This is a genomic window from Bradyrhizobium sp. Kon10, from assembly GCF_055807395.1.
On sequence record NZ_JBVVOZ010000012.1, the window covers coordinates 53186 to 109029 of the forward strand.

Here is a 55844-nt window from a genome sequence, read left to right on the forward strand (position 1 = left end):
TGAAGCTCGGCAAGAACGACCGTTCGATGGATGTCGAGTCGATTTCCTCGGGCTCGCTGGGGCTCGATATTGCGCTTGGGATCGGCGGACTGCCGAAGGGGCGTGTCGTCGAGATTTATGGGCCGGAATCCTCGGGCAAGACCACGCTGGCGCTGCATACGGTGGCGGAAGGGCAGAAGAAGGGTGGCATCTGCGCCTTCATCGATGCCGAGCACGCGCTCGACCCGGTCTACGCGCGCAAGCTGGGCGTCAATATCGACGAGCTTCTGATTTCGCAGCCCGACACCGGCGAGCAGGCGCTGGAAATCTGCGACACGCTGGTTCGCTCCGGCGCGGTCGATGTGCTGGTGATCGATTCGGTCGCGGCCCTGGTGCCGAAGGCCGAGCTCGAGGGCGAGATGGGCGATGCGCTGCCGGGCCTCCAGGCGCGGCTGATGAGCCAGGCGCTGCGCAAGTTGACCGCCTCGATCAACAAGTCCAACACCATGGTGATCTTCATCAACCAGATCCGGATGAAGATCGGCGTGATGTACGGCTCGCCGGAAACCACCACCGGCGGCAATGCGCTGAAATTCTACGCCTCGATCCGTCTCGACATCCGCCGCATCGGCGCGATCAAGGAGCGTGACGAGGTGGTCGGCAACACCACGCGCGTGAAGGTGGTGAAGAACAAGCTGGCGCCGCCGTTCAAGCAGGTCGAATTCGACATCATGTACGGCGAGGGCGTGTCCAAGATGGGCGAGATCCTTGATCTCGGCGTCAAGGCCGGCATCGTCGAGAAGTCCGGTGCGTGGTTCTCCTACGATAGTCAGCGCCTCGGTCAGGGCCGCGAGAACTCGAAAGCGTTCCTCAAGGCCAATCCCGACATCACCGCCAAGATCGAGACCGCGATCCGCCAGAACTCCGGTCTGATCGCCGAGCAGATTCTCGCCGGCAGCCCCGAGCGCGACGCCGATGGCGAGGAGCCGGCGGACGAGTAAAGCCTAAACACGAAGAGTATTTCGCGAGGAGCGGGCGCTGAGGACGTTGAGTTGCCGACGTCGTCAGTGCCCGTTTCGTTTTGGCGGCTGGACCCAAATACATTCTCAGGCTGCATTGTGATGGTGGCCAAGTCTAGGCTTGGCTGATGCTTGCTAGCGCCGGTTCGTAGTCAAGGGAGCAGCCTATGTCGCCGGCGAGGACGATTTCTGCCGCCACAACCTGATCGACCGCTGGTGGGGCGGCACGCACCTGACCAATGGACGGCTCTGGCGCTGGGACCGCGAAGGCCGTTCGCTGGTTGCGCCGTAGATACGCATCAGAACTGTAGGGTTGGCAAAGGCGCGCTCTTCGCGCGCCGTGCCCACCATCTTTCCGCGAGTGTTGCAGCAATGGTGAGCACGCTTCCGCGTTCGCTCTTCGAGCTACGGCGGACAAGCCGCTTTGCCCACCCTACGAAACCTTCGTCTGGTCCTACTCCGCTGCCTCCGCACAATCGCTCACCGGCGGGCACGAGCACACCAGATTGCGGTCGCCGTAGACGTTGTCGACGCGGCCGACCGGGCTCCAGTATTTGTCGGTGCGCGAACTCCCCGCGGGGAAGCAGCCCTCGGCGCGGGTGTAGGCGCGGGCCCAACTGTCGTCGGCGATGTCGTGCACGGTGTGGGGGGCGTGGCGCAGCGGCGATGCTTCGATCTTGAAGCGGCCGGCCTCGACCTCGGCGATCTCTTTCCGGATCGCGATCATGGCGTCGCAGAAACGATCCAGCTCCGCTTTGGACTCCGATTCGGTCGGCTCGATCATCAGCGTGCCCGGCACCGGAAAGCTCATGGTGGGCGCGTGGAAGCCGTAGTCGATCAGGCGCTTTGCGATGTCGTCGACGGTGACGCCGGACGTCGTCTTGAGCGCGCGGGGATCGACGATGCATTCATGCGCGACGCGGCCCTTTTCGTTCTTGTAGAGCACCGGGAAGTGCGCATCGAGACGCGCGGCGATGTAGTTGGCGTTGAGGATCGCGATCTCGGTCGCGCGCTTCAAGCCGTCGCCGCCCATCATCAAGATGTAGATGTAGGAAATGGTGAGGATCGAAGCCGAGCCGAACGGCGCGGCCGACACCGGGCCGACTGCCGCATCCGCGTTCCCTGCGGGATGGCGATTCTCGGGGTGTCCGGGCAGGAACGGCGCGAGATGCGCCTTCACGCCGATCGGGCCCATGCCCGGGCCGCCGCCGCCATGCGGGATGCAGAAGGTCTTGTGCAGGTTGAGATGGCTGACATCGGCGCCGTAGTCGCCGGGCCTGCTAAGGCCGACCTGCGCGTTGAGGTTGGCGCCGTCGAGATAGACCTGACCGCCATGGCCATGGACGATCTCGCAGATCTCGCGAATGTGCTCCTCGAACACGCCATGCGTCGAGGGATAGGTGATCATGACCGCGGCGAGATCGGTCGAATGCTTCTCCGCCTTGGCACGGAGATCATTGACGTCGACGTCGCCGTTCTTTTCGCAGGCGACCACCACCACGTCCATGCCGACCATCGCGGCCGAAGCCGGGTTGGTGCCGTGGGCGGAGGAGGGGATCAGGCAGATCTTGCGATGCGCCTCGCCGCGCGCCGCATGATAGCCGCGAATGGCCAGAAGCCCGGCATATTCGCCTTGCGCGCCTGAATTCGGCTGGAGCGAGATCGCGTCATAACCGGTGATGTCGCACAGCCATTTTTCCAGCAGCGCGAATAGGGCGTGATAGCCGCGTGCCTGCTCGCGCGGCGCGAATGGATGCAGCGCGCCGAATTCCGGCCAGGTCAGCGGCATCATCTCGGTGGTCGCGTTCAGCTTCATGGTGCAGGATCCCAGCGGAATCATCGCGCGATCGAGTGCGAGATCGCGGTCGCTGAGCTTGCGCATGTAGCGCAGCATCTCGGTCTCCGAGCGATGCGCGTGGAACACCGGATGGGTGAGGAAGGAGGTACCGCGCTTCAGCGTCTCCGGCAGCGCCTCGCGCGTGGTGGCATCGATCTCGGCGTAAGCGAGCGTGCAGCCGAAAGCGCGCCAGACCGCTTCGACCGTCGCCGGCGTCGTAGTCTCGTCCAGCGCAATGCGCAATGTGCCATCGCCGAGACCGAGATTGATCTTCTCGGCGGTCGCGCGCGCGCCGATCTCGTCGCGCTTGCCGCCGGCATCGACCGTCACGGTGTCAAAGAAGCTATCGGACTGTAGCGCAAAGCCGAGCTTGCGCAGGCCGGCCGCGAGCACGGCCGTGCGGCGATGGGTATTGCGCGCGATCTGCGAGAGGCCTTCGGGCCCGTGATAGACCGCGTACATCGAGGCGATCACGGCGAGCAGCACCTGCGCGGTGCAGATGTTGGAGGTCGCCTTCTCGCGACGGATGTGCTGCTCGCGGGTCTGGAGCGCGAGGCGATAGGCCGGCATCCCGCGCGAATCCACCGAGAGGCCGACGATGCGGCCCGGCAACGAGCGCTTCAGCGCATCGCGCACCGCCATATAGGCCGCGTGCGGCCCGCCATAGCCCATCGGCACGCCAAAGCGCTGCGCCGAGCCGATCGCGATGTCGGCCCCGAGCTCGCCCGGCGAGGCGAGCAGTGTCAGCGCCAGCAGGTCGGCGGCAATGATCGCGAGCGCGCCCTTGGCGTGCAATGTCGCGATCGCGGGCCTGAGATCGCGCACGGCGCCCGACGAGCCCGGATATTGCAGCAGCGCACCCAGCACGTCGGTCTTGTCGAGATCGGTGAGGGGATCGCCGACGATCAGGGACCACCCCAGGGGCTCCGCGCGGGTGCGCATCACCGCGAGCGTCTGCGGATGCACGTCCTTGTCGACGAAGAAGGCTTTCGCTTCGACCCGCGAGTGCCGCTCGGCGAGGGCCATGGCTTCGGCCGCAGCGGTCGCCTCGTCGAGCAGCGAGGCGTTGGCGACGTCGAGCCCGGTGAGATCGCAGATCATGGTCTGGAAGTTGAGCAGCGCCTCCAGCCGGCCCTGGCTGATCTCGGGCTGATAGGGCGTGTAGGCGGTGTACCAGGCCGGATTTTCCAGGACGTTGCGCTGGATCACTGCGGGCAAAATCGTGCCGGAATAGCCTTGGCCGATCAGCGAGGTGAAGACCTGATTCTCGCGCGCCAGCTCGGCCATGTGCGCGATTGCCTCGGTCTCGCTCAAGGGCTTGCCGAGATCGAGCGGCGCGGCCTGCCGGATCGAGGCCGGCAGCGTTTCCGCCATCAGCGCGTCGACGCTTTTGGCGCCGACCGTCTCCAGCATCGCGGCGACGTCGCGCGCCGACGGGCCGATATGGCGGCGAACGAAACTGGCGACGGTGTCGCCGTTGGATTTGCGGTGCGCGGTCATCATGGGTCCTCGCTTTAGATCATCTGTCGCCGTCATGCCGCGCCTTGTGCGTACTTGCGCACTGGAGCGGGGCATCCAGTACACGCAGGCGCTTCGGCTAGGGCCGATGGGCCGCGGCGTACTGGATCGCCCGCCTGCGCGGGCGATGACACCGAATATGAGGTCAGAGTTCGCTTCATCTCACGCCGTGTGCGCCTTGTAGGCGGTTTCATCCATGAGGCCGCCGAGCTCGCTCTTGTCGGCAATCTTGATCTTGAAGAACCACGCCTTGCCTTGCGCGTCCGTGTTCACCAGCGCCGGCTCGCTCGCAAGCTCGGGGTTGGTCTCGAGCACCTCGCCGGTGACAGGCGCGTAGACGTCGGAGGCAGCCTTGACCGATTCCACGACGGCGGCAGCTTCCGCCTTCTTCAGCGTGCGGCCGACCTTGGGCAGTTCGACGAACACGACATCGCCGAGTTGCGACTGCGCGTAGTCGGTGATCCCGACGGTGGCGACATCGCCCTCGATGGCCAGCCATTCATGGTCGGAGGTGTACAGCATCGCGGTCATTGTCTCAGTCCTCAGCGTTTGTAGGTGTTTTTCACGAAGGGCATGGCGGCGACGGTGAGCGGCAGGCGCTGGCCGCGCACTTCGGCGAACAGTTTGGTGTCGAGCGCGCTCAGTGCGGTCGGCACATAGCCCATCGCGACCGGCGCATTCAGGCTCGGGCCGAAACCGCCCGAGGTGACCTTTCCGATCGGCTCGCTTGATGTCGCATCTGCAAACAGCAGCGCGCCCTCGCGCACGGGCGCGCGGCCTTCGGTGCGCAGGCCGACGCGGCGGCGGCTCGCTCCCTGGTCGAAATGCGCGAGAATCTTTTCCGCACCGGGAAAGCCGCCGGCGCGGGCGCCGCCGCTGCGGCGGCTCTTCTGCACCGACCATTCCAGCGCGGCCTCGACCGGCGTGGTCGTGATGTCGATGTCGTGGCCGTAAAGGCAGAGCCCGGCCTCGAGCCGCAAGCTGTCTCGCGCGCCGAGCCCGATCGGCAGCACGTCGGGATTGTCGAGCAGCGCCTTGGCGAGGCGCTCGGCGTCGGCTGCGGGAACCGAAATTTCAAAACCGTCCTCGCCGGTGTAGCCGGAGCGCGAGACGAAACAGTCGAGATCGGCAAGCTTGTGGGGCCCGGCATCCATGAACTTCATGCCGGGCGCATCTGCACACAATTTCGCCAGCGCCGATTCCGCCTTCGGCCCCTGCAGCGCGACGAGTGCACGGTCGGCCAGCGAATCGATGATGCAGTCGTCCGAGAGATGCGCGCGCAGATGCGCCTCGTCCGCGGCCTTGCAGGCGGCATTGACGACCAAGAACAGGTGATCGCCGAAATTGGCGACCATCAGATCGTCCAGAATGCCGCCATCCGCGTTGGTGAATTGGGCGTAGCGCTGCCGCGCGGGCACAACCGCGACGATGTCCTGCGGCACCAGCCGCTCCAGCGCGCGGGCGGCGTCCTCGACGTTGCCCGACTTCGGCCTGAGCGCGATTTGGCCCATATGGGACACGTCGAACAGGCCGGCCGAGCTGCGGGTGTGCAGATGCTCTTTCAGGACACCGGCGGGATATTGCACGGGCATGTCATAGCCCGCGAACGGCACCATCTTGCCGCCGAGCGACACGTGCAGGCCGTGAAGGGGCGTACGTTTGAGGGAGTCTTGGTCGTCGCGCGCAAGCATCACAGGGGCCCTCGGCGGTTCCCCGGGGAGGATTCCCCGATGGACACCAGTCGAAGCCCCATCTGTCGCTGTGCCTGAGAGTATTATCCCGTCGGCGGACGTCGTCCGGGTCTTAAGCCCGCCGGCGCCTCTTTCCAGATGCTGTCAAAGCCACGCGGTCCTTTTGCCTGAGAGTTTCCGGGGCGGTTGCTCCTTCGGCGCCGGCTACCAGTGCCGGTCTCTCCCGACGTGGCCGTACGATACAGATGGGTACAGACCACAGCCCGGCCAAGCCTGTCAACGCGCAGCTGGCGGCTTTCAACCGGGATTGCGCGGCTGCGGCAACCCTCTGATCTCTCTGCACAGTTTCTGGACAGCGAAGCTGGCCTTGTCTAAAAGCGCTTCTGTCCGCAGATATCAGCCCAAACTTGCGGTTTGGATGGCGTGTTGGCGGGCCCAAGCACACCCGATTGGATGAACATGAGCGGCGTCAACGAGATCAGGTCGACCTTTCTGAACTTCTTTGCCGAGAACGGCCACGAGATCGTGTCGTCCTCGCCGTTGGTGCCGCGCAACGACCCGACGTTGATGTTCACCAATGCCGGCATGGTGCAGTTCAAGAACGTCTTCACCGGTGTCGAGAAGCGCCCCTATCAGCGCGCCACCACTTCGCAGAAATGCGTGCGTGCCGGCGGCAAGCACAACGACCTCGACAATGTCGGCTACACCGCGCGCCATCTCACCTTCTTCGAGATGCTCGGCAACTTCTCGTTCGGCGATTATTTCAAGGAGCGCGCGATCGAGCTGGCCTGGACGCTAATCACCAGGGAGTTCGGGCTCAAGAAAGACAAGCTGCTCGTCACCGTCTATCACACCGACGACGAGGCGGCCGGCCTCTGGAAGAAGATCGCGGGCTTTTCCGACGACCGCATCATCCGCATCCCGACCTCGGACAATTTCTGGGCGATGGGCGACACCGGCCCGTGCGGGCCATGCTCGGAGATATTCATCGATCGCGGCGAGCACATCTGGGGCGGACCTCCGGGTTCACCGGAGGAGGACGGCGACCGCTTCCTCGAATTCTGGAATTTGGTGTTCATGCAATACGAGCAGGTGACGAAGGAGGAGCGCGTGCCGCTGCCGCGCCCCTCGATCGACACCGGCATGGGCCTGGAGCGCATGGCCTGCATCATGCAGGGCGTCGATAGCGTGTTCGAGACCGATCTGTTCCGGCACCTCATCGATGCGACCGCCTCCGCCTTGGGAAGCGGACCGGACGAGAAGACCGTCGCCTCCTTCCGCGTCATCGCCGACCACTTACGTTCCTCAGCCTTCCTCGTCGCCGACGGCGTGCTGCCTTCGAACGAGGGGCGCGGCTATGTGCTGCGCCGGATCATGCGCCGCGCGATGCGGCATGCGCAGCTGCTCGGCGCCAAGGAGCCGCTGATGCATCGCCTGGTCTGGGCGCTGGTGCGCGAGATGGGCCAGGCCTATCCCGATCTGATGCGCGCGGAGAATCTGATCGAGGAAACGCTGCGGCTGGAAGAGACCCGCTTCCGCAAGACGCTGACGCGCGGCCTTGCCATCCTCGACGAGAAGAGCGCTTCCTTGAAGAAAGGCGACATGTTCGACGGCGATGTCGCCTTCACGCTCTACGATACCTACGGCTTCCCGCTGGACCTGACGCAGGACGCGCTGAAGTCGCGCGGGATCGGCGTCGACCAGGCTTCCTTCACCGACGCGATGGAGCGTCAGAAGGCGAAGGCGCGCGCGTCCTGGGCCGGCTCCGGCGAGGCGGCCAGCGAGGCGATCTGGTTCCCGCTGCGTGAGAAGCTCGGGGCCACCGAATTCTTGGGCTACGAGACCGAGAGCGCCGAAGGCGTCGTTGCCGCGCTGGTCAAGGACGGCAAGGAAACCGACAGCCTCAAGGCCGGCGAGACCGGGGCGCTGCTGCTGAACCAGACGCCGTTCTACGCGGAATCCGGCGGCCAGGTCGGCGATACCGGCGTGCTGACAGGCGAGGGCGGGATCAAATTCCGCGTCACCGACACGCAGAAGAAGCTCGGCGATCTCTTCGTCCACATCGGCACGTTAGAGAGCGGCGAGCTGAAGCTCGGCACCGCACTGCAGCTCGAAGTGGATCACGGCAGGCGCTCGTCGATCCGCGCGCACCACTCGGCGACGCATCTCATTCATGAGGCGCTGCGCCAGGTGCTCGGCGATCACATCGCCCAGCGCGGTTCGATGGTCGCGCCGGATCGTTTACGTTTCGACTTCGTGCATCCGAAGCCGATCACGGCGGAGGAGCTCGCCCGCGTCGAGGACATTGCCAACGACGTGGTGCTGGAGAACGACGAGGTCACCACCCGCGTCATGGGCGTGGACGAAGCCCGCGAAGCCGGCGCGCGTGCGTTGTTCGGCGAGAAATATGGCGACGAGGTTCGCGTCGTCTCGATGGGCCGGACCGCGCGCGAGCGCGGCGCCAATGCGTTCGGCTGGTCGGTCGAGCTCTGCGGCGGCACTCACGTCAGGCGCACCGGCGATATCGGCCTGATTACGCTGACGGGCGAGAGCGCGGTTGCATCCGGCGTCCGCCGCATCGAGGCGCTGACCGGCAATTATGCGCGCAAGCACGCCAACGACACCATGGCGCTGGCAAAGACCGCAGCGAACGAGTTGCGCACCTCGATCGACGACGTACCGGGGCGCATTGCCGCGCTGATGGACGAGCGCAAGAAGCTCGAGCGCGAACTCTCCGACGCCCGCAAGAAGCTGGCGATGGGCGGCGGTGCGTCTTCGAGCAACGGCGCGGCCGCTGGCGTGCGTGAGGTTGGCGACGTCAAGCTGATGGCGCGCGCGGTCGAGGGCATCGAGATGAAGGATCTCAAGAGCCTGGCCGACGACGGCAAGAAGCAGATCGGCTCCGGCGTGGTCGCGATCGTCGGCGTCACCGAGGACGGCAAGGCCGGCGTGGTGGTCGGCGTCACCGCGGACCTCACCGCGCGCTTCAACGCGGTCAATCTGGTGCGCGTTGCCTCCGAAGCACTCGGCGGCAAGGGTGGTGGCGGCCGGCCCGACATGGCGCAGGCCGGCGGTCCCGACGGAGCCAAGGCGGCGGCGGCGTTGTCGGCCATCGAAAAAGCCATGATCGGCGCCTGAGGCCGTGGGCCTCGTTCCGCGAGGACGTGGCTTGCGCGATCCCAATTTGAGGGATCGCCTCTATGAATTGCTGGAGCACGATCCGCTGGCCTACTCGGTCGGGTCGCGCTTCATCCAGCTCGTCATCGCCGTCATCGTGCTCGACGTGGTCGCGATGATCCTCGCTTCGGTGCCGGAGTTGGACGCGCAATTCGGCGCGCTGTTCGCGGGCATCACCATCTTGTCCATCGTCGTGTTTGCGCTCGAATACGCCGCACGGATGTGGACGGTGGCGGGCCACACCCAGCGCAAGACCTCAGCGCTCGCCGACCGGCTGTCTTACGCTTTCTCCGCGCTCGGCATCATCGATCTCCTCGCGTTCCTGCCGGCCGCGATCGTGCTCGCCACGGGCCGGCATGCGACGCTGGCCGCGCTCGGCGTGCTGCCGTTCTTCAAGCTGGTCCGCTACTCGCCGGCGATGCGGTCGCTGCTCGCCGCTGTCCATGCCGAGCGGCGGGCGCTGATCGGCTGCATCGTCATCCTGATCGGCGCGGTCCTGACGTTTGCCTCGCTGCTCTATGCCATCGAGCGCGACGTGCAGCCGGACAAGCTCGGCACCATTCCGCAAGCGATGTGGTGGGCGATCGTGACGCTCGGCACCGTCGGCTATGGCGACGTCGTGCCGGTGACGGCGCTCGGAAAGTTCATCTCCGTGTTCACCATCATCAGCGGCTTTGCCATGATCGCGCTGCCGGTCGCGATCATCTCCACCGCCTTTGCCGAGGAGGTGAAACGGCGCGACTTCGTGGTCACCTGGGGCATGCTGGCGCGGGTGCCGCTGTTCTCGCATCTCAGCGCATCCGAGATCGCCGACATCATGCGGCTGCTGCGGGCGCGCACGATCGAGCAGGGCGAAATATTGGTGCGGCGGGGCGATGCGGCTTCGTCGATGTATTTCATCACCGCCGGCGAGGTCGAGATCGCGCTGCCGAACCAGCAGGTGCGGCTCGCGGATGGCACCTTCTTCGGCGAGATCGCGCTGCTGCATAAGACAAAACGCAGCGGCACGGTGACGGCGACGCGCAAGACCCGGCTGCTCGTGCTCGACGCGCAGGATTTTCACGCCCTGATCGCGCGCATGCCGACGCTGGCCGCGCATGTCCACAAGACCGCGAAAGCGCGGCTCGAGGAGAGCGGCGATGTTGCGGCGGCAGAACTCGCGCAAGGCGAGCGCGAGGGCACGGATCGCTGATCGGTCAGCCCTTTTTCAGGAAGACATACTCGGCCGAGTAGGGCGCGCTTTTGAACTCGCCGGCCTTGTCGCAAGTGCCGTCGAGCTTGCCGCCATGGGTGTTGATGCGCTGGACGGTGGTGACCGGCGTCAACACGCCGCTGCCGCGGCGGGAGGCGACCTCCAGCTTCAGCCAGGCGATGTCGGCGGCGGATGCGCCCGGTGCATTGCCGACAACCTTGCCCACGACCGCGCTGCTGTCGCTGAGCTCCCAGTTCGGCCCGGCGTAGTGCCGTCCGATCGTCTTGCCTTCATTGAGCAGCGTGGCGATCGGCTCGCGAAAAGTCCAGGCGAGCTTGCCGTCGGCGCCGGCCTTGCATTCATAGACCTGCGCGCCCTCGGCATGGACGCTGAGCACGACGCTCTCGCCGGGGGCGGCGATGGCGTCGGGGAGCGCGTCGGCGGCGAACGCGGAGGTGCTGGTCAGTGCGAAGGCTGCGAACGCAAGGCGCTTGAGTGTCGGCATGATATTTCCTTCGCCCTAGGTCTCGTCATTGCGAGGAGCCCGCGACAAAATTGCAGAGCAATTTTTGCGCTGGCGACGAAGCAATCCAAACTATTTCCGCGGAGGGATTCTGGATTGCTTCGCTGCGCTCGCAATGACGGGGTGAGAGCTGGCTTACGCCAGCGCCTTCTCCAGATTCTGCGCGACCTTGTCGAGGAAGCCGGTGGTCGAGAGCCAGCGCTGGTCGGCGCCGACCAGGAGCGCGAGGTCCTTGGTCATGTAGCCTTCCTCGACGGTATCGACGCAGACCTTCTCCAGCGTGTTCGCGAACTTGGCGAGCTCGGCGTTGTTGTCGAGCTTGGCGCGGTGGGCGAGGCCACGCGTCCAGGCGAAGATCGACGCGATCGAGTTGGTCGAGGTCTCCTTGCCCTTCTGGTGCTCGCGATAGTGGCGGGTCACGGTGCCGTGGGCGGCTTCGGCTTCCACCGTCTTGCCGTCGGGGGTGAGGAGGACCGAGGTCATCAGGCCGAGCGAGCCGTAGCCCTGCGCGACGGTGTCGGACTGCACGTCGCCGTCGTAGTTCTTGCAGGCCCAGACGTAGCCGCCGGACCATTTCAGCGCCGAGGCCACCATGTCGTCGATCAGGCGGTGCTCGTAGGTCAGGCCCTTGGCCTCGAATTCCTTTTTGAATTCGCGGTCGTAGATGTCCTGGAAGATGTCCTTGAAGCGGCCGTCATAGACCTTGAGAATCGTGTTCTTGGTCGAGAGATAGACGGGGTAGTTGCGCAGCAGTCCGTAGTTGAGCGAGGCGCGGGCGAAGTCGACGATGGAATCGTCGAGATTGTACATCTCCATCGCGACGCCGGCGCCGGGCGCCTTGAACACTTCCTTCTCGATCACCGTGCCGTCCTCGCCGACGAACTTCATCGACAGCGTGCCCTTGCCCGGGAACTTGATGTCGGTGGCGCGGTACTGGTCGCCATAGGCGTGGCGGCCGATGATGATCGGCTTGGTCCAGCCGGGAACCAGGCGCGGCACGTTCTTGCAGATGATCGGCTCGCGGAAGATGCAGCCGCCAAGGATGTTGCGGATGGTGCCGTTCGGCGACTTCCACATTTGCTTGAGGCCGAACTCCTTCACCCGGGCTTCGTCCGGGGTGATGGTGGCGCACTTGACGCCGACGCCGACCTTCTTGATGGCTTCGGCGGCATCAATGGTGACCTGATCGTTGGTCTGGTCGCGGTACTCCATCCCCAGGTCGAAATACATCAGCTCGACATCGAGGAACGGGTTAATCAGCTTGTCCTTGATGTACTGCCAGATGATCCGGGTCATCTCGTCGCCATCGAGCTCGACGACGGGATTGGATACCTTGATTTTTGCCATGATCGGGGAAGCCCTCTTGGGAACGGCGCCTTTTGGCGGCCGCGGTGGAAATCTCCCGCGCTATAGCACCGCCCGTTGGCGGGCGGAAGCGGACCGGTTATGCACTTTCAGCCCATCTTTGCGCCGAGAACCGCCATTCCGAACAGGTCGGAATGACGGCTGTAGCACCCTAATCGGGCATGTGTCCCTCGAGCGAACCAGCGCCGTCCGAGAACACTCCTAAAAGGCAGCCTGAGTGGCCGTGCCTGCCACGATGTACCAGGTCACGAACAGGCCGGAGATCAGGGCGCCCGGCAGGCTCGATCCGGTCCGTCGCCAGGTGAAGGTCGCAATCACGGCGACGATCGCCAGCAGCGGCACAAACTGGATGGCGACGATGGTCGAGAGGGGCACGAAGCCGGGGTCGGGGAGCGGGTTGAAAAGCTTTCCGGTCAGCCAGAGCGTGCCATATTGCAGGACCAGCAGTACGATGAAGCCGAACGTCAGCGCCAGTATATTGGTCAGATAGAGCGCGAGCCGCGGCGTCTCTATCGTCGAGAAGTTCCGGTGCAGCACGTGCAGCGCCACGACGAAAAACGCCGTGAACGGAATCAGGTAGATCAGGAAGATCACAAACTGCTTCGCGTTCATCAGCTTCAACGCGATGATCCAGAAGCGGAAGTCGATCTTGAAGGCGAGGTCGGCGAGCCACAGCGCGGCATAGCCGACCGCGACCGAAGCGACCGCGATCACCACGGATTGGCCAACCAGTCCGGTCCGGGCGGTACGCCTTGGGGCGAAGCGCATCAGCGCCAGTGTGATCAGGCCGTTGATGACGGCCCAGATCAGGATCTGGTTCGTGATGCCCTGCGGCAGGAACGCCGTCGGTGGCGCGAAGCTACCGGCCAGCGCAAAAGCCGGATAGTAGGTCAGCGCCGGGATGAACGCGGACAGGATCAAAGCCGCGGTCCAGCGCCGGCCGGTGGCGGCGTGATGCGCCGGTATGGCGCCGTCAGCGACCGCGGGCAGGCGGAGACGAGAGAACATCTGCGCCTCGAGCAGGCCGTCGAAAGTGCCGATCAACAGCGCGACGAAACCGGCAAACGCGATCAGTGTGCCGAGCTCCTTTCGGAACCAGATCTGGTCGTCGGCCGCCCGCGGCGTGCCGCCCTGCAGGGTCTTCGCGAACCAGTCGAGGCTGTAGCCGATCGCCTCATGCGAGATGTGCTCGGCCGGGTGAGTGATCGCCGGCGTGTACAGAACCCTGGCAGTGCCGGCCGCCGGGTTGCCATAGACCTTGCCCGGCTCGACCGGCCCCTGCGTGCCGAACATCGCCCACAGCTTGGGGCTCTTGGTGACATCGCGGGCGCGATCGACGCCCCACATCAGGGTGGAGAATTCCTCATACTGAGCAAACACCAAGGCGGTGTTGCGCGGCCAACTGGGGGTGCCGTCGGCAGCGAACGGCTTACCGGTCGAGGATCCCTCCAGCACCATCGACTTATAGTCATTTGGCATCGCGGCGGCTGCGGCCAGCACCGTCCAGCCACCCATCGAGTGACCCTCGAGGCCGATATTGGCCTTGTCGACAATGTCGAGGCTGCGAAGGTAGGCGAGGCCGTCGGGGCCGCCAAAGCCGTTGGCAAAGGCGGGCGGGTCACTATAGCCATGGCCGGTCTGGTCCAGCGCCAGCACGACATAGCCGCGGCGGGCGAATTCGATGGCGAAGCCGTCCTGGGTCTCGCGGGAGTTGATGTAGCCGTGGACGGCGAGGATTCCTGGTGCCGGGGTCTGCGCGGTGGCATTGGCAGGAACGTAGAGCAGGGCACTCATCGTGTTGCCCTTGGCACCCTTGAACCTGACATCCTGAATCCGGATGCCGCCGGCGGTCTGCGTCAAATGGGCGATGAGGCCGCCCACCACGATCAAGACCGCTCCCAGAATTGCCAAAGTCCATCGACCGCGCATCGTCCCCCCCCTTGAATTGCGACTTTTAGCTCCGCCCTTTCGGCTTCGCTTTAGTTGTGGTTGATAGCCATATCCGAAGGCAAAGCGCGCACAAGCCGGGGAGGGAAACCGTCCCCAGTTGAGATGCGATTGCGGATTCGCAAACGGCGCTAACCCTGTTATCTCCGCTGAGAAATTGCGCCGCACGGAACGCGGGCCGGCGGCGTGGATGAAGGCTTCGATCAGCGTCTTCAGACAGACGTTCAGGCTCTTTCGGAAGCGCAATGAGACGAACACTGAAGCAGAAAGTGAACTGAGATGTCCGGCACCGACAAGAGCAAGATGGGCCTTGCCCTCGACGGCCCCATCGTGATCCTGGTCGAGCCGCAGCTCGGCGAGAACATCGGCATGGCCGCGCGCGCCATGGGCAATTTCGCGCTTGGCGCTTTGCGCATCGTCAACCCCCGCGACGGCTGGCCCAACATCGCCGCCCAGCGCGCCGCGGCCGGCGCCGACCACATTCTGGAGAAGGTCGAACTGTTCGACACGGTCGGTGCGGCCGTTGCCGATCTCGACCTGCTGTTCGCCACCACCGCGCGCCCTCACGACCAGGCCAAGCCGGTGGTCGGGCCGGAAGCCGCGGCAGCCGAGATTTCGGCGCACGTGGCGACCGGCGGCCGGGCCGGCATTCTGTTCGGCCGGGAGCGCTGGGGCCTCACCAACGAGGAAGTCGGCCTCGCCAACCGCATCATCACCTTCCCGGTCAATCCGGGCTTCGCCTCGCTCAACCTCGCCCAGGCCGTACTGCTGGTCGGCTATGAATGGTTCAAGCAGGCGACCTCGGGCGCGCTGCCCCACGCCATGCCGGAGCGATCCGAGCGCGCCTCGCAGCACCAGATCCAGGCCTTCTTCGACAATCTGATCCGGGAGCTCGACAAGGTCGAATTCCTGCGCCCCGCCGAGAAGCGCGACACCATGCTGGTCAACCTGCGCAACATCTTCACCCGCATGGATCCGACCAAGCAGGACATGCATACCCTGCGCGGCGTGGTGATGGCGATCGCCGAGGGCCGCAAGGGCCCGGCCAAGGGCGGCGTGCTCGATGGCGAGCAGGCGACGCGGCTGCGCGCGCTTCTGGCCGAGCACGGGCAGGGTGGAGCGCCCGACAGCGGCTCGACGGTGCGCGGGCTCGCGCGGCTGCTTCGCCGCAACCCGACCGACGCCGAGCGGCTGCTGTGGCAGGCGCTCACCCGCGACCGCCGCTTCGCCGGTCAGTTCAAGCGCCAGACCCCGGTGGGGCGGCACATCCCGGACTTCGTCTCGTTCCCGCACCGGATCGCGATCGAGCTGGTGAACCCCGGCGAGGGCGAGACGATCGCCGCCGACCGCGCGGCACGGCGCACGTGGCTGGAGGCGCGTGATTATCGGGTGCTGGAGATGCGCGCCGCGGATGTGGAGCGCGAGCTGGAGACGGAGCTGGCACGGTTGCAAGGGATGGTCGCGGAAGGACCGGACGCTCCGTAGGCGATAGTTCTGGGCGTGTGCTCATAAGCCAATCATGATAGATTGGCTGTCGGCAGAGGAAGTGTTCACCCGGTCCTGGACAACAAGGGGGCCTACCAGTGAAATCCTATTTTCAGTCGCCGGCCGTCGACGCGTTCGCCGCTGGGAGAGCTGACGTCCTGATCTTGATTGGCCGCATTCTACTGGCCTGGGTGTTCGTCGGAAGCGCCTACGGAGCGCTGGCCAACTTCAGCGGATCGGTGGGCTATTTCAGGTCGCTGAATCTTCCAGCAGCTGGGCTGTTCACTGCCGTGAATATCGCAGTGGAAGTATTGATATCCGTCGGTTTGATATTGGGTATCGGTACGCGCTACTGCGCGGTGCTGACGCTCCTGTTCGTGTTGGCGGCAACGATTGTTGGACATCGTTACTGGGAATATCCTCCTGGTGCGCAGCAGGCGGGACAATACAACAATTTCTTGAAGAACATCTCGATCATGGGCGGCGCGCTGTTGATCTTCGTCACCGGCGCGGGCCGTTTCAGTTTAGATCGCGCATCGTAGCTTTCATCGCTTCAGCTTGAGCTTGAATGCGTCCTCGAGCGCGCGACGGATATTCTTTAGGAGCGGCTTCAAAGCATTGCCCGCGAAGGCGGAGAGAAGCATCAGCCACGTCGCCAGCGCGGCACACCACAGCAGGGCTTCCAATATGTCAGGCATGATGCCCTCTTAAAAAATGACTTCTCTGAAATGAGGCGAGTGTCGCTCAATGGGGCCGACACCGCAAGTCGTCCCCAGAGTGGTGGCGGGTCGAAACACTCGGAATAGACTCGAAGATTGCGGCCTGCGCGCAGCCTTGCGTCAACGGAAGCAAGCGGCCTCTGCAAACCCGAAATATCATCGTAGTCTTGAAGGGTGGGCAAAGCGACTTGTCCGCTGTAGCTCGAGAGCGAAGGCGGAAGCGTGCCCACCATTCTTCGATCGTTCTGCCGAGGTAGAAATGGTGGGCACGGCGCTTTGCGCCTTTGCCCACCCTGTGGGACCTACACCGTTTCGAGCTGATCCGCTGCGCGCTTCTTCTTCGCCTTCGGCTGGGTGAGCAGGGGGCCGGCTGCAAGCGCGGCCGTATCGGCCACGCCCGGATCGCGCGAGATCATCGCCGCGACGATCGCGCCGTCGATCAAGAGCCCGAGCTGGTGCGCGAGCACTGCAGGCTCGCTCGAGCCGAGCTCAGCGGCGAGCTTCTCGATGTGGCCGAGCACGATCTTCTTGTGCTTCAGCGCGATGTTGCGGAACTGCTTCTGGTCCTTGTCGTGCTCGCCGACCGCATTGATGAACGGACAACCGTAGAAGCGATCTTCCGCGAACCAGCTCTTCAGCGCGGGGAAGATGCGCGCCAGCTTGGCCTGCGCGTCGCCCCCGCCTTCTTCCATGGCGCCGATGAACCATTCGCGCCACTGCTTGCCTTCGCTCTCCAGCACCGCGTTGACGAGATTGGTCTTGGAGCCGAACAATTTGTAGAGCGTGGTCTTCGCGGTGCCGGCTTCCTCGATGATCGCATCGATGCCGGTGGCGTTGATTCCGTTCTTGCAGAACAGATACGTCGCGGCGCTGAGCAGGCGCCCGCGTGCGGTCTCGTCGTCGCCGGCACCGGCGTGCGGCGAATTGGATTTCTTCTTGGACGACGTCTTGTTCAGCAAGGATCTGGCCATAGGCCGCAACTTAATCGCAGCCGCGCCGCATCAGCAAGCCGCATCTGTTCCGCGCTGAAAAGATTCGCACGGCAAAGCGCTTCTGCATCGCCTTTAAGCAGGAGGCGGCTGACCAATCCCGCAGGCAGCGCGGCTAACCGGCTCCAATGCTTCGCGTTTCGGTCCTGGCCTCCTCTGGCACGCTCCGTGCAAGGAAACAGACCGTTCGGTACACTGCCGATTTCCTCGGCTGCCAGGGAGAAAACTGATGACTGCCGTCGTTCAAAAAACAGTGCTGACGGGTTGCCTCGCGCCCATCGACAAGAATGGCCTCGAGCAACTGATCGCCAACGGCAAGGCCAATCCGAAGGTCGTCAAGACCTTGAAATGCAAGACGGTCGCGGAAGGAAAATTCCGCCACGCCAATTACATCCGCAACCTGCCGCCCTACATCGTCGACGAGCCGCCGGGCCTTCTGGGCGACGACACCGCACCCAATCCGTCGGAAGCCTCGCTCGCCGCGCTCGGCTCCTGCCTCGCTGTCGGCCTGCACGCCAACGCCGTGCATCGCGGCTGGATCGTCAACAAGCTCGAGCTCGAGCTCGAAGGCGACCTCAACATCACCGCGGTCTGGGGCACCGGCGATATCTCCGACAAGCCGGTCGGCTTCACCGATGTCCGCGTCAAGGTCGACATGGAATGCGAGGATATCTCGCAGGACGAGATCAATGCGCTGGTCGCCCATGTGAAGCAATGGTCGCCGGTCGCCAACACCTTCATCCGCCCGGTCAATCTCGAGGTCGGCATCTGAGCCGACGGCAATAGGACATAAGGTGCGGGAGACGGTCATGGGTTCACTGGCTTTATCGCGGGTCGAGGCTGCAGATCAGCCCGCACCATCCATTGCGGGCGAGGTGGCGCGGATCGCGCGGGAGCGGCTCGCGCCGCTCGCCACCGGCATCGATGACGGCTCGGTCTATCCGGCCGACGTGCTGCGCGAGTTCGGCGCGGTCGGCGCCTGGGGCAGTCACATGCCTCACGACGGTCCTGCGGATTTGCGCTGCGCGATCCAGGCGATGGCCGCGATCGGCGAAGTCTGCGGCGCCACAGCCTTCATGGCCTGGTGCCAGAATACGCTGGTCTGGTACGTCGCCAACTCGACCAACATGAAGCTCGCCAAACGCTTCGGCGATGCCTTCTCGACCGGCCGGGTGCTCGGCGGCACCGGGTTGTCAAATCCGATGAAGAGCTTTTTCGGAATTGAGAAGCTGAAGCTCAGGGGACGCAAGGTCGATGGCGGCTACATCGTGCGCGGTGCGCTGCCCTGGGTCTCCAATCTCGGCCCCGGCCATTATTTCGGGACCATCTTCGAACGCGAGGACGAGTCGGGCCAGGTAATGTTTTTGGCCGACTGCTCCGATCCCGCGATCACGCTGACGCCATGCAAGCCATTCCTCGCCATGGACGGCACGGGCACCTATGGCGTGCAGTTCCGCGACGTCTTCGTGCCGGATGAACTGATTCTCGCCGATCCCGCCGCGCCCTTCGTCAAGGAGATCCGCGCCGGCTTCATCCTGCTTCAGGCCGGCATGGCGCTCGGCCTGATCCGGGACTGCATCAACATCATGGACGAGGTCGATGGCTCTCTCGGCCATATCAACCGCTATCTGCCGCAGCAGCCGGTGCATTTCCGCGATCTCGCAGCCGAGCTCGAAAGCGAGACCATGGCGCTGGCGCGCGATCCCTACAACGAAGAGGAAACCTACTGGCGCAAGGTGATCGCGCTCAGGCTTCGCGCCGGCGAAGCCAGCGTCGCGGCGGCGCATGCGGCGATGCTGCATTGTGGCGCGCGCGGTTACTTGAAGAGCCACCGCGTGCAGCGGCGTCTGCGCGAGGCCTATTTCGTCGCGATCGTCACGCCCGCCACCAAGCAGCTGCGCAAGATGCTCGCCGACGCCTGACGTTTACGAGTCCACCCCCACGTCCACCGAACCTCAACGGAGAGGCTGCCATGACTGACGTTCTGATGAGTGCCGTCGAACTTGCCGATCTCTTGAAAGCCGAGCCGTGTGTCATCGTCGACACGCGCAATCCCGACGCCTACGCCGCCGGGCATCTTCCCAACGCCGTCAACGTGCATGAGATCTTCACCTTTCTGGCGACCTCGACGCCGGAAGGCATGGCCGAGCTGAAGACCAAGTTCGCCGACGCTTTCGGCGGCGCCGGTCTTTCCGGCAAGGAAACAGCCGTGATCTACGAGCAGTCGATGAATTCCGGCTTCGGCCAGTCCTGCCGCGGCTACTATCTCCTCACCATGCTCGGCTATCCCAAGGTGAAGGTGCTGCATGGCGGTTTCGACGCCTGGTCGGGCGCGGGTTTCCCGGTGACGAAGGATGTCCCGGCGCCGGCCAAGGCGTCGTTCTCGATCGTGCCGGAAGCCGGCGAGATCCTGATCGATGCCAAGACCATGCTTGGCGCCGTCGGCAAGCCCGGCATCGCGATCCTCGACGTCCGCGACGTCGACGAATGGATCGGCGACAGCTCGTCGCCCTATGGCAAGGATTTCTGCCCGCGCAAGGGCCGCATCCCTGGCGCCGTGTGGCTGGAATGGTATCGCATGATGAAGCCGACCGCCGAAGGTCCGCGGTTCAAATCCAAGGACGAGATTCTGGCGGAATGCGCCACCGTCGGCATCTCGACGACCACGCCGGTCTATCTCTACTGCTTCAAGGGAGCGCGCGCCTCCAACACCTTCCTGGCGCTCAAGAACGCCGGCGTGAAAGATGTCCGGATGTATTTCGGCTCCTGGAACGAATGGTCGCGCGATCCCTCGCTGCCGATCGAGCAGGGCCTGCCGATCGCAACGGAGGTGACGACCAAGGCGGCGTGAGCGCGCGCCCGGTCCCGCACGTGTCCCCTTCTCCCCTTGTGGGAGAAGGTGGCGCGGAGCGCCGGATGAGGGGTTGTTTCCGCGGGCCCAAAATGCAGATGACCACGCGCGGAAAGAACCCCTCACCCAAGTGAGTCTGGGTCTACCGGCGTTGCTGCCCTCTCCCACAAGGGGCGAGGGCACATCAACTTGCACCTCGCTCAGTGCGAGAGCATTTCATCTTTCCAATCTCATCATGCTCTAACCGTTGAAGCCCGCACGCGCACGCGGCGCAATTCCCAGCGCCTTGATCCGCGAGGCCAGGGTGGTCGGCTTGATATCCAGCATTTCTGCTGCGCCAGCGGGGCCGAACACTTTCCCTGCGCAGGCATCGAGTGCGGCCAGGATGTTGGCGCGCTCGTTGTCGCGCATCTCGGACGCGGTCATCACCGCCGGGCGTGCGTCGACCTTCTGGCGCGCGGTGCCGGGTGCGATCTGGATGCCCGATGCATCCGGCAAATCGATGCGCAGCCGGCCGTTCTGCGACAGGATCGCGGCGCGCTCGATCACGTTCTGCAATTCGCGGACGTTGCCGGGCCAGTCATATCGGGCGAGCCGCCTTGCATCGCCCTCGGACAGTCGCAGGTTGGATTTCAGCGCCTTGCTCTCGCGGGTCAGGAAGTGCTGGGCCAGCAGCGGAATGTCCTCGCGCCGTTCGCGCAAGGGCACCGTCTCGATCGGAAACACGTTGAGGCGGAAATAGAGGTCCTCGCGAAACCGTCCGCGCTGCACCTCCTGCTTGAGATTGCGGTTGGTCGCGGCGATCACGCGAACATCCACGGTGCGTGTGCGCTCCTGGCCGACGCGCTCGAAGTTGCCCTCCTGCAGCACCCGCAGCAGCTTGCCTTGCAGCTCGATCGGGATCTCGCCGACCTCGTCGAGGAACAGCGTGCCGCCATCGGCGAGCTCGAAACGGCCGATGCGATCGCGCATCGCGCCCGTGAAGGCGCCGCGGACGTGGCCGAAAAATTCGCTTTCGAACAATTCGCGCGGGATCGCCGCGCAGTTGACCCGGATCAGCGGGCGGTCGCTGCGGGTGGAATCTTCGTGGATGGCGCGCGCGATCAGCTCCTTGCCGGTGCCGGATTCGCCGGTGATCATCACCGCCGCCGTGGTCGGCGCCACAAGCTTGACCTGACGCAGCGTCTTCTGCACCGCCGCGCTCTGGCCGATGATGCCGCGGGGATTGGTCTCGATCCGGATCTCTTCCTGGAGATAGGCGTTCTCGAGCTCGAGCCGCTCGCGCAGGCGATCGACTTCGGCGAGCGCCGCGTGCAGCTTCTCGTCGGCCTCGCGCCGCTGGCTGACGTCGCGAAACACCACGACCGCGCCGACCACCACGCCGCGGTCGCGGATCGGCGTGGAGGTGTATTCGACCCAGGCCGGCGAGCCGTCCTTGCGCCAAAATACCTCGCCGTCGACCTGATGCACGGCGCCGTCGCGGAAGGCTGCGTAGATCGGGCAATCATGGTCGGGATAGTGGCTGCCATCGTGGTGGGTGTGGTGCACGATCGGGTGGATTTCCTTGCCGACCAGCTCTTCGGCGGTCCAGCCCAGCATCCGCTCGGCCGCCGGGTTGACGAAGGTGGTCTTGCCCTCGGCGTTGACGCCATAGATGCCTTCGCCGGCGGCGCGCAGGATCAGCTGGTTCTCGCGCTCGATGTCTTGAAACACCCGTTCGACACGTTGCCATGTGGCAATCCCGCCGCGCATGTGGTCCTCGGCGGCGGCATCGACGTTGCGCCGGCGCCGCGCTTCGAGATCGGTGAGGATGAGCAGCAGCAGCATGCGGCCGTCATGCGGCACGAGGCAGCCGGCATATTCGAGCCGGAGACTCTGGCCGGTCGCGTGACGCGGCGTCAGCGCCGTGGTCCAGTAGGCGCCCTTGTGCAGCACCGCCTGGGTGAACACGGTCAGTGCCGGGAGCTCGCCGGTATGAAGGGTGCTGGCCCTGGTCTGCCGCAACAGCGCGCGGTCGTAGCCGAGCAGGGTGCAGGCGGCTGGATTGGCGTCGATGATCTGGTCGCCATAGGGGTCAACCAGCAGCATTGCCTCGACGGCGGATTCGAATGCCGCAACGCGCAGATCGCTGGCCTGGACGGCTTCGTCGGGGGCGGACATTGGCGCCGTTGCCATTGCGAGATCTCGTAGTTCGATTACGATTTTTCGTATAGCACGAGTTCTCGTAGTGACCAAGCGTGAGTGAAATCGCTGCGTCATCAAGGCTCTGGCTCGACCAAAGGCCGTGGCATGCTCCTTGCGTAATTGCTCCTGCAACGACGCGCAGGAGGTTCGATGTCCACATTCGACAATCCGTTTGATCCCGATCGCAACCTTCGCGCCGGCTGTGTGTGCGGCGAGCATCGTTCCGCAGCGGAGCATGAGCAGGCGGCTACGGCGTTCCGCTGCGATCCGGCGGAGAGCGAGGAGCAGCGCTACGAAGGCGTCGTGGCCTCCGCCGTCATGCGCGCGATGTTTCCGCAGGACGTCGCGCGACGTGCGTTCCTGAAATCAGTCGGTGCGTCCACCGCGCTTGCTGCGTTGTCGCAGTTCTTCCCGATCAAGACGGCGACCGAGGTGTTTGCTGATACCGGTACGCTCGAGAAAAAGGACCTCAAGGTCGGCTTCATCCCGATCACCTGCGCGACACCGATCATCATGGCGGCGCCGTTGGGGTTCTATGCCAAGCACGGTCTCAACGTCGACGTGGTCAAGACCGCCGGCTGGGCGGTGATCCGCGACAAGACCATCAACAAGGAATACGACGCGGCCCACATGCTGGCGCCGATGCCGCTTGCGATCTCGCTTGGCCTCGGCGCCCACGCCATTCCCTTTGCGGTGCCCGCGATCGAGAACATCAACGGGCAGGGCATCGTGCTGGCGACCAAGCACAAGGACAAGCGCGATCCGAAAGACTGGAAGGGGATGAAGTTTGCGATTCCCTTCGACTACTCCATGCACAATTACCTGCTGCGGTATTATCTTGCCGAGCACGGAATCGATCCCGATACCGACGTGCAGTTGCGCTCGGTGCCGCCGCCGGAGATGGTCGCGAATTTGCGCGCCGACAACATCGACGGCTTCCTCGCACCCGACAATATCTGCCAGCGCGCGATCTATGACGGCGTCGGCTTCATGCACCTGCTGTCGAAGGAGATCTGGGACGGTCATCCCTGCTGTAGTTTTGCGGCCAGCCGGGAATTCATCACGACGGCGCCGAACAGTTTTGCCGCGCTGACGCGCGCCATCGTCGATGCGACGGCGTATGCGTCAAAGGCCGAGAACCGCAAGCAGATCGCGGAGGCGATCGCGCCGGCCAACTACATCAACGCGCCGGTGACGGTGCTGGAGCAGGTCTTGACCGGCACCTATGCCGACGGCCTCGGCGGTGTGAAGACCGACGCCAAGCGCGTCGATTTCGACCCGTTTCCCTGGCAGTCGTTCGCGGTGTGGATGCTGACGCAGATGAAGCGCTGGGGCCAGATCAAGGGCGATGTCGATTACAAGGCGGTGGCCGAGCAGGTGTATCTGGCGACCGACACAAGGAAGCTGATGACCGAGATGGGCCTGACGCCGCCCACCACCGCCTACAAATCGTTCGCGGTGATGGGGAAGAATTTCGATCCGGCCAAGCCGGAGGATTATTTGGCGGGCTTCAAGATCAGGAAGGCGTCGTGAGGGGCCGCGCTGCTTCTCCGCTGTCGTCCCGGCGAAGGCCGGGACCCATACGCCGCGCACTTTCGATAAGGCACGCGGGCAGACATCGTGTGCAACTAGCCAGAGCGGTGGTTATGGGTCCCGGCCTTCGCCGGGACGACGTGTGGAGAGGTCTTGCGCAATGACGGCCTCCCTCCGCCTCCGCGCCGGCCTTGTCTCCATCGTGCTGCTCGCCGCATTCCTCGGCATCTGGCACCTTGCCACGCGCTCGACCAGCACTGTGGCCACGATGAGCCCGGAATACGCCAAGCTGATGGGCCTGACCGCGACGCAGGGCAAATCCGCGATGCCCGGCCCGCTCGACGTCGGCGCAAAGCTCTGGGAGCATCTGAGGCGGCCGTTCTACGACAACGGGCCGAACGACAAGGGGCTCGGCATCCAGCTCGGCTATTCCATCGCGCGCGTCGGCATCGGCTATCTCCTGGCCGTGCTGGTCGCGATCCCGCTCGGCTTCCTGATCGGCATGTCGCCGCTTTTGAGCAAGGCGCTCGATCCCTTCATCCAGGTGCTGAAGCCGATCTCGCCGCTGGCCTGGATGCCGCTCGCGCTCTACACCATCAAGGATTCCTCGATCTCGGCGATCTTCGTCATCTTCATCTGCTCGATCTGGCCGATGCTGCTCAACACCGTGTTTGGCGTCGCCAGCGTTCGCAAGGAATGGATCAACGTCGCGCGCACGCTTGAGGTCGGCACGCTCAGGCGCGCCTTTACCGTGATCCTGCCGGCAGCGGCGCCGACGATCTTGACCGGCATGCGCATCTCGATCGGCATCGCCTGGCTGGTGATCGTCGCCGCCGAGATGCTCGTCGGCGGCACCGGGATTGGCTACTTCGTCTGGAACGAGTGGAACAACCTCTCGATCACCAACGTGATCATCGCGATCCTGCTGATCGGGATCGTCGGCATGCTGCTCGACCAGATCCTCGCGCGCTTCACGCGCATGGTCACGTTTCCGGAGTAGGATGGTGACCAATAAATTCATCTCCATCGAAGGCATCGCCAAGCGCTATCCCGGCGCGGGCGGCGGCGCGACGGCCGTGTTCGAGAATCTGTGGCTGTCGATGCCGCGCGGCGAGTTCGCTTGCGTGATCGGCCATTCCGGTTGCGGCAAGACCACCGTGCTCAACATCCTCGCCGGCCTCGACGCGCCGAGCGAGGGCGCCGTGATCGTCGACGGGCAGGCGATTTCGGGCACCAGCCTCGATCGTGCGGTGATCTTCCAGAGCCATGCGCTGTTGCCGTGGCGCACCGTGCTCGGCAACGTCGCCTATGCCGTGACCTCGAAATGGCGCAGCTGGGACCGTGCCAGGGTGAAGGCGCATGCGCAGAGCTTCATCGATCTCGTCGGGCTGACAGGTTCGGAGCACAAGCGTCCGTCGGAGCTGTCCGGCGGCATGAAGCAACGCGTCGGCATTGCGCGCGCGCTCTCGATCACGCCCAAGATCATGCTGATGGACGAACCGTTCTCCGCGCTCGACGCGCTGACGCGCGGCACGCTGCAGGACGAGGTGCGGCGGATCTGTCTGGAGACCGGGCAGACCGCGTTCATGATCACGCATGACGTGGACGAGGCGATTTACCTCGCCGACAAGATCTTTCTCATGACCAACGGTCCGGGCGCAGTGCTCGCGGAAGTGGTCGAAAATCCGCTGCCGAAGGATCGCGGCCGGACCGACCTGCACCGGCACCCGCTGTACTACGCGTTGCGCAACCACATCGTGGATTTCCTAGTGACGCGCAGCAAGACATTCACCGCCGAGACGCCCGATCACGATCCGCGCAATGTGCCCGTGGTGCAGATCGGCAAGCCCGGATTGACGCTCGCCGCCAGCGATGAGCCACGACAGACACGGATACCCGGGACTGGTCCCGGACTGACTGCTCAAGAAAGGGAGAGCCTGACATGAAACGCGAAGACCTCACCGAAAAGCTGCTCGACATCAAGCGCGAGAAGGGCTGGAGTTGGAAACACATCTGCGAGCAGATCGGCGGCTATTCGGAGGTGCTGATTGTTGGCGCCATCCTCGGCCAGATGAAATTGACCAAGCCGCAGGCCGCCAATGCCGCCGAGCTGTTCGGCCTGTCGAAGGCCGAGACGTCCATGCTGAACGAAACCCCGATGCGCGGCATGCCGATGCCGCCGACCGATCCCCTGATCTATCGCTTCTACGAACTGGTCATGGTTAACGGCCCGGCGTGGAAGGCGCTGATCGAGGAGGAGTATGGCGACGGCATCATGTCGGCGATCGACTTCGACATGGTGATGGAGCGCTTGCCGAACCCAAAGGGCGACCGCGTCAAGATCACCATGAGCGGCAAATTCCTGCCCTACAAATATTACGGCGCCAGCGGCAACGTGCCGGAGTACGGCTTCAAGGAGGAGTGATCGATCCCTCCGTCATTCCGGACGCCGCGATAGCGGCGATCCGGAATCTCGAGATTCCGGGTTCGGTCCTACGGACCGCCCCGGAATGACAGTGCGTGCGGATGCCACTTTCACCTTACTTCCCCGCCTTCACCTCGGCGGCCGCCACAGCCGCGAGCTCGTTCATTTTGGCGCGAATCGCCTGCTCGGTGACGGCCACGCTTTTGGCGGCGAAATCGGCCGTGATCTTGCCCGGTACGCCACCGGCCTCCTCGAACTCGGCGGCGACCACCTCCCTGGCGTAGGCTGCCGCGGCGTCGCCGGTGATTCCGAGCTTTTCCGCCGCCCACAGGCCCAGCAGCCGGTTGCGGCGGGCTTCCGCCCTGAATTTCTGCTCCTCGTCGAGGGCGAACTTCTTCTCAAAGCCTTCTTCGCGCTCGTCGAACGTGGTCATGGCTTTTCCATTCGTGCTGACCGGAGCCGGCGGCCCTCGTTGCGACGGCCCCGACACATGCCTAGATAGGGGGCACGAATCGGCAAAACAACGAGCCGTTAAGCCGCAGGCAAGGCGGTATAATTCAGCGTCGGATGGGCCGGATCGATTGTGCTGGGACAGCCAATCGGATAGGTTGCCTAAGGCTTGGTTCCTGTTCTGTTTCCAAGGGTTGCAGATGGGTTCCCAGCTGTTCACGGCAGCTCCGCTGTGGGTCGTAGTTCTCGTCAACCGGAGCACACCAGATACATGGATTTCAACAAAACACGGTACATCCCCATGAGCCGTCGGCGTCGCATTTATGAAGGCAAGGCAAAGGTTCTTTACGAAGGTCCGGAGCCGGGTACCCTGATCCAGCACTTCAAGGATGACGCCACCGCGTTCAATGCGAAAAAGCATCAGGTGATCGAGGGCAAGGGTGTCCTCAACAACCGGATCTCGGAGTACCTGTTTCAGCACCTCAACGACATCGGGGTGCCGACCCACTTCATCCGCCGCCTCAACATGCGCGAGCAGCTGATTCGCGAGGTCGAGATCGTGCCGCTCGAGGTCGTGGTGCGGAATGTCGCGGCCGGCTCGCTGTCGCAGCGCCTCGGCATCGAGGAAGGCACGCAGCTGCCGCGTTCGATCATCGAATTCTACTACAAGAACGACCAGCTCAACGACCCCATGGTGTCGGAAGAGCACATCACCGCGTTCGGCTGGGCGACGCCTCAGGAGATCGACGACATCATGGCGCTCGCCATCCGCGTCAACGACTTCCTCACCGGCCTCTTCCTCGGCATCGGCATCCGCCTCGTCGACTTCAAGATGGAATGTGGACGGCTGTTCGAGAACGAGATGATGCGGATCATCGTCGCCGACGAGATCTCGCCGGATAGCTGCCGTCTGTGGGACATCAAGTCGAACGAGAAGCTCGACAAGGACCGTTTCCGCAGGGATCTGGGCGGGCTGCTGGAGGCCTATACCGAAGTTGCCAAGCGGCTCGGTATCCTCATGGAGAACGAGCGTCCGGCGGGCTCCGGCCCGGTGCTGGTCAAGAGCTAAAGGGGATTTCGACGTGAAGGCACGTGTCACCGTTACGTTGAAAACGGGTATTCTTGATCCGCAAGGCAAGGCCATCGAAGGCGCGCTGAAGTCGCTCGGCGTCGACGGCGTTGCCAGCGTCCGGCAGGGCAAGGTGTTCGACATCGAGCTCGCCGGCGCGGACAAGGCCAAGGCCGAAGCCGCGCTGAAGGATGCCGCCGACAAGCTGCTGGCGAATACCGTGATCGAGAATTATGCGATCGAGGTGAAGGCTTAAGGGACGGCCAATGCCCGAGGTGACGGCAGAGCTGATGTTCGAGGTGTTGAAATCGATCCAGGCGCGGCTTGCGCAGGTCGATGGCAAGATCGACGAGATGAAGCAGGAAATGCTGGCGTTGCGAACATCGCAAAATGCGGCTCGCCAGGAGATCACCAGCGTCTTTCAGGAAATTGCGGGGGTTCATGCCACGCTGGTCAGGCATGAGGGCCGGCTTGACCGGATCGACCGCCGGCTTGAACTCAACGATGCGTCTGTCCAGTAAATTCGGCCGCCTTCACAGCCACCCGACGCGGCGGAAGCGCCAGTACAGTCCTATGCAGGTCAGCGCCATCAATCCCATCACGATGAAGTAGCCGTATTCGAGCTGCAGCTCCGGGATGTACTTGAAGTTCATCCCGTAGATGCCGGCGACGGCGGTCGGGACTGCGAGGATCGCGAGCCACGAAGCGAGCTTTTTCGAGACCGCGGTCTCCTGGGCCTGGCCGACGAGGAGGCTTGCCTCGAATGCGAAGGCCAGCACCTCGCGCATGGAATCGATGCGCTCCTGGATGTTGCGGACGTGATCGGTGACGTCGCGGAACAGGGTCTGCATGGCCGGGCGCACCATTGACAGCTCGTCATGCTCCAGGCGGCGGCAGACCTCGACCAGCGGACCGATGGCGTTGCGCAGGCGCAAGAGGTCGCGGCGCAGCATGTAGAGACGTTCGATCTGCGCCTTGGTGATCGCGTTCGAGAGCACGTAGTCCTCGATCTCCTCGATTTCCTCGTGAATGCTCTCGAGCACGGGGGAGTAGTTGTCGACGATGAAATCGAGGATCGCATAGAGGATGTAGTCCTCGCCGCGCGCGAGCGCGCGCGGGCAGCTCTCGCAGCGCTCGCGCACCGCCGTGTAGGAGGTCGAGGCGCCGTGCCGGACCGTCACGAGATAGCCGTCGCCGATGAAGATGTGGGTCTCGCCGAACGCGATCCGCCCCTCGATCAGTTGCGCCGTGCGCGCCACGATGAACAGGGCCTCGCCATATTGCTCGATCTTGGGCCGCTGATGGGCGTGGTTGGCGTCCTCGATGGCGAGTTCGTGCAGATCGAACTGCTTCTGCACCGCGCCGAGCAGCGCCATGTCGGGCTCATGCAGCCCGATCCAGACCACATGGCCGGGTTTCGCCCGCCAGCTTGAGGCCTCGCTGATGGCGATATTGGCGACGCGCCGGCCGTCGACATAGGCGCCGGCGGCGACGACACCCTCGGCGGATACGGGTTCGGACTGGGGCGTGGGCAGCGTCGGGACGTTCATGGCTTCAATCCCGGGCAAATCGTTCGGCAAAAATGCCGCGGCTATGGCCTGTGCACAAAGCCGTCCGGCAAGGCTAGCACTGGTAAAATCTCCGTCAAATGGTTATGTCTGCTGGCGATTTGGCCCGCTGGCCAACCCGATTCCAGTCACCCCTTCGGAACCTCGATCATGAAAGCCGCCATCCTCGTGTTTCCCGGAATCAATCGCGAGCGCGACATGGCGCGCGCGCTGAGGCTGATCTCGGGCAACGAGCCGGCGATGGTGTGGCACGCCGAGACGTCGTTGCCTGATGGCACCGACCTCGTGGTCGTGCCCGGTGGCTTCTCCTACGGTGACTACCTTCGCTGTGGCGCGATTGCGGCGCGCGCGCCGGTGATGGATGCGGTGCGCGACTATGCGGCCGAGGGCGGCCTCGTGCTCGGCGTCTGCAACGGTTTTCAGATCCTGTGCGAATCCGGCCTGCTGCCGGGCGTGCTGATGCGCAACGCGCAGCTGAAATTCGTCTGCCGCGACGTGCATCTGCGCGTCGAACGCTCCGACACGCCGTTCACCCGCGGCTACAATGCGGGGCAGGTGATCCGTGTGCCGGTCGCGCACGGCGAGGGCAATTACGAGGCGGATGAAGAGACCATCAAGCGGCTCGAAGGCGAGGGGCGGGTGCTCTATCGCTACTGCTCGGCCGACGGCGTCGTCGACGAGAGCCACAACATCAACGGCGCGGCGCATTCCATCGCCGGTCTCGTCAACGACAAGGGCAACGTGCTCGGTATGATGCCGCATCCCGAAAATCACGTCGAAGACATCATGGGCTGCACCGACGGCCGCGGCCTGTTCGCCGGCCTGGTCCAGCACCTGAACAAGGCGGCGTGATTTCATTCGTGCTGAAGCGCGTCCTTGGTTCTAGCGCAGTTTCATCCGCTCCACCGGCACCGTCATAGCGGCAACGCCCGCCATGACCAGCAGCACTCCCAGCACGAGGTTCGCCGGCACGCTCTCGCCGAGCAGCAGCACAGATAGCCCCACGCCGATCGGAATGCGCAAGTACCCTTGCGCGTTCGTCGTCAGCGTGCCGAGCCGTCCAAGGCACATGTAGAACAGCATCAGCCCGAGTGCACTGGAGACGATCCCCATGACGATGGTGGCGACGATCGCCGTCGGGGTCGGATGCAGCGTCCAGGGCTGATCGATGATCAGCGAGGGCGGCAGCAGCACGAGGCCGCCGAACAGCAGCGAACCGGCCGCCACCACCATCGGATCGTAATCGGACAGCCGCAGGCCGAAGATGGTCGCGCAGGCAAACGAGATCGTGGCAAGCAGGATCGCGATCTCGGCCACGATCTCGCTACTGAGACCGCGCAGCGCATCGAGGCCGACGATGACGATTGTGCCGGCGAGGCCGAGGATCGCGCCCGCCAGCTTCAACAGCGTCGCCGGCTCGTGGCGGGTGATCAGCGACGTGATCAGGAAGGCAAAAATCGGCGTCGTCGAGGCCAGCACCGCCGTGTTCGAGGCCGGCACATAGAGCTGCGACCAGGTGATGATTAGGAACGGGAAGGTCGAGTTGATCAGCTGCTGGACCGCGAACAACTTCCAGGCTTTGGCGTCGGTGGGGATCCTGACGCCACGCATCCACAGGATCGCGAACAGGAAGGCGGCCGCGATCAGCGAGCGCACCGAGATGAAGGTGATCGGCGGGATCGTGTCCAGCGCGAGCTTGGCCAGTGGATAGGTCGAGCTCCAGCAACACGCGAGCGCGAACAGCAGCGCGTAGTCACGCCAGTTGCGCGCGCCGATGGCGCTCACGGACGGTGACGGCGATGCTTCGGATGCTGCCGTTCGCCCCACCCTCGATGTGCTCTGCGGCACCTTGATCTTGCTCCCAGCGCGACAGCGCTCGGATCAAGTCTGGGCGAGGGGGCGCCAAAAGGGAAGGCGGCGAGCTATGCGTTGGGCTGAGGTTGCGCCTTCCGCTTCACCCGCTTGATCGTCCCGGAAAAGGTGAACAGTGGCCGTCCGCCGGACGTCAGCTTGCCGCGCAGGAAAATCAGCGAGCCGCCGGCGCGGGAGACCTCGCCGACGCATTCGATCAACTCGCCTTCGCGCGCCGCATCGAGGAAGTCGCAAGCGAAATTGGTGGTCACCGCTGGCCCATCGAGTTCGTGGGTGGCGATCGCGAACAGGCAATAGTCGGCGAATGCCATGAAGCATCCGCCATGAACGTTCCCGGAGCCGTTGAGGTGCTTTTTCTCGACCCGGAAGGCTGAGCGGACGCTGCCGTCCTGCTCGATCTTGTGCCAGAACGGGCCGATATGGCTCTCGAAACTGTCGCGAATCCAGGTCCGCCAGCCCGCAAATTCGCCCTCGGTGGCGATGTGGAGGTCGGGGCGGCGGGGCGGGGGCGCTTTGGTCAATTCGTGCAAGGAAATGGGCCTTCAATTGCGGGTCTCTAGCCCTTAAATCCGATCTGTCCGCGCCGTGCAATTCCTGTTCCCGCGACCCCCGGCCGCAAAACGTGGGACAGCGGGAAAATGCGCCATAAAGGGCTTTTCCAAGTCCCCTGATGTTCTTAAGAACGGCCAACTGCTGCCGAAAGCCCCGAATCCATGAAGAACGAACCCAAGATCACCCCCGAGCTCATTGCCGCCCACGGGCTCAAGCCGGACGAGTATGAGCGCATCCTGAAGCTGATCGGACGGCAGCCGACCTTCACCGAGCTCGGCATCTTCTCGGCGATGTGGAACGAGCACTGCTCGTACAAATCCTCGCGCCTCCATCTGAAGGGCCTCCCGACCAAGGCGCCCTGGGTGATTCAGGGCCCCGGCGAGAACGCCGGCGTGATCGACATCGGCGACGGCCAGGCCGTGGTCTTCAAGATGGAGAGCCACAACCATCCGAGCTACATCGAGCCCTATCAGGGCGCGACCACCGGCGTGGGCGGTATCCTGCGCGACGTCTTCACCATGGGCGCGCGCCCGATCGCCTGCCTCAATGCGCTGAGCTTTGGCGCGCCCGAGCACGCCAGGACCCGGCATCTGGTCTCCGGCGTGGTTGCCGGTGTCGGGGGCTACGGCAATTCCTTCGGCGTGCCGACGGTCGGCGGCCAGGTGCGCTTCCACACCCGCTATGACGGCAACATCCTCGTCAACGCCATGGCGGTCGGCCTCGCCGAGACCGACAAGATCTTCTATGCGGCCGCCTCCGGCGTGAACATGCCGATCGTGTATCTCGGCTCCAAGACAGGGCGCGACGGCATCCACGGTGCCTCGATGGCCTCGGCCGAGTTCGATGACAAGTCCGAGGAGAAGCGCCCGACCGTGCAGGTCGGTGACCCCTTCGCCGAGAAGCTGCTGCTCGAGGCCTGCCTCGAGATCATGGAAGCCGATTGCGTGATCGCGATCCAGGACATGGGCGCGGCGGGCCTGACCTGCTCGGCGGTCGAGATGGGTGCCAAGGGCGATCTCGGCGTCGATCTCGATCTCGACGCGGTGCCGACCCGGGAGACCGGCATGAGCGCCTACGAGATGATGCTCTCGGAGAGCCAGGAGCGCATGCTCATGGTGCTCAAGCCCGAGAAGGAGAAGGAAGCCGAGGCGATCTTCAAGAAGTGGGGGCTCGATTTCGCCGTGGTCGGCTACACCACGCCGAGCAAGCGCTTCGTGGTCAAGCATGGCGGCGACGTCATGGCCGACCTGCCGATCAAAGAACTCGGCGACGAGGCGCCGCTCTATGACCGCCCGCATGTCGCCTCCGCCGCGCTGCCGGTCGTGCACGCCCGCGAGGTGCCCGCGCCAATGGGTGTCGGTGCCGCGCTGGAAAAGCTGATCGGCACGCCGGACATGTGCAGCAAGCGCTGGGTCTGGGAGCAGTACGACCACGTCATCCTCGGCAACACCATGCAGCGCCCCGGCGGCGATGCCGCAGTCGTGCGCGTTCAGGATGGACCGAAGGGCCTGGCGCTGACCGTCGACGTCACGCCGCGCTACTGCGAAGCCGATCCCTACCAGGGCGGCATGCAGGCGGTGGCGGAAGCCTGGCGCAACATCACCGCCGTTGGCGGCAAGCCGCTCGCGATCACCGACAATCTCAACTTCGGCAATCCGGAGCGGCCCGAGATCATGGGCCAGTTCGTCGGCTGCCTGAAGGGCATTTCGGACGCCTGCCGCGCGCTCGACTTCCCGGTCGTTTCCGGCAACGTCTCGCTCTACAACGAAACCAATGGCCGCGCGATCCTGCCGACGCCTTCGATCGGCGGTGTCGGTCTGCTCGACGACTTCACCAAATCCGCTTCGCTCGCCTTCAAGGCGGAGGGTGACGCGATCCTGCTGATCGGTGAGACCCACGGCTGGCTCGGCCAGTCGGTTTATCTCCGCGACATCTGCGGTCGCGAAGAGGGCGCGCCGCCGCCGGTCGACCTCGCCGCCGAGAAGCGCAACGGCGATTGCGTGCGTGGCATGATCCATGCCGGCACCGCCACCGCCGCCCATGATCTCTCGGATGGGGGCCTGCTGGTCGCACTCGCCGAGATGGCGATGGCCAGCGGGATCGGCGCGAAGCTGCTCGCCGCGCCAAGCGCGCTCGTGTCGCAGGCCTATTGGTTCGGCGAAGACCAGGCGCGCTATCTCGTCACCGTGCCGGAAGCAGAAGCCGGCCGTGTGTTGGCCAAGATGCGCGGCTGCGAGGTGCCCTGCGTGCGGATCGGCACCACCGGCGGCGAGGCGATTGCGATCGCCGGCGAAGCACCGGTTGCGATCGACACGCTGCGCGCCTCGTTCGAGCGCTGGCTGCCGGAATATATGAGCGGGAAGGCGGCCTGAGGGGCTGCCTCAAACTCCATCCGGGCTACGGGTCACGTCTACAACACGTGCGAGGCGCCCGGAATCTTTCGCAGCGCCGCTGTCAGGCCCCAGCTCAGGATCACCGTGAGCACGAAGACGATCGCGGCCTTCACGATCGCGGGCAGTGCGTAATCGAACAGCGCGTATTGAAGCCACAGTGCGATCGGGTAGTGCACCAGGAACATGCCATAGGCATCCGCCTGCATGCGATCGAGCAGGTTCGGCGCCGGCGACTTCTGGTGCAGGAAGAAGGCGAGGATCGCGAGCAGGATCGCGGCCGAGAACAGCGCCAGACACGTGCCATAGATCGCCTGGTACCAGTGCGGCAGCACGTCGGGATTTCCGAGGATCTCGCGCTTGATGTAGATCATGCCCCACATCAGGCAGTAGGGGACCAGGGTCGCGATCACCCACAGCCAGCGGCTCTTCGGGAGCTGGCCGTCGGCGCTAAGGATGCCACGATCGAAATTCGCCGCACCGACGCTGACGCCAATGAAGAAATAGGCGAAGTAGAGCAGAATGCGGCTTGCCTGCACCGAGAAGGGCCCGAACTCGAACCATTTGTTGGCGCCGAAATACATCAGCACCGGCACGTAGACGCTGACGGTCACGACCGCGAGCATCAGCCAGAACAGGGCCGGGCGCTCAAAGCCTGCGAGCGAGACGCGATTGCCCGGATCGACCAGATGCGCCGAAACCCGGTAGAGCAGGCTCGCGGTGAGGTCGAATGCCAACAGCACCCACACGAACCAGATTGGGCCGCTCGGCCACGGGCCGACGGTGACGGTCTTCCACCAGAACGCCGCGAAGGTCAGCTCAGGATTTTCCCGCAGCGCGATCGCGTAATAAGCGAGCGGAATGACGGTGAAAGCCGCGATCGCGAACGGCAGTCCCAGCCGCAGCAGGCGGTCGCGCAGGAAGACCGATGGCGCCTTGCGCGCGATGCCGGACCACGTGAACAGGCCCGACAGGAAGAAGAACATCGCCATGAAGAAGCTGTCGGTGGCGAGCACGACGATGTCGAACCCGATCCAGGAGGTCGGGTCGGTATGGCCGAAATAGGTATAGGGAATGACGGCGTGATGCAGCAGCACCACCAGCGTCAGGAAGGTGCGGGCGCGGTCGAGCGAGAGGTTGCGCGCCTTGCTCGTGGCGCCAGCGTGAACCTCCGCACCGACCGCGGCAGAATGTGACATCGTGATCATGGTCGCCCCAGTCGCGCTCTTGTCTCGCCCGGACTCTGCAACCGGGAACCCGATTCAGCAAGGCCGGTTTCGGCCGTGCCACTCCGCAGCGCACCGTTAGGAACCAGTTCCGCCTGCCGAAGTTAGCGTCCACGAAAACGGGTGCGGACTGCGTAGCCACGGTCAAGGAGATAGCGATGACGATCCTGAAATGGGCGCTGATTTTCCTCTTGATCTCGATCGTGGCCGGCGTGCTCGGCTTCACCGGCATCTCGGCCGCATCCGCCGATGTCGCCCGCTTCCTGTTCTACGTCTTCGTCGTGATCTTCCTGGTGCTGCTGATCCTGGGGCTCACAGTCTTCAGGGCGTAGCTTCCCACGTTGCCACGTACTCAATCGTCATGCCCGGGCTCGTCCCGCCTGCGCGGCCGAAGCCGCTTCGGCGAGGCGAAGGCCCGGGCATCTACGTCTTCGTATCGGCAGCGGTCAAGAACGTGGATGGCCGGGACGAGCCCGGCCATGACGGTGGCATACAGCGCCGGCTTTACCCAACTTCCTCGATTTTCACCTTGTCCGGATAGAAGGCGAGATGGCCGGAAATCTCGGTCATCGCGGGGAAGGGCGTCTCGTAGGTCCAGATCGCGTTCTCGAGCGTGTTGCCGCCGGCCTTGATGCTGTAATAGCTCGCCTCGCCCTTGTAGGGGCAGTGGGTGGTGCGGTCGGTGCGCTCCAGCAGCGCCATGTTGGCGTCTTCCCGCGGTACATATTGCACCGCCGGATATTTGGCCTCCTTCAGCGTCAGCGCCTTGGCGCTATCCGCGATCACGATATCGCCGGCCGTCACGCGGACGCGCCGGGGGTTTTGGGTGATGGTGATGGGATGGTCCGGGCCGGGAAGCTTCATGATTCACGCCTTTTCGATCAATCTGCCGTGCGCGGCACTTTGTCGTGCCTTTATCCTGCTGGAAGCGGGAATATAGTGGGTCGGTGCGTGACCTAGAAGACCGTTCACGCTAAGTTTGGCCGCCGGTCCGGGGACCCCGGCAGCGATTCCAGGCCGAGACTGATTCGAAAGCTGAGAGAGAAGGAGCGAGACCCGAATGCCAATGGACGCCCACGATATCGAGGCGATGATCAAGGCAGCGATCCCCGATGCCGAGGTGACCATCCGTGACCTCGCCGGCGATGGCGACCACTATGCCGCGACCGTGATCTCGGAATCCTTCCGCGGCAAGTCCCGCGTCCAGCAGCATCAGATCGTCTATCAGTCCTTGCGCGGCCAGATGGGCGGCGTGCTGCATGCGCTGGCGCTGCAAACCGGGGTACCCGGACCCGGGGTGCCCGGCACTTGAGCTGACCAGCACCTGATCTGATCGCGGGGCGGGGGAACGAGAATGGCTGCGGACAATCCGCGCGGCGCGATGTTTCGCGTGATCGTGCCGAACCAGCCGAGCCGCGTGACTAATGCGGAGCTGTTCTTCGATCTCGTCTTCGTCTTCGCGATCACGCAAGTCTCGCATACGCTGCTGCACCACTTCACGCCGCTTGCCGCGGTCGAGGTCACGCTGCTGTTTCTCGCGGTGTGGTGGGTGTGGGTCTACACCGCCTGGGTCACCAACTGGCTCAACCCCGAGCTGACGCCGGTCCGCATCCTGATCTTCCTGATGATGCTGGGTGGTCTGGTGCTGTCGACGACGATCCCGACCGCGTTCGAGGGCCGCGGGCTCTGGTTCGCCATCGCCTATGCGGCCATGCAGGTTGGACGCACCGCGTTCTGGCTGTTCGCAACCCCGCGCCATCGCACCGCGGTGCGGCACAACGCGATCCGCATCCTGGTCTGGCTCTGCGGCTCCGCGATCCTCTGGATCCTGGGCGGTCTGGCCCATGGGCAGGAGAGGCTGTGGTTCTGGGTCGTGGCGTTGACGATCGAATACGTCGCGCCCGCGGCTCGCTTCTGGGTCCCCAAGCTGGGCTTCTCGTCGGTCGAGGCCTGGGCCGTCGAGGGCGGCCACATGGCCGAGCGCTGCGCCGGCTTCATCATCATCGCGCTCGGCGAGGCCGTCGTCGTCAACGGGGCGACCTTTGCCGAATTGGACTGGACCGCGGACAATATTCTGGCCTTCGTCTCGGCGCTGGTCGGCAGCATCGCGATGTGGTGGGTCTATTTCCACAAGGGCGCCGAGGCCGGCTCCGAGCGGATCTCGAAGGCTGCTGAGTCGGGTCGGCTGGCGCGGCTCGCTTACACCTATCTGCACATGCCGATCGTGGCCGGCATCATCCTGACCGCGGTCGCGGACGAGCTGGTGCTGAAGCATCCGACCGGGCATTCCGACCTCCGGACGATCGTGAGCGCGGTCGGCGGGCCGCTGGTGTTCCTGGTCGGCACCATCCTGTTCAAGCATTCGATCCGCGGTTTCCTCCAGCTCTCGCACGGCATCGGCATCATCCTGCTGCTGGCGCTGTCCTGGTTCGCAGCCGATCTTTCGCCGCTCGCGCTGTCGGTCGCGACCAGCGTGATCATGATCGTCGTGGCGGTGTGGGAATCGGTGTCGCTGGGATCGAGGCCGGAAGAGGCGGCGGAGCGCTGACCGCGGCTGGGGGCGATCACATGTAGCTTTCTGCGCGCCTCGTCCTTCGAGACGACCGCTTCGCGGTCTCCTCAGGATGAGGCTAAGCAGCAATCGCAGCCCGTTGAAACTGCTGCCGCACACCCGGTCCTCATCCTGAGGGCCCGCCAAAGGCGGGCGTCTCGAAGGATGTGCCGCAAGGAAACCGCTCTCCAATAATCCTCCGGCTGGCCGCTCTAGCGAAGCGGTGGAGCGTTTACTCCGCCACCTCCAGTGCGTGCACAGAGAACATTGTCGCTGCGTCCGTCCAGCTCTCGCGCACCCGCCAGCCGGCGCCTTGCGCCAGCGCGGCGAAGCGCTCGAGGCTGTATTTGTAGCTGTTCTCGGTGTGGATGCTCTCGCCCGCGCGGAACGAGAAGCTGGTCCCGAGCAGGCGGACGGTCTGGCTCTTCTTGCTGATCAGATGCATCTCGATCCGATGCCGCTCGCGATTGTAGATCGCGCGATGGGTGAAGGCGGAGAGGTCGAAATTGCCGCCGAGCTCGCGGTTGATCCGCACCAGAACGTTGAGGTTGAAACGCGCGGTGACGCCGGCCGCATCGTTATAGGCGTCGTGCAGCACGCGCTCCTCCTTTTCGAGATCGGCGCCGATGATCATTTGTGCGCCCTCGCCGAGAATCTTGCGTGCGCTCTTCAAAAACGCCTGGGCCTGCTCCGGCTCGAAATTGCCGATCGTGGACCCGGGGAAGAAGCCGACCTTCGGCATCGACGCGACCGCCTCCGGCAGCTCGAACGGGGTGGTGAAGTCGGCCGCGACCGGATAGATGCCGAGCGACGGAAAATCCCGCTTGAGGCCGTTCGCCTGCGCCTTCAGGAAATCGCCGGAGATGTCGACGGGCACATAGGCTGCGAATTTGCAGTGCCTGAGCAGCAGGCGGACCTTTGTCGTGGCGCCTGCACCGAATTCGACCAGGGCCGCATGTTCCGGAATGATTTTCGCGATCTCGCTGCCGCGCTCGGTCAGGATCGCAAGCTCGGTGCGCGTCGGATAATATTCCGGCAGGCGCGTGATCGCCTCGAACAGCTCCGAACCCGTGGCGTCGTAGAAATATTTCGGCGACAGCTTTTTCGGCTGCTGCGACAGGTCCTCGATGGCCTCGCGGGCGAATGCGGTGGTTTGCTCGTCGGGAAGATGGGCTTCGGCCAAAGCGCTGGCGTGCACATTCATGATACTCTCCTGAACGCGCTGTCCGGCGCGCATTTGTCGGATCAGAATTCTTACTGGTAGTCGGCGAGCCGCAATCCCGTGAATTGCCAGCGGTGGTGCGGATAGAAGAAGTTGCGATAGGTGACACGGCTGTGACCGTCGGGCGTCGCGAGCGATGACCCGCGCAGCACCAGCTGGTTCACCATGAACTTGCCGTTGTACTCGCCGAGCGCGCCTTCGATGGCGCGATAGCCGGGGTAGGGGGAGTAGGAAGATCGCGTCCACTGCCAGACGATGCCGAAAGCGTCGTTGAGCTGGCCTGCGCGCGCCGCGACCTCCCATTCCATCTCAGTCGGCAGATGCTTGCCCGCCCAGCGCGCGAACGCGTCGGCCTCGTAATAACTGACATGGCAGACCGGTGCGCTGAGATCGACCGGCTTGAGGCCAGCCAGTGTCATCGCATGCCACTGACCGTCGATCTCGCGCCAATGGCCCGGGGCTTCCCAGCCCTCGTTGCTCACGGTGGCAAAGCCGTCCATCAGCCACAGCGTCGCGGTTCGATAGCCGCCGTCGCGCATGAAGGCCAGCCATTCGCCATTGGTGACGAGATTGCGGGCGATCCTAACCGGACCGACGAGAGCGCGATGCGCCGGCTTCTCGTTGTCGAAATGAAAGCTGTCGTCGGCATGGCCGACGGTGTGGATGCCTTCGTTCAGCGTCAGCCAATCCTCGGGGGTTCGCGTCGAAGCCGGGAAACGCCAATCCGGATCATAGGCCGGCGGAATTGGGTTCTGCGCAAACGCGTGCAGGACGTCGGTGAACATCAATTCCTGATGCTGCTGCTCGTGATTGAGCCCGACCTCGACCAGCGGCGCGATCCCCCGAAGCTTGTCCTCGCCGGCCTCGCGGAAGAATTTTACGACGGCCGCATCGACATATCTACGATAGGCGCCGACCTGATCGGCGCTGGGCCGGGTGATGTCGCCGCGACGATGGCGGGAATGACGGGGGCCGGCGCTGACGTAATAGGAATTGAACAGAAATGCGAAATCGGGGTGGAAGGACCGATAGCCAGGGGCGTGCTCGCCGAGCAGGAATTGCTCCCAGAACCAGGTGGTGTGCGCCCGATGCCATTTCGTCGGGCTTGCGTCCGGCATGGACTGGATCTGCTGGTCCTCGGGCGACAGGGGCGCGGCCCGGCGTTCGGTCTCGCCGCGGACGGTGACAAACGCGTCCTGAAGCCGCTGGGCGAGGTCACCCGCGCCGGAAGATGGTGACGAAAGCGCGGGGGCGGCCGTGGCGGAGGCTTGTTTCGTCACGTTTTTCTCCAGACAGGACAAGAGAACGTTGTTGGCGTTGCCGGGTTCCAAAACCAAGGTTCGTCCTAGATAGGGGCTCCGTTACGGTATGAAAGTCCTCCTCCTCGATGATATTAGTGTCATCAGCCCATGGCCGGCACCGGCTGTCCGGGTCTCGTCGCCGCCATTTTACTTTGGATGCACAACGGTTTGGGCTACATATATAGGCAGGTATCGGGTTAGATCGGCCGAGCCGGCCCGAAGAGATTGGTCTGGGCTCGGCCCCAGAAGGACATGGATATGAGCATCGAGGAATTTATCGCCAACGAAGTGAAGTCGAACGACGTGGTTCTGTTCATGAAGGGCACGCCGCAATTTCCGCAGTGCGGTTTCTCCGGCCAGGTCGTCCAGATCCTCGACCATATCGGCGTCGGTTATAAGGGCCTCAACGTCCTCGAGTCCGCCGAGCTGCGCAACGGCATCAAAGACTATTCGAACTGGCCGACCATTCCGCAGCTCTACGTCAAGGGTGAGTTCGTCGGCGGCTGCGACATTGTCCGCGAGATGTTCCAGGCCGGCGAATTGCAGCAGCTCTTCTCCGAGAAGGGCGTCGCCGTCGCGGCCTGACGCTTGGCCACGCTGACGCGCCGGATTGGCGGCGCACAGCTCGAGGTCATCGTTGCCGACATCACCACGCTGAGCGTTGACGCCATCGTCAACGCGGCCAACAACTCGCTCCTTGGCGGCGGCGGCGTGGATGGTGCGATCCATCGGGCGGCCGGGCCTGATCTCCTCGCCGAATGCCGGATGCTCCACGGCTGCCAGACGGGCGACGCCAAGATCACCAAGGCCTATCGGCTCAAGGCCGCGCATGTGATTCACACCGTCGGGCCGGTCTGGAACGGCGGCACGCTCGGCGAGGACGATCTGCTCGCCTCCTGCTATCGCCGTTCGATCGAGCTTTGCGGAAAGCTCAAGCTGAGATCGGTGGCATTCCCCGCGATTTCGACCGGCGTTTTCCGGTTTCCTGCCGACCGCGCCACCGATATTGCGGTGCGCACGACAATCCAAATGCTGCCCGCGGCGCCGTCCGTCACCCATGTCGTGTTTTGCTGCTTCTCCGAGCCGAGCGCCAGGCTCCATGCCGAGGCGCTTGCGCGGCACGGTGGGCCTTGTACCTGATGGCGCGGTCAGTACACTCCTCTCGGCCATGTTCCGGGGAGGGGATATGATTTTACGTTCTGGATTGCGCTCGTTGGTCTGCGGCACTCTGGCATCGCTGGCCGCGATCTCGCTTGCGCGCGCTGAGGGCACCTACGAAATTCCAGCCGGCGCGCATTTCAATCAGGAGAAGCTCGCCAAGATCAGCGACTTCTTCAAGAACGAGGTTGCGACCGGCAAGATCGCCGGCGCCACCGTGCTGATCCAGCAGCACGGCAAGCCGGTCTACCACGAAGCGTTTGGCGTGCAGGACGTGGTCAGCAAGGCACCGATCACTGACAAGACGATCTTCCGCCTGTTCTCGATGAGCAAGGCGATCACGTCCGTGGTCGCGGTCCGGTTGATCGAGGACGGTACGATCAAGCTCGACGATCCCGTCTCGAAATACATCCCGTCCTTCGCCAATGTGAAGGTCGGCGTCGAGAAGAAGGCCGAGGACGGCACCAAATCGCTTGAGCTGGTGCCGCCGAACCGGCCGATGACGGTGAAGGATCTGATGACCCAAACGTCGGGCATCACCTACGGCTTCTATGGCGACAGCCTCGTGCGCCAGGCCTATCGCGCCGCCAATATCTATGCCGGCGATTTCGATCTTGCCGAGTTCGCCGAGCGCATCGCAAAATTGCCGCTGCACAACCAGCCCGGCGCGCTATGGCAATACGGCCATTCCACCGACATCCTGGCGCGTGTCATGGAAGTTGCAACTGGCAAGCCGCTGCTGGATATCGAACGGGAGAAGCTGCTCGGCCCGCTCGGGATGGTCGATACCGGGTTCTTCGTCACCGACCCCGAGAAGCAGAAGCTTCTGGCACAGCCGGTGCCGAACGACAGCGATTTCCGGGTTGGCCGGATCAATGATCCGACGGTCGTCAAGAAGATCCAGTTCGCCAGCGGCGGCATGGTCACCACGATGGCCGATTATGAGCGCTTTACGCAGATGCTGCTCAACGGCGGGAGTCTCGACGGCAAGACCATCCTCAAGCCCGAGACGTTCAAGCTGATGACGACCGATCAGATTGGCCCGAACTCGGGCGTCGATCGCGATTATTTCTACTTCCCCGGCGACGGTTTTGGCTTCGGCCTCGGGCTCGCGGTCCGCACCGATCCCGGCAACGCCAAGCCGCCTCCGCCCGGCGATCTCGGCGAACTGAAATGGGACGGCGCCTCCGGCTGCTATTTCGTGGTCGATCCCAAGCAGGACATGTTCTTCGTCCTGCTGGAGCAGACCCCGACCGAGCGCCAGCGCGTGCAGCGGACATTGAAGCAGTTGATCTATGAGGCCATGGAGAACTGAGGCTCTCGTTGGAGCCGTTCTCGTTGCCGCCCTCGCCCTGCTGGTCGGCGCGACCCGGCCGGTCCGTGCCGAAGCGCCGGTCGCGCGCAGCTTCTCGACCGCGGGACTTGCGCGCGTCAGCGCGTTTCTTCGCGGCGAGGTGGCGGCCGGCAAGATTCCCGGCGCGATCCTGTTGATCCAGCAGCACGGCAAGCCCGTGCTCTCCGAGACGTTCGGACTGCGCGATGCGAAGGCGGCGCGGCCGATGACGAATGACGCGATCTTCCGCCTCTATTCGATGTCGAAACCGATCACCTCGGTAGCGGCGATGATGCTGGTGGACGACGGCAGGCTCGCACTCGACGATGCTGTCGCGAAATACATTCCGGCTTTCGCGAATGTGCAGGTTGGCGTCCCGCAGGCCGACGGCGAGCTGGCGCTCCAGCCGCTCGCGCGGCCGATCATGGTGCGCGACCTGCTTCGACATACCTCTGGCATCACCTACGGATTCTACGGCAGCAGTCCCGTGCGCAAGCTCTATGCGCAAGCCGGGCTGTTCGACGGCGATCCCGACAATGCGCAATTTGTCGAGCGACTCTCGCGCCTGCCGCTGGCCGAGCAGCCGGGAACGCTCTGGGACTATGGCCATTCCACCGATGTGCTCGGACGTGTGATCGAGGTTGCAGCCGGCCTGTCGCTTTATCGATTCGAGAAAGAGCGGCTGCTCGATCCGCTGGGGATGCGGGATACTGCGTTCTTCGTCGCCGACGATGCCAAGCGATCGCTGATCGCCGAGCCCTTGCCGGGCGACTGGTTCGATCATCCCGTCGCCGGCATCAAGGAGGCGACTGCGCCGCATCGCTGGGAATCCGGCGGGGCCGGGATGGTGGGCACGATCGGCGACTATGCGCGCTTCGCGCAGATGCTGCTCAATGGCGGTGAGTTCGAGGATCGACGCTATCTCAGGCGCGAGACGCTCGCGCTGATGGTGTCGGACCAGATCGGCGAGGCAACCGGAGTGAGGAAGGATCCCGAATTCTACTTTCCCGGGGCCGACAGCGGCTTCGGCCTGGGCTTTGCCGTTCGTACGCGAGCCACGCCACTGCTTCGGGCGGGCGAGTACCGTTGGGACGGTGTCGGCGGCACCTTCTTCTTCATCGATCCCGCCGACGACATGTTCGTGATCTGCATGATGCAGTCGCCGTCGCAGCGCGGTCCGATCCAGGACGACTTGAAGCGGCTGATCTATCAGGCGATGGCGCGCTGATCTCGGATTGGCGTAGCCCGGATGGAGCCAAGCGCAATCCGGGGCGGTCTCACCAAGCGAACAGAACCCGGATTACGCTCCGCTCCATCCGGGCTACAGACTTACGCTCCGCGCACGATCTCGCGCACGTAGCCGATCGTCTCCTCGATCTGGCCGGTATTGACATCAAGATGCGTGCAGGCGCGGATGCGGCCGTCCATCATTGCGAGCGTCACGCCGCGCTGGCGGAGTGCCGCGACCATCTTGTCGCCGGGAATACCGGCGCCGTCGGGTTTGAAGAACACGAGATTGGTCTCGGGCTCCTGCACCTCGACGCCTGCGATCTGCGACAGTCCGCGGGCGAGCGCGCGGGCATTGGCGTGGTCGTCGGCAAGGCGATCGACGTGATGGTCGAGAGCGTAGATGCAGGCTGCCGCACAGATTCCGGCCTGCCGCATCGAGCCGCCGAGGCGTTGCTTCCATTGCCAGACCGCATCGACGAAGGCGCGCGAGCCCGCGAGCACGCCGCCGATCGGCGCGCCCAAGCCCTTGGAGAAGTCGATCCAGGCCGAATCCCAGCCGGCGGTCATATCGCGCGGCGAGATGCCGCTCGCGACGGTGGCGTTCAGCAGGCGGGCGCCGTCCATGTGGGTGACGAGGCCGTGTTGCCTGGCGATCGCGACGATCTCGTCGAGCGCGGCCTTCTTCCAGATCGTGCCGCCGCCGATATTGGCGGTCTGCTCGACGCTGACGACCGTCTGCGGCGGCTGGTAGCGCGTGCGCGGATGCAGCGCCTTGCGGAACGTCTCCGGCGTGAACTGGCCATCGGGTCCCTTTAATTGCGTGACCTGGAAGCCGCCGATCGCGGCATGCGCACCGCCTTCGCGCGCGATGATGTGCGCGCTCTCATGCGCGAGAATCTCGTCGCCGGGACGGCAATGCACCAGCGTCGCGGTGACGTTGCACATCGTGCCCGACGGCATGTACACGGCGGCCTCCTTGCCGAGCAACGCGGCGACGCGCTCGCACAGCGCATTCACGGTCGGATCGTCGCCGACCTGCTCGTCACCGACCTCCGCCCGCGCCATCGCCTCGCGCATCGCGGGCGTCGGCTTGGTCTGCGTGTCCGACAGCAGATTGATGCGCACCGGCGGCGCTTTGGGATCAACGGGGGGAGGGGTGTAGAGCATGCGATGCCTCCTGAAGCAGGACGGCCACTGACGTGGCTCTTAAGCAAAAAGGCCCCGGCGAACCGGGGCCTTTCGATAATCAGATCTTAGCGCGAATAGAATTCGACGACCAGATGGGGCTCCATCTGCACCGGGAACGGCACGTCGGAGAGGCCGGGGATGCGGATGTATTTCGCGGTCATCTTGCCGTGGTCGACTTCGAGATAGTCGGGCGTGTCGCGCTCGGGGAGCTGGCTTGCCTCGAGAACATGGGCGAGCTGCTTGGAGGCTTCCTTCACCTCGATGAGGTCGCCGAGCTTGACCTGGTAGCTCGAGATGTTGACCTTGCGGCCGTTCACCTTGATGTGGCCGTGGTTGATGAACTGGCGGGCGGCGAAGATCGTGGAGACGAACTTGGCGCGGTACACGACCGCGTCGAGACGGCGCTCGAGCAGGCCGATCAGGTTCTCGCCGGTGTCGCCCTTGAGGCGGCTCGCCTCGACATAGATGCCGTGGAACTGACGCTCGCTGATGTTGGCGTAGTAGCCCTTCAGCTTCTGCTTGGCGCGGAGCTGCACGCCGAAATCGGAGAGCTTGCCCTTGCGGCGCTGGCCGTGCTGGCCGGGACCGTACTCGCGGCGGTTGACGGGGCTCTTCGGGCGGCCCCAGATGTTCTGGCCCATACGGCGGTCGAGCTTGTACTTGGCTTCACTGCGCTTAGTCATCGCGTCCTCTGTGGGTTCACGGTTTGAGGAAACGCGCCCTCCTGTGTGACGGGCAAGCCCGGCACCGACAGGTCCGATCCCCAAAGCATAGAGGGCAGGACCACGGGTCGCGAAACAATTCGCGGGCCGAAATCGGCCCGCGAGCAAGCGGCTTTTAGGGGAGATTGGGCCGTTCTGTCAATGCGAATAGCCGCGAAATCAGGTCCCGACGGCCCGGATCGGCTTTGGGCCGGCTGCGCGCAATTCGGCAGCGATTTCAGTGTTCAGGACCTGTTCCAGCCGGGTCAGGACCCGGGCGATCGGGGCGCCGTCGGTCACGCGGTGGTCCCAGCGGATCACAACTTGGATGGTCTGGTCCGGCTCGACCACCCCATAACTGACAATGTAGGGCCCTGGGGTGATGGGGTGAAGCTCGCCGCCGCCATAGGCGGCCACCGAGCTCACCGCGAAGCTGCCGAACCAGTTGCCGCGCTGCCGGCCGAAATTCAGGCCGATCGCCCAGGACCCGCGCCGCAGCGGCAGCGGCAGACGGGTTGCCCGCATGATCTTGCGGAACATCGGGACCTCGTCGATCGGCGCCGTCTTGGCGTGCCGGATCTCGGCATCGATCGCGCCCAATGCCATGGCCTCGGGAGCTGCGATTCGCTGCGGCATCACGCATTCCTCGCCGTCCTCGACCCGGGCGATGGCCACCAGCGCCACGCTCTTCGGCAGCTCGTAGAGCATCGGCCATGGCCATTTGGCGTAGACGGTGCGCAGGACCGGCTCATCCATGGCAACCAGGGCGAAGGCTTTGACGAACATCGCGGCCCAGCCGGCCGGGGCAGCCGCCCCGGCGCGGGCCTCGAGCAGCGGACGGATGTTGAGAGGACGGGATAACGAGACGAACGGCACGCCCATCGAGGCGCGCATGAGGTCGATAATCAGGCGACGCGGCAGCGAAATCTTGTTTGGTTGACCGCGCATCGTTCTCCGGTTCCGGCAAGGCTGAAATAAGTGCGGGGAGGAGCCGCCCGCGCGCTGCCCGCTTTAGCATGAACCAACCCGCTTGGGGTCGGCCGGTTCGCCGCATCAGGGGGGCCGGCGAGGCAAACGGCTTGGATTTGGGTGGCGACAAAAAATTTAGGTTATATCAATGACTTATGCCGCATGTTTGGGGCCGATCAGCGCTTGATCCCTTCGAAAGCCGCCATGATGCCGCGCTGGAACAGCGACCAGTCGAAGCCGAGCGCGATGGCGCGGTAGCCGCGGTCGATCAACGCGTTGGCCTGGTCTGGGGTGCGGGCGACCCCGCCAATCGGGACGCCGCTCTTGAGGATGCCGGCCTCGGCGCGCGCGATCAGCTCCAGCAATTCCGGATCGTCCATCTGGCCGCGCTTGTTGATGGAGGTGGCGAGATCGCCGGGACCGATCACTGCGACGTCGATGCCGGGCGTGGCCATGATCTCGTCGATGCAGTTGACCGCGTCGACATGCTCGATCGTGATCATGCAGATCATCTCGTCGTCGGCGCTGGCCATATAGTCCGGCATCGACTGGCCCCAGCGGAACGGTGCATGGAAGGGACCCCACAGACGATCGCCGCGCGGCGGGTAGCGTACGCTGCGCACCGCCTTCTCGGCATCGGCGCGATTGGTGATCATCGGAAAATTGATGCCAAAGGCGCCGATATCCATCGGAGCTTTGGCAAGCCATGGCTCGTTGGCGGCGATCCGCACCAGCGGCGTGCAGGGCGTGCCGGTCGTGGCGGCAATCATCGCATGCGCCTCTGTGAGCCCGATCGGCCCATGCTCGAGGTCGACGATGATCCAGTCGAGCGAGCGCGCCATGATCTGCACCGTCTGCACGCTCGGGATGGTCGCGATCGCGCCGAAGGCGGGGCGGCCCTCGCGCCAGAGCTGGCGGAGACGGTTCAGCGGCGGAGTCGGGACCGACATGGGATGACCTGAATGGAGATGGCGACGGCGGAGCCTAGCAGCGCGCCGGAGAGCCGCAAAGTCAGGCGAGCACGCGGCCGCCGAAGAACGGCGTCAGTGCAGGCCCAAGGCCATGAGCGCGGTTCGAGGTGAAGATCATCTCGGCTCCCGGCTGCGCGATGCCGCTGCTGGGCGGTCCGAGCACATCGGAGACACGGCGCGCGATCGCGGGCGCCGGATCGATCCAGTCCACCGGCCAGGGCGCCAGCTTCTTGAACCGGTCGAGCAGCAGCGGATAATGCGTGCAGGCGAGCACCACCGTATCGGTGCGGGCGCCTGCGTCGGCGAGATCGCCGACGAAACAGGGCGCGAGTTCGGCGAGGATGTCGCCGTCGCTGATCGGCTGACCGCCGAGCTCGCGTTCGGCGAGCGAAGCGAGTTCGGGCGAGCCGACCAGCGTCACCTCGCAGCCTTGCGCGAAATCGCGGATCAGCGCGTGGGTGTATTCGCGTTTCACCGTGCCCTTGGTGCCGAGCACCGAGACGCGGCGGCTCTTCGATTGCGCGCAAGCCGGCTTGATCGCCGGCACCGTGCCGACGAAGGGCACGGAATAGGCGGCTCGCAGGTGCGACATCACCAGGGTGGAGGCGGTATTGCAGGCGATGACGACGAGGTCGGGATCGTGCGCGCCGATCAGCTCGCCCATCAGCGGCACCACCCGGGCGATGATCTCGTCCTCGCTGTGGTGGCCGTACGGGAAGAAGGCATCATCGGCAACATAGACATAATGCGCGTCCGGGCGCGCGGCCACGACCTCGCGGAGCACCGTGAGTCCGCCAAGGCCGGAATCGAAGACCAGGATCGTCGGGGAATAAGTCACGCCGTCACCCTATCACTCCATGGTTACCATTCGGTTTTTAGGGCCGTTTTGCGGCGGCGGCCTGGGAGGCTGATTTTGGAACTATTCCATTTCGTGATCGCCGCATATTCCCGTTATCAGCAGTGATGTCGGGCTGCGGTTCTGGGGCACCCGCAAGTTCTTTGGTGGAGCTGACATGATCAGAAACACCAATGCCGGTTGGGGCAGTATCGCCCGGTGGCTGCACTGGATTTTGGCGCTGGCGATCGTCGGAACCATCGCCTTCGGCTGGTGGATGAACCACATCCCGGCGCGTCCCGACAAGTTCTTCTATCGCTCGATCCATGCCGATATCGGCTACATGATCCTGCTGCTCACGATCGTCCGCCTGGCCTGGCGCGCCTTCAACCCGACGCCGGCCATGCCGGCCGAAACCTCGCGCTGGCAGAAGATCGCAGCCCATGTCAGCCATGGCGCGCTCTATCTCGTCGTCATCCTGGTTGCGATGCTAGGCTGGGCGCATTCCGGCGCGCGCTCGCCCAACTACTCGGACTTCTTCGGCCTGTTTCACGTGCCGCAATTCACTTCTCCGGACAAGGCGGCGGCGGACGCCTATGAGGAGCGCCACATCTTCTTTGCCTATGTGTTGCTGGCCTTGATCGCGATTCACGTGATCGCAGCCCTCTGGCACCACTTCATCCGCCGCGACCGCGTCGTGGCGCGCATGGTGACGGACGAGGTGGGGTAGTGACGCGCTCTCTCCACATCGTCATTGCGAGCGTAGCGAAGCAATCCAGAAATCTTTCCGCTGAGGCAGTCTGGATTGCGTCGCTGCGCTCGCAATGACGGAGTATGATACAGCATCACGACTGATCTAATTTACGATCGTAGGGAGACGCTATGCTCACCGTCCATCACCTCGGCAAGTCCCAGTCCGAGCGTATCGTCTGGCTTTGCGAAGAGCTCGGACTTCCTTACGAGCTGAAGCACTACACGCGTGATTCCGTCACCATGCTGGCGCCGCCCGACTACAAGGCGCTGCATCCGATCGGGGCGGCGCCGGTCATCACCGACGGTGATCTCGTGCTCGCCGAATCCGGCGCCATCGTCGATTACATCATGGCCAAGCACGGCAACGGCCGTCTCCTGCTCCGCGCCGATGATCCCGATTTCGCGCAATTCCTGTACTGGTTTCACTTCGCCAACGGCACGCTGCAGGCCGGCATGGGCCGGCTGATGCTCCTGAACCGGCTCAAGCTCGCCGAGGACAATCCGATGCTGGCCGCGACCAGGGCGCGCGTCGACCGCGCCTTCTATCTGGTCGATGCGCGGGTGCGCGATGCCGACTATCTGGCAGGCAGCACATTCACCACAGCTGATATCATGCTCGTCTTCTCGCTCACCACGATGCGCTACTTCCAGCCCTATGATCTCGCCCGCTGCCCGAACGTGGTCAAATATCTCGGCCGCATCAGCGCGCGGCCGGCCTACCGCCGTGCGATGGAGAAGGGCGATCCCGGGATGGCGCTGCTCTTGAGTTGAGTCGCTGCGCCGGACCGCGGCGCCGGTTCATGCGATCCTGTTCGTGGTCGCAGCCCGCTCATTCGCGAGCTGCGTCTGCAAGCGCTCGATGTTCTGCAGCAGACGCTGGCTGGTCAGCACCAGGAAATAATAGCCGAACTGCGGATCCTGGAAGTAAATCTCGAGCAACCGGTCGTAGGTGATCGTCAGCGCCTGTCCGTCCTCGATGCACTCGATCGTTCCGGTGCGCCGGTTGTCCGGCGTCAGGAAGCCGAGCTCCCCCATCAGCGCGCCGGGCCCGATCTCGACGTTGATCTCCTTGACCAGGAACTTGCCGGTGACGGTCAGGAGCATTTCGTGGGCTGGATCGCCCAGCTTGAACAGCGTGTCGCCGCGACGATATTTGCGCTCGGTCATGAACGGCTTGAGCCATTCGATCGACATGTCGCCCTCGGCCGCATGTCGCGCCTTCTTGACCAGCTTGAGCATCTGCCGCAGGCGCACGGCGTTGATCGGGAGCAGCAGCAGGTACAGGACGAACGTCGAGACATTGGCGGAGAGCGCACCGAAAATGGCGAAGAAGGCACAGCCGATCATGTTGGCGACGCGCAGCGGCACCATCGTCCGCATCAACAGGGTGGCGACGAAGAAGCCGGCGCCGACCGTGGCGAACATATTGGCCAGGGTGATGTTGTGGACAAAGATCTCCAGCAACCGATTGAAGATCGCGTCGTAGGTGACGTTGTTCGGATCAAGGCCCATCTGGACCAGGATCTTCGCAATCCTGAGGTTGTCGGTTGCCGCGTCGAGAATGCGGTCGAGGATCGACGAAATGTCTGCGCTGCCGGACGGCATGGTATTGTCCCCGCGTGAGGCCTTCAGTCCTGGTCGGCATGTTCGGCAGGTATAGCCGAAATCGAACGACGACCGCTTGAATGGAATGTTCGGTCGCCCTGCCGCAAGAGGCAAATTTTAGCCTGAACGGCGGTTTGGGCAATTGTCCGTTCGCTGCGGGTATGGCCGAACGCGCCCGTGATTCGGGCTTTCGAGCGCACGGGCCGCCCGCGAAGCCCCGGCAAGACCGCCGGGATGAATGGGACGGCCGGCGAGATCAGCCCTACGGCTTGCTGACAGGTTGGACGATCTGCTGCTCGACGAGGGCCAGACGGCCCGGCAGAGCGCCTGCGCGCAGCAGCATGGCGACGCTGTTGGCCTCCTCCATGGTGAAATTACCGGAGATCTGGACCGAGCCGCCGGTGACTGGCTCGCGGATCACGGGGGCGGAGATCACCTTGTCGTCGAGCACGATGGCGAAAGGCTTGCCGATGTTCTCTTCGGTGACGTGAGCGAGGCGCCGCGTGCCGCGGCCGTTGAAGCGGAACGAGGCGACCGGATCCTTGGTCCCGGTCGCAAAACCCGGACCGGCATAGATGATGTCGTCGCCGTCGAGCGCGCTGTCCTTCGCGACCAGATAGGCGCGCTTCTCCTTGAATCCGAACAGGACCTCGGAGCCCGCGGGCGGCGTGCCGAGCTCGGCCTGTTCCGCCGGCATCGTGGTGTCCACCATGCGGAAGCTGACGCGCACCTTCCTGGCGAACACCGCGGTCACACGCTCGGGGTCCATCACACCCGGCAGGAAGATGCGAATGCGATCGGTCCCGTCCGGCTGCACGCTGGCGAGCTTGACGCCGGAATCCTTCAGGCGCTGCTCGACCATCGCGATCGCGTCTTCGACCAGATCATGCTGCTGGCGGGCGAAAGTGGCATCCGCCGGCGCAAGCCTGAGCAGGCCGTCGCCGCCGTCGGTCACTTTGAGCGAGCGTGGGGGCGCTGCATCCGTCGTGAGCTTGCGCACGAGCTGGCTCCGGCTGTTGGCGTCCGCGATGGTTACTTCGACGCTGCCCTCGCTCACCTTGAGGGCCGAAAATGCCGTGCGGCTCTCCTTGAGGGCCTTATAGACGTCGTCCCGCAAGTCCGTAACCAGCACATCGCGCAAGGCGTCGCTGTCGACCTTGTAGATGATGCGTGAGCCGCCCTGCTTCTCCATCAAACTGCCGACGAACGACGCGATCTTCGCGCGCATCTTGTCGAGTTGCGTGTCCTCGGCGGCGACAGCGCGGGGCAGGGCGATCGCCGATGCAACGGCGAGCGTGGCGATCAGCCGGGTGATGCGGTCCCGCAGGGGCGTGCTCATGGATGTCCTCGCGTCTTGCGGCAGGGCGCTGGCCGCCAGTCTTTGGTCCCGCCGTCGAGCAGGGAGGTTCAAAGGGCGGTTGGATCTGGCCGCATCGCCGCAGCCGTTAAGGAATGGACGAACGCCAAATCATCCATCATTCTGTCTCCGTTCGACCGGTTGCCAGCGGCGCTGCCGGTCCGGTCGAAGCCTCGCCTGAATCAACGTCAAAAGACAGGGGCTGAGGACATGAATAGAGGGAGGACGAAATTTCATGGCGGGCATCCACGCGCTCGATCGACTGATCGGCAACGACTATCCGGAGCTAGCGACGGACGCGGAGGTTCGCGCCTTCGAGCAGGTGCCTTACGCAGATCGCGTGGCGGCCGAGAGCACCTATGACGCCATCCGGCTTGGCGCGGCGCGCAACCCGGACGGGGCGGCGATCCAGTTTCTGCAAAACGCCGATCCCGCCGACGTGCCCGTCGTCGTCACCCATCGCGATTTCATTGCGCGCGTGACGCAGGCCGCCAACATGTTTCACGCGCTCGGCGCGGAGAAGGGCGACGTCATCAGCTTCATGCTGCCGCTGGTGCCCGACGCGTTCGTGACGCTGTTCGGTGCCGAGGCCGCCGGCATTGCCAATCCCGTCAATCCGCTGCTCGAGCCGCACCAGCTGGTGGAGATTCTGGAAGCCGCGAAAACCAAGATTTTGGTGGCGCTCGGGCCGATGCCGGGCGCCGACATCTGGCAGAAGGTCGAGCAGGTCAGGCCGCAACTGAAACACCTCAAGGCGATCGTGCAGGTGTTTGGCGGCGGCGATCCGGCGAACGGCATCTTTGCCTTCAACGACCTGATCAAGCAGCAGCCCTCGGACCGGCTGGTCAGCGGGCGCAAGATCGCAGGCCACGACATCGCGGCCTACTTTCACACCGGCGGCACCACCGGCACGCCAAAGCTGGTCCGGCACACCCATGCCAACCAGGTCTATCAGGCCTGGGCGCTGGATCTGCTGCTGAAGTCGAAGCCGGGCGCCAATCTGCTGTTTGGCATGCCGCTGTTTCACGTCGGTGGATCGCTGACCCAGGTGCTGACGATGCTGTCGGCCGGCGGCTCGCTGGTCGTGCTGTCGCCGAGCGGATGGCGCAATCCGAATTCGGTAAAGAACATCTGGCAACTGGTCGAACGCTTCAAGCCGGAGGCGCTGTCGAGCGTGCCGACGGTGCTTGCCGCGACGCTTGCGGTGCCGCCGGGCACCGCCGACATCTCCAGCCTGAAGTATGCCGCCGGCGGCGGTTCGGCGATCCCCGTCGCGGTGGGCTCGGCGATCCAGGACAAGCTCAAGCTGCCGGTGGTCGAGGTCTACGGCATGACGGAGACCTCGAGCGTGCACACGCTGGCCTATCCGTCGCGGCCGATCCGGCTCGGCTCGGTCGGCTTGCCGATGCCTTATGCGCGCGTGCGCATCGTGCAGCTCGATGCCGACGGCCGGCTGATCCGAGACTGCGCGCCCGACGAGATCGGCGTCGTCATCATGGCCGGGCCCGGCGTGTTCGGCGGCTACCTCAACGACGAGCACAACAAGGGCGCCTTCGTCGACGGGGTCTGGGTCAATTCCGGCGATCTCGGCCGGCTCGATGCCGACGGTTATCTCTGGATCACCGGCCGCGCCAAGGACCTGGTGATCCGCGGCGGCCACAACATCGATCCGGCGCCGATCGAGGAGATCATGTTCCGCCATCCCGCCGTCGGTTTTGCCGCGGTGGTCGGCCAGCCCGACGCCTACGCCGGCGAGTTGCCAGTCGGATACGTGCAGCTGAAGCCCGGCGCGACGGTCGAACCGGGCGAGCTCGAGACGTGGGTGCGCGAGCGCACGCCCGAGCGCGCCGCTGTTCCCGTGCAGGTCATTCCAATCGATCCGATGCCGGTCACCGGCGTCGGCAAGGTGTTCAAGCCGCAATTGCGCTGGGACGCGGCGCAGCGCGTGTTCACGAAAGTGCTGACGCCGCTCATCGCGCGCGGCATCGATTGCAAGGTCAAGGTCGGTGCCCATGGCAGCCACGGCTCGATCGCGACCGTGACGTTGGCGGGCCTGCCGGCCGATCAGCGCGAGGTGGTTGCGAACGAGGTGCACGCGCTGCTCGCGCCGTTCGTGATGCGGCATGAGGTGGTGCAGGCGTAGGTGAGTGCGGAGCGCCTTTGACGCTCATCCCACGCCATCGAAAAATAGCAAATAGACAGGACTTAGCATTTTTGCTGAGCTGCCGCTAATGTGGTCCGTTGAGTACCTTCCGGCAGCAGCTGATGAGGAAGCGGCGCTGCCTGTGGACATGCAGGCGCGTTTGGCCCGCATGTCAGATACGATTAGGCAGCATGGGCTCCTTAACCTGCCCCGCGATGGGGTGAAACCGCTCGGCGATAAGCTCTGGGAATTGCGGGTCACTGGCAGGGATGGCATAGCGCGCGCCATCTTTGTGACTGCGGCCGGGCAGCGCGTGGTGATTGTCCGCATCTTCGTCGAAAAGACGCAGAAGACGCCGCACCGTGAACTCGACCTGGCCAGACAGCGAGCGAAGGAAGTGAGATGAGATCGAAGACCATCAAAGCAGAGGCCATTCACGCGCGGCGTATGAAGAGCAATTCCGCTTACCAAAGGGCCTATGATGCGCTTGAGAGCGAATTTGCACTGGTCGACGCCCTGATCCGGGCGCGCACCCGTGCTCATCTCTCTCAGGCGGAAGTCGCAAGCCGCATGGGTACGACAGAGAGTGCCGTATCTCGGCTTGAGAGCGGGCGCGTCAAACCATCGACGCGCACGCTGGAGCGCTACGCCGAGGCCACCGGTCACAAATTGCGTATCAGTCTCGAACCAGCGTCACGCTGACACTCGACACCAAGCTACGTGATCGAAAGGCGCGAGGCGCCGTGCTGACCTTTTGCTCAAGATACCTTCGTGGAGGGCACGCTCCGCTTTGCCCACCCTACGAGACCGACACTAGCCCGCCGGCATCGTCGTCTCGATCAGGCGCACCCAGAACGACGCGCCGTGGCCGAGGATGTTGTCGTTGAAGACGTAGGACGGATGGTGACACTCGTTGCCGTCACCCATGCCGACCAGGATCATCGCGCCGGGACGCGCCTCCAGCAT

54 protein-coding genes and 1 riboswitch (2 of these 55 running past the window's edge) are annotated in these 55844 nt (G+C 64.3%); of the genes, 29 read left to right on the top strand and 25 right to left on the bottom strand.

All coding sequences use genetic code 11. The annotated features are described in order from the left end of the window. Nucleotides 1-980, top strand: partial view of a recombinase RecA gene (recA, locus tag AC0L2O_RS18305; RefSeq protein WP_369722708.1) — the 3' portion only. 109 nt of this gene lie to the left of the window's left edge; 980 of the gene's 1089 nt are visible here — the last part of the coding sequence; the start codon falls outside the window, past its left edge; it ends in the stop codon at nucleotides 978-980. A 472-nt stretch (nucleotides 981-1452) separates the two neighbouring features. On the opposite strand, the gene gcvP is transcribed toward recA, so the two are convergent. The 3 genes from gcvP to gcvT form a co-directional block, all read right to left on the bottom strand. Further along, nucleotides 1453-4335, bottom strand: coding sequence for an aminomethyl-transferring glycine dehydrogenase (gene gcvP, locus AC0L2O_RS18310; protein WP_473370766.1), 2883 nt, complete (start codon nucleotides 4333-4335; stop codon nucleotides 1453-1455). A gap of 180 nt (nucleotides 4336-4515) precedes the next feature. Then, nucleotides 4516-4884, bottom strand: coding sequence for a glycine cleavage system protein GcvH (gcvH, locus tag AC0L2O_RS18315; RefSeq protein ID WP_473370671.1), 369 nt, complete (start codon nucleotides 4882-4884; stop codon nucleotides 4516-4518). Between the two features lie 11 nt (nucleotides 4885-4895). Beyond that, nucleotides 4896-6044: a glycine cleavage system aminomethyltransferase GcvT gene (gene gcvT / locus AC0L2O_RS18320; protein WP_473370672.1), complete on the bottom strand. Its 1149-nt coding sequence runs from the start codon at nucleotides 6042-6044 to the stop codon at nucleotides 4896-4898. A 146-nt stretch (nucleotides 6045-6190) separates the two neighbouring features. After that, nucleotides 6191-6280: riboswitch (glycine riboswitch) on the bottom strand. A 223-nt stretch (nucleotides 6281-6503) separates the two neighbouring features. Here gcvT and alaS point away from each other — a divergent pair. Beyond that, a complete protein-coding gene (alaS, locus tag AC0L2O_RS18325; protein ID WP_473370673.1) occupies nucleotides 6504-9182 on the top strand; it encodes an alanine--tRNA ligase in 2679 nt (892 codons plus the stop codon). Nucleotides 9183-9186: 4 nt separating this feature from the next. Beyond that, nucleotides 9187-10413, top strand: a complete 1227-nt coding sequence (locus tag AC0L2O_RS18330; protein WP_473370674.1) for a cyclic nucleotide-gated ion channel — start codon at nucleotides 9187-9189, stop codon at nucleotides 10411-10413. Between the two features lie 4 nt (nucleotides 10414-10417). Here AC0L2O_RS18330 and AC0L2O_RS18335 read toward each other — a convergent pair whose 3' ends face one another. The 3 genes from AC0L2O_RS18335 to AC0L2O_RS18345 all read right to left on the bottom strand — a co-directional run bounded on the left by AC0L2O_RS18335 (nucleotide 10418) and on the right by AC0L2O_RS18345 (nucleotide 14185). Continuing rightward, nucleotides 10418-10918: a DUF3455 domain-containing protein gene (locus AC0L2O_RS18335; RefSeq protein ID WP_473370675.1), complete on the bottom strand. Its 501-nt coding sequence runs from the start codon at nucleotides 10916-10918 to the stop codon at nucleotides 10418-10420. A gap of 153 nt (nucleotides 10919-11071) precedes the next feature. Then, nucleotides 11072-12283, bottom strand: a complete 1212-nt coding sequence (locus AC0L2O_RS18340) for an NADP-dependent isocitrate dehydrogenase (protein WP_369722715.1) — start codon at nucleotides 12281-12283, stop codon at nucleotides 11072-11074. Nucleotides 12284-12502: 219 nt separating this feature from the next. Next, a complete protein-coding gene (locus tag AC0L2O_RS18345) occupies nucleotides 12503-14185 on the bottom strand; it encodes an alpha/beta hydrolase family protein (protein WP_473370767.1) in 1683 nt (560 codons plus the stop codon). Nucleotides 14186-14527: 342 nt separating this feature from the next. Between AC0L2O_RS18345 and AC0L2O_RS18350 the strand changes: the two genes are divergently transcribed. After that, nucleotides 14528-15733, top strand: a complete 1206-nt coding sequence (locus AC0L2O_RS18350) for a TrmJ/YjtD family RNA methyltransferase (RefSeq protein WP_473370676.1) — start codon at nucleotides 14528-14530, stop codon at nucleotides 15731-15733. A 98-nt stretch (nucleotides 15734-15831) separates the two neighbouring features. Beyond that, the gene (locus tag AC0L2O_RS18355) at nucleotides 15832-16275 is read left to right on the top strand and encodes a DoxX family protein (RefSeq protein ID WP_473370677.1); all 444 of its coding nucleotides are present in this window, start codon (nucleotides 15832-15834) and stop codon (nucleotides 16273-16275) included. Between the two features lie 3 nt (nucleotides 16276-16278). On the opposite strand, the gene AC0L2O_RS18360 is transcribed toward AC0L2O_RS18355, so the two are convergent. Beyond that, the gene (locus AC0L2O_RS18360) at nucleotides 16279-16431 is read right to left on the bottom strand and encodes a hypothetical protein (protein ID WP_473370678.1); all 153 of its coding nucleotides are present in this window, start codon (nucleotides 16429-16431) and stop codon (nucleotides 16279-16281) included. Between the two features lie 323 nt (nucleotides 16432-16754). Next, nucleotides 16755-17423, bottom strand: a complete 669-nt coding sequence (locus tag AC0L2O_RS18365) for a TetR/AcrR family transcriptional regulator (RefSeq protein WP_369722719.1) — start codon at nucleotides 17421-17423, stop codon at nucleotides 16755-16757. A 247-nt stretch (nucleotides 17424-17670) separates the two neighbouring features. On the opposite strand from AC0L2O_RS18365, the gene AC0L2O_RS18370 reads away from it, so the two are divergent. The 3 genes from AC0L2O_RS18370 to AC0L2O_RS18380 are packed head-to-tail and all read left to right on the top strand — an operon-like array spanning nucleotide 17671 to nucleotide 20292. Then, nucleotides 17671-18213 carry an OsmC family protein gene (locus AC0L2O_RS18370; RefSeq protein WP_409188104.1) on the top strand — a complete coding sequence of 181 codons (543 nt, stop codon included), beginning with the start codon at nucleotides 17671-17673 and terminating at the stop codon, nucleotides 18211-18213. Between the two features lie 37 nt (nucleotides 18214-18250). Further along, on the top strand, nucleotides 18251-19363 hold the full coding sequence (locus AC0L2O_RS18375) for an acyl-CoA dehydrogenase family protein (RefSeq protein ID WP_409188105.1): 1113 nt from the start codon (nucleotides 18251-18253) through the stop codon (nucleotides 19361-19363). A 50-nt stretch (nucleotides 19364-19413) separates the two neighbouring features. Beyond that, nucleotides 19414-20292, top strand: a complete 879-nt coding sequence (locus AC0L2O_RS18380) for a sulfurtransferase (RefSeq protein ID WP_473370679.1) — start codon at nucleotides 19414-19416, stop codon at nucleotides 20290-20292. A 240-nt stretch (nucleotides 20293-20532) separates the two neighbouring features. Here AC0L2O_RS18380 and AC0L2O_RS18385 read toward each other — a convergent pair whose 3' ends face one another. Further along, on the bottom strand, nucleotides 20533-22467 hold the full coding sequence (locus tag AC0L2O_RS18385; protein WP_473370680.1) for a sigma 54-interacting transcriptional regulator: 1935 nt from the start codon (nucleotides 22465-22467) through the stop codon (nucleotides 20533-20535). 159 nt (nucleotides 22468-22626) lie between these two features. Between AC0L2O_RS18385 and AC0L2O_RS18390 the strand changes: the two genes are divergently transcribed. From AC0L2O_RS18390 to cynS, 4 genes are all read left to right on the top strand, one after another. After that, complete coding sequence (locus AC0L2O_RS18390) at nucleotides 22627-24009, top strand: CmpA/NrtA family ABC transporter substrate-binding protein (protein ID WP_473370681.1); 1383 nt, start codon at nucleotides 22627-22629, stop codon at nucleotides 24007-24009. A 160-nt stretch (nucleotides 24010-24169) separates the two neighbouring features. Next, entirely contained in the window at nucleotides 24170-25009 is an 840-nt protein-coding gene (gene ntrB / locus AC0L2O_RS18395) for a nitrate ABC transporter permease (protein WP_473370682.1), read from the top strand. A gap of 4 nt (nucleotides 25010-25013) precedes the next feature. Then, on the top strand, nucleotides 25014-25955 hold the full coding sequence (locus AC0L2O_RS18400; RefSeq protein ID WP_473370683.1) for an ABC transporter ATP-binding protein: 942 nt from the start codon (nucleotides 25014-25016) through the stop codon (nucleotides 25953-25955). Beyond that, complete coding sequence (cynS, locus tag AC0L2O_RS18405) at nucleotides 25952-26434, top strand: cyanase (RefSeq protein ID WP_409188109.1); 483 nt, start codon at nucleotides 25952-25954, stop codon at nucleotides 26432-26434. The genes AC0L2O_RS18400 and cynS overlap by 4 nt, the downstream gene beginning before the upstream one ends. Nucleotides 26435-26549: 115 nt before the next feature. Here the strand turns inward: cynS and AC0L2O_RS18410 are convergent, their stop codons facing one another. Continuing rightward, a complete protein-coding gene (locus AC0L2O_RS18410) occupies nucleotides 26550-26867 on the bottom strand; it encodes a DUF1476 domain-containing protein (protein WP_473370684.1) in 318 nt (105 codons plus the stop codon). 318 nt (nucleotides 26868-27185) lie between these two features. Between AC0L2O_RS18410 and purC the strand changes: the two genes are divergently transcribed. From purC to AC0L2O_RS18425, 3 genes are read left to right on the top strand one after another with little or no spacing between them, the layout of a single operon-like run. Next, entirely contained in the window at nucleotides 27186-27953 is a 768-nt protein-coding gene (gene purC, locus AC0L2O_RS18415) for a phosphoribosylaminoimidazolesuccinocarboxamide synthase (protein ID WP_008974302.1), read from the top strand. 13 nt (nucleotides 27954-27966) lie between these two features. Then, complete coding sequence (gene purS / locus AC0L2O_RS18420; RefSeq protein ID WP_247439507.1) at nucleotides 27967-28209, top strand: phosphoribosylformylglycinamidine synthase subunit PurS; 243 nt, start codon at nucleotides 27967-27969, stop codon at nucleotides 28207-28209. Between the two features lie 10 nt (nucleotides 28210-28219). Further along, the gene (locus AC0L2O_RS18425) at nucleotides 28220-28474 is read left to right on the top strand and encodes a hypothetical protein (RefSeq protein WP_369722728.1); all 255 of its coding nucleotides are present in this window, start codon (nucleotides 28220-28222) and stop codon (nucleotides 28472-28474) included. A gap of 12 nt (nucleotides 28475-28486) precedes the next feature. Here the strand turns inward: AC0L2O_RS18425 and corA are convergent, their stop codons facing one another. Next, on the bottom strand, nucleotides 28487-29503 hold the full coding sequence (corA, locus tag AC0L2O_RS18430) for a magnesium/cobalt transporter CorA (protein WP_473370685.1): 1017 nt from the start codon (nucleotides 29501-29503) through the stop codon (nucleotides 28487-28489). A 168-nt stretch (nucleotides 29504-29671) separates the two neighbouring features. Between corA and purQ the strand changes: the two genes are divergently transcribed. Continuing rightward, complete coding sequence (purQ, locus tag AC0L2O_RS18435) at nucleotides 29672-30373, top strand: phosphoribosylformylglycinamidine synthase subunit PurQ (protein ID WP_473370686.1); 702 nt, start codon at nucleotides 29672-29674, stop codon at nucleotides 30371-30373. A gap of 30 nt (nucleotides 30374-30403) precedes the next feature. On the opposite strand, the gene AC0L2O_RS18440 is transcribed toward purQ, so the two are convergent. Next, the gene (locus AC0L2O_RS18440) at nucleotides 30404-31369 is read right to left on the bottom strand and encodes a DMT family transporter (protein WP_473370687.1); all 966 of its coding nucleotides are present in this window, start codon (nucleotides 31367-31369) and stop codon (nucleotides 30404-30406) included. 74 nt (nucleotides 31370-31443) lie between these two features. Further along, a complete protein-coding gene (locus AC0L2O_RS18445; protein WP_473370688.1) occupies nucleotides 31444-31923 on the bottom strand; it encodes a PaaI family thioesterase in 480 nt (159 codons plus the stop codon). A 183-nt stretch (nucleotides 31924-32106) separates the two neighbouring features. On the opposite strand from AC0L2O_RS18445, the gene purL reads away from it, so the two are divergent. Next, the gene (gene purL / locus AC0L2O_RS18450; RefSeq protein ID WP_473370689.1) at nucleotides 32107-34317 is read left to right on the top strand and encodes a phosphoribosylformylglycinamidine synthase subunit PurL; all 2211 of its coding nucleotides are present in this window, start codon (nucleotides 32107-32109) and stop codon (nucleotides 34315-34317) included. Nucleotides 34318-34355: 38 nt separating this feature from the next. On the opposite strand, the gene AC0L2O_RS18455 is transcribed toward purL, so the two are convergent. Next, on the bottom strand, nucleotides 34356-35543 hold the full coding sequence (locus AC0L2O_RS18455) for an acyltransferase family protein (protein WP_409188115.1): 1188 nt from the start codon (nucleotides 35541-35543) through the stop codon (nucleotides 34356-34358). Nucleotides 35544-35719: 176 nt separating this feature from the next. On the opposite strand from AC0L2O_RS18455, the gene AC0L2O_RS18460 reads away from it, so the two are divergent. Beyond that, on the top strand, nucleotides 35720-35893 hold the full coding sequence (locus AC0L2O_RS18460; protein WP_220002954.1) for a DUF1328 domain-containing protein: 174 nt from the start codon (nucleotides 35720-35722) through the stop codon (nucleotides 35891-35893). Between the two features lie 172 nt (nucleotides 35894-36065). Here the strand turns inward: AC0L2O_RS18460 and AC0L2O_RS18465 are convergent, their stop codons facing one another. Then, nucleotides 36066-36425 carry a DUF427 domain-containing protein gene (locus tag AC0L2O_RS18465; protein WP_369722735.1) on the bottom strand — a complete coding sequence of 120 codons (360 nt, stop codon included), beginning with the start codon at nucleotides 36423-36425 and terminating at the stop codon, nucleotides 36066-36068. A gap of 196 nt (nucleotides 36426-36621) precedes the next feature. On the opposite strand from AC0L2O_RS18465, the gene AC0L2O_RS18470 reads away from it, so the two are divergent. Both AC0L2O_RS18470 and AC0L2O_RS18475 read left to right on the top strand, forming a co-directional pair. After that, on the top strand, nucleotides 36622-36873 hold the full coding sequence (locus AC0L2O_RS18470) for a BolA family protein (protein WP_369722736.1): 252 nt from the start codon (nucleotides 36622-36624) through the stop codon (nucleotides 36871-36873). A gap of 42 nt (nucleotides 36874-36915) precedes the next feature. Further along, nucleotides 36916-38109: a low temperature requirement protein A gene (locus AC0L2O_RS18475; RefSeq protein ID WP_473370690.1), complete on the top strand. Its 1194-nt coding sequence runs from the start codon at nucleotides 36916-36918 to the stop codon at nucleotides 38107-38109. 235 nt (nucleotides 38110-38344) lie between these two features. Here AC0L2O_RS18475 and egtD read toward each other — a convergent pair whose 3' ends face one another. Both egtD and egtB read right to left on the bottom strand, forming a co-directional pair. Further along, the gene (egtD, locus tag AC0L2O_RS18480; RefSeq protein ID WP_369722738.1) at nucleotides 38345-39316 is read right to left on the bottom strand and encodes an L-histidine N(alpha)-methyltransferase; all 972 of its coding nucleotides are present in this window, start codon (nucleotides 39314-39316) and stop codon (nucleotides 38345-38347) included. A 50-nt stretch (nucleotides 39317-39366) separates the two neighbouring features. Next, nucleotides 39367-40665 carry an ergothioneine biosynthesis protein EgtB gene (egtB, locus tag AC0L2O_RS18485; protein WP_473370768.1) on the bottom strand — a complete coding sequence of 433 codons (1299 nt, stop codon included), beginning with the start codon at nucleotides 40663-40665 and terminating at the stop codon, nucleotides 39367-39369. Between the two features lie 228 nt (nucleotides 40666-40893). Here egtB and grxD point away from each other — a divergent pair, with 228 nt between their 5' ends. Genes grxD through AC0L2O_RS18505 form a run of 4 tightly spaced genes read left to right on the top strand, consistent with a single transcriptional unit; the run spans nucleotide 40894 to nucleotide 44354 of the window. Further along, nucleotides 40894-41220, top strand: coding sequence for a Grx4 family monothiol glutaredoxin (gene grxD, locus AC0L2O_RS18490; RefSeq protein WP_007602294.1), 327 nt, complete (start codon nucleotides 40894-40896; stop codon nucleotides 41218-41220). Between the two features lie 3 nt (nucleotides 41221-41223). Then, the gene (locus AC0L2O_RS18495; RefSeq protein ID WP_473370691.1) at nucleotides 41224-41775 is read left to right on the top strand and encodes an O-acetyl-ADP-ribose deacetylase; all 552 of its coding nucleotides are present in this window, start codon (nucleotides 41224-41226) and stop codon (nucleotides 41773-41775) included. 46 nt (nucleotides 41776-41821) lie between these two features. Beyond that, a complete protein-coding gene (locus AC0L2O_RS18500) occupies nucleotides 41822-43108 on the top strand; it encodes a serine hydrolase domain-containing protein (RefSeq protein ID WP_409188121.1) in 1287 nt (428 codons plus the stop codon). Beyond that, nucleotides 43089-44354 carry a serine hydrolase domain-containing protein gene (locus AC0L2O_RS18505; RefSeq protein ID WP_473370692.1) on the top strand — a complete coding sequence of 422 codons (1266 nt, stop codon included), beginning with the start codon at nucleotides 43089-43091 and terminating at the stop codon, nucleotides 44352-44354. Before AC0L2O_RS18500 ends, AC0L2O_RS18505 begins: the two co-directional genes overlap by 20 nt. 101 nt (nucleotides 44355-44455) lie before the next feature. Here AC0L2O_RS18505 and AC0L2O_RS18510 read toward each other — a convergent pair whose 3' ends face one another. The 5 genes from AC0L2O_RS18510 to murI form a co-directional block, all read right to left on the bottom strand. Then, nucleotides 44456-45523 carry a threonine aldolase family protein gene (locus AC0L2O_RS18510; protein WP_473370693.1) on the bottom strand — a complete coding sequence of 356 codons (1068 nt, stop codon included), beginning with the start codon at nucleotides 45521-45523 and terminating at the stop codon, nucleotides 44456-44458. A gap of 86 nt (nucleotides 45524-45609) precedes the next feature. Continuing rightward, the gene (rpsD, locus tag AC0L2O_RS18515) at nucleotides 45610-46227 is read right to left on the bottom strand and encodes a 30S ribosomal protein S4 (RefSeq protein WP_473370694.1); all 618 of its coding nucleotides are present in this window, start codon (nucleotides 46225-46227) and stop codon (nucleotides 45610-45612) included. Between the two features lie 198 nt (nucleotides 46228-46425). Further along, complete coding sequence (locus tag AC0L2O_RS18520) at nucleotides 46426-47193, bottom strand: acyltransferase (RefSeq protein ID WP_473370695.1); 768 nt, start codon at nucleotides 47191-47193, stop codon at nucleotides 46426-46428. Nucleotides 47194-47390: 197 nt separating this feature from the next. Continuing rightward, complete coding sequence (locus tag AC0L2O_RS18525) at nucleotides 47391-48164, bottom strand: HpcH/HpaI aldolase family protein (RefSeq protein ID WP_473370696.1); 774 nt, start codon at nucleotides 48162-48164, stop codon at nucleotides 47391-47393. A gap of 61 nt (nucleotides 48165-48225) precedes the next feature. Continuing rightward, nucleotides 48226-49023 carry a glutamate racemase gene (gene murI / locus AC0L2O_RS18530; RefSeq protein ID WP_473370697.1) on the bottom strand — a complete coding sequence of 266 codons (798 nt, stop codon included), beginning with the start codon at nucleotides 49021-49023 and terminating at the stop codon, nucleotides 48226-48228. Nucleotides 49024-49198: 175 nt separating this feature from the next. Between murI and AC0L2O_RS18535 the strand changes: the two genes are divergently transcribed. Further along, the gene (locus AC0L2O_RS18535; protein WP_473370698.1) at nucleotides 49199-49750 is read left to right on the top strand and encodes a cytochrome b; all 552 of its coding nucleotides are present in this window, start codon (nucleotides 49199-49201) and stop codon (nucleotides 49748-49750) included. A 152-nt stretch (nucleotides 49751-49902) separates the two neighbouring features. Next, nucleotides 49903-50544: a glutathione S-transferase family protein gene (locus AC0L2O_RS18540; protein ID WP_473370699.1), complete on the top strand. Its 642-nt coding sequence runs from the start codon at nucleotides 49903-49905 to the stop codon at nucleotides 50542-50544. 27 nt (nucleotides 50545-50571) lie between these two features. Here the strand turns inward: AC0L2O_RS18540 and AC0L2O_RS18545 are convergent, their stop codons facing one another. Both AC0L2O_RS18545 and AC0L2O_RS18550 read right to left on the bottom strand, forming a co-directional pair. Further along, nucleotides 50572-51378 carry a Crp/Fnr family transcriptional regulator gene (locus AC0L2O_RS18545; protein WP_473370700.1) on the bottom strand — a complete coding sequence of 269 codons (807 nt, stop codon included), beginning with the start codon at nucleotides 51376-51378 and terminating at the stop codon, nucleotides 50572-50574. Between the two features lie 262 nt (nucleotides 51379-51640). Then, entirely contained in the window at nucleotides 51641-52717 is a 1077-nt protein-coding gene (locus tag AC0L2O_RS18550) for a SecDF P1 head subdomain-containing protein (protein ID WP_473370701.1), read from the bottom strand. 253 nt (nucleotides 52718-52970) lie between these two features. Between AC0L2O_RS18550 and AC0L2O_RS18555 the strand changes: the two genes are divergently transcribed. The 3 genes from AC0L2O_RS18555 to AC0L2O_RS18565 all read left to right on the top strand — a co-directional run bounded on the left by AC0L2O_RS18555 (nucleotide 52971) and on the right by AC0L2O_RS18565 (nucleotide 55580). Further along, nucleotides 52971-54878, top strand: a complete 1908-nt coding sequence (locus tag AC0L2O_RS18555; RefSeq protein ID WP_473370702.1) for an acyl-CoA synthetase — start codon at nucleotides 52971-52973, stop codon at nucleotides 54876-54878. Between the two features lie 88 nt (nucleotides 54879-54966). Beyond that, the gene (locus AC0L2O_RS18560) at nucleotides 54967-55284 is read left to right on the top strand and encodes a type II toxin-antitoxin system RelE/ParE family toxin (protein WP_473370703.1); all 318 of its coding nucleotides are present in this window, start codon (nucleotides 54967-54969) and stop codon (nucleotides 55282-55284) included. Further along, entirely contained in the window at nucleotides 55281-55580 is a 300-nt protein-coding gene (locus AC0L2O_RS18565) for a helix-turn-helix domain-containing protein (protein WP_369722753.1), read from the top strand. The genes AC0L2O_RS18560 and AC0L2O_RS18565 overlap by 4 nt, the downstream gene beginning before the upstream one ends. 111 nt (nucleotides 55581-55691) lie before the next feature. Here AC0L2O_RS18565 and AC0L2O_RS18570 read toward each other — a convergent pair whose 3' ends face one another. Then, on the bottom strand, nucleotides 55692-55844 hold the 3' portion of the coding sequence (locus AC0L2O_RS18570) for a M20 aminoacylase family protein (protein ID WP_473370704.1). Its footprint extends 1020 nt past the window's final position; the window shows 153 of its 1173 coding nt (coding positions 1021-1173); the start codon falls outside the window, past its right edge — the gene reads right to left on this strand; its stop codon occupies nucleotides 55692-55694.

Bases quoted from the DNA above. Each gene is read 5' to 3' on its own strand.
- alaS (WP_473370673.1), top strand. From the start codon at position 6,504: ATGAGCGGCGTCAACGAGATCAGGTCGACCTTTCTGAACTTCTTTGCC.
- AC0L2O_RS18465 (WP_369722735.1), bottom strand. From the start codon at position 36,425: ATGAAGCTTCCCGGCCCGGACCATCCCATCACCATCACCCAAAACCCC.
- gcvT (WP_473370672.1), bottom strand. From the start codon at position 6,044: ATGCTTGCGCGCGACGACCAAGACTCCCTCAAACGTACGCCCCTTCAC.
- AC0L2O_RS18460 (WP_220002954.1), top strand. From the start codon at position 35,720: ATGACGATCCTGAAATGGGCGCTGATTTTCCTCTTGATCTCGATCGTG.
- AC0L2O_RS18550 (WP_473370701.1), bottom strand. From the start codon at position 52,717: ATGAGCACGCCCCTGCGGGACCGCATCACCCGGCTGATCGCCACGCTC.
- ntrB (WP_473370682.1), top strand. From the start codon at position 24,170: ATGACGGCCTCCCTCCGCCTCCGCGCCGGCCTTGTCTCCATCGTGCTG.
- corA (WP_473370685.1), bottom strand. From the start codon at position 29,503: ATGAACGTCCCGACGCTGCCCACGCCCCAGTCCGAACCCGTATCCGCC.
- AC0L2O_RS18340 (WP_369722715.1), bottom strand. From the start codon at position 12,283: ATGGCAAAAATCAAGGTATCCAATCCCGTCGTCGAGCTCGATGGCGAC.
- AC0L2O_RS18520 (WP_473370695.1), bottom strand. From the start codon at position 47,193: ATGCGCGGTCAACCAAACAAGATTTCGCTGCCGCGTCGCCTGATTATC.
- gcvP (WP_473370766.1), bottom strand. From the start codon at position 4,335: ATGACCGCGCACCGCAAATCCAACGGCGACACCGTCGCCAGTTTCGTT.
- AC0L2O_RS18510 (WP_473370693.1), bottom strand. From the start codon at position 45,523: ATGCTCTACACCCCTCCCCCCGTTGATCCCAAAGCGCCGCCGGTGCGC.
- AC0L2O_RS18380 (WP_473370679.1), top strand. From the start codon at position 19,414: ATGACTGACGTTCTGATGAGTGCCGTCGAACTTGCCGATCTCTTGAAA.
- AC0L2O_RS18475 (WP_473370690.1), top strand. From the start codon at position 36,916: ATGGCTGCGGACAATCCGCGCGGCGCGATGTTTCGCGTGATCGTGCCG.
- cynS (WP_409188109.1), top strand. From the start codon at position 25,952: ATGAAACGCGAAGACCTCACCGAAAAGCTGCTCGACATCAAGCGCGAG.
- rpsD (WP_473370694.1), bottom strand. From the start codon at position 46,227: ATGACTAAGCGCAGTGAAGCCAAGTACAAGCTCGACCGCCGTATGGGC.
- AC0L2O_RS18555 (WP_473370702.1), top strand. From the start codon at position 52,971: ATGGCGGGCATCCACGCGCTCGATCGACTGATCGGCAACGACTATCCG.
- AC0L2O_RS18350 (WP_473370676.1), top strand. From the start codon at position 14,528: ATGTCCGGCACCGACAAGAGCAAGATGGGCCTTGCCCTCGACGGCCCC.
- AC0L2O_RS18425 (WP_369722728.1), top strand. From the start codon at position 28,220: ATGCCCGAGGTGACGGCAGAGCTGATGTTCGAGGTGTTGAAATCGATC.
- AC0L2O_RS18360 (WP_473370678.1), bottom strand. From the start codon at position 16,431: ATGCCTGACATATTGGAAGCCCTGCTGTGGTGTGCCGCGCTGGCGACG.
- AC0L2O_RS18410 (WP_473370684.1), bottom strand. From the start codon at position 26,867: ATGACCACGTTCGACGAGCGCGAAGAAGGCTTTGAGAAGAAGTTCGCC.
- AC0L2O_RS18455 (WP_409188115.1), bottom strand. From the start codon at position 35,543: ATGATCACGATGTCACATTCTGCCGCGGTCGGTGCGGAGGTTCACGCT.
- AC0L2O_RS18545 (WP_473370700.1), bottom strand. From the start codon at position 51,378: ATGCCGTCCGGCAGCGCAGACATTTCGTCGATCCTCGACCGCATTCTC.
- egtD (WP_369722738.1), bottom strand. From the start codon at position 39,316: ATGAATGTGCACGCCAGCGCTTTGGCCGAAGCCCATCTTCCCGACGAG.
- AC0L2O_RS18505 (WP_473370692.1), top strand. From the start codon at position 43,089: ATGAGGCCATGGAGAACTGAGGCTCTCGTTGGAGCCGTTCTCGTTGCC.
- AC0L2O_RS18375 (WP_409188105.1), top strand. From the start codon at position 18,251: ATGGGTTCACTGGCTTTATCGCGGGTCGAGGCTGCAGATCAGCCCGCA.
- grxD (WP_007602294.1), top strand. From the start codon at position 40,894: ATGAGCATCGAGGAATTTATCGCCAACGAAGTGAAGTCGAACGACGTG.
- AC0L2O_RS18390 (WP_473370681.1), top strand. From the start codon at position 22,627: ATGTCCACATTCGACAATCCGTTTGATCCCGATCGCAACCTTCGCGCC.
- AC0L2O_RS18565 (WP_369722753.1), top strand. From the start codon at position 55,281: ATGAGATCGAAGACCATCAAAGCAGAGGCCATTCACGCGCGGCGTATG.
- AC0L2O_RS18535 (WP_473370698.1), top strand. From the start codon at position 49,199: ATGATCAGAAACACCAATGCCGGTTGGGGCAGTATCGCCCGGTGGCTG.
- purQ (WP_473370686.1), top strand. From the start codon at position 29,672: ATGAAAGCCGCCATCCTCGTGTTTCCCGGAATCAATCGCGAGCGCGAC.
- AC0L2O_RS18335 (WP_473370675.1), bottom strand. From the start codon at position 10,918: ATGCCGACACTCAAGCGCCTTGCGTTCGCAGCCTTCGCACTGACCAGC.
- AC0L2O_RS18470 (WP_369722736.1), top strand. From the start codon at position 36,622: ATGCCAATGGACGCCCACGATATCGAGGCGATGATCAAGGCAGCGATC.
- AC0L2O_RS18560 (WP_473370703.1), top strand. From the start codon at position 54,967: ATGTGGTCCGTTGAGTACCTTCCGGCAGCAGCTGATGAGGAAGCGGCG.
- AC0L2O_RS18500 (WP_409188121.1), top strand. From the start codon at position 41,822: ATGATTTTACGTTCTGGATTGCGCTCGTTGGTCTGCGGCACTCTGGCA.
- gcvH (WP_473370671.1), bottom strand. From the start codon at position 4,884: ATGACCGCGATGCTGTACACCTCCGACCATGAATGGCTGGCCATCGAG.
- AC0L2O_RS18385 (WP_473370680.1), bottom strand. From the start codon at position 22,467: ATGGCAACGGCGCCAATGTCCGCCCCCGACGAAGCCGTCCAGGCCAGC.
- AC0L2O_RS18540 (WP_473370699.1), top strand. From the start codon at position 49,903: ATGCTCACCGTCCATCACCTCGGCAAGTCCCAGTCCGAGCGTATCGTC.
- AC0L2O_RS18370 (WP_409188104.1), top strand. From the start codon at position 17,671: ATGACTGCCGTCGTTCAAAAAACAGTGCTGACGGGTTGCCTCGCGCCC.
- AC0L2O_RS18365 (WP_369722719.1), bottom strand. From the start codon at position 17,423: ATGGCCAGATCCTTGCTGAACAAGACGTCGTCCAAGAAGAAATCCAAT.
- purL (WP_473370689.1), top strand. From the start codon at position 32,107: ATGAAGAACGAACCCAAGATCACCCCCGAGCTCATTGCCGCCCACGGG.
- purC (WP_008974302.1), top strand. From the start codon at position 27,186: ATGAGCCGTCGGCGTCGCATTTATGAAGGCAAGGCAAAGGTTCTTTAC.
- AC0L2O_RS18525 (WP_473370696.1), bottom strand. From the start codon at position 48,164: ATGTCGGTCCCGACTCCGCCGCTGAACCGTCTCCGCCAGCTCTGGCGC.